This is a genomic window from Oceanobacillus sp. CF4.6 (assembly GCF_051262635.1).
In the GTDB taxonomy this organism is placed as follows: domain Bacteria; phylum Bacillota; class Bacilli; order Bacillales; family Amphibacillaceae; genus Oceanobacillus.
Map to the genome: position 1 here is coordinate 115,343 of NZ_JBIMEX010000004.1, position 57,671 is coordinate 173,013.

The 57,671-nt window shown below is 36.8% G+C and carries 52 protein-coding genes, 2 pseudogenes and 2 riboswitches (2 of these 56 running past the window's edge); of the genes and pseudogenes, 21 read left to right on the forward strand and 33 right to left on the reverse strand.

The genetic code is table 11. The annotated features are described in order from the left end of the window. A protein-coding gene (locus tag ACHABU_RS08710; protein ID WP_435764429.1) for a YqjF family protein crosses the window boundary here: on the forward strand, positions 1 to 646 show its 3' portion. 35 nt of this gene lie to the left of the window's left edge; only the last 646 of its 681 coding nucleotides appear in the window; the start codon falls outside the window, past its left edge; its stop codon occupies positions 644 to 646. 4 nt (positions 647 to 650) lie between these two features. Here the strand turns inward: ACHABU_RS08710 and ACHABU_RS08715 are convergent, their stop codons facing one another. Genes ACHABU_RS08715 through ACHABU_RS08730 form a run of 4 tightly spaced genes read right to left on the reverse strand, consistent with a single transcriptional unit; the run spans position 651 to position 4,680 of the window. Beyond that, positions 651 to 830 (reverse strand): hypothetical protein, encoded by a 180-nt coding sequence (locus tag ACHABU_RS08715; RefSeq protein ID WP_435764431.1) that lies wholly within the window; start codon positions 828 to 830, stop codon positions 651 to 653. Then, complete coding sequence (locus ACHABU_RS08720) at positions 831 to 2,018, reverse strand: Ger(x)C family spore germination protein (protein ID WP_435764433.1); 1,188 nt, start codon at positions 2,016 to 2,018, stop codon at positions 831 to 833. Further along, positions 2,008 to 3,117, reverse strand: coding sequence for a GerAB/ArcD/ProY family transporter (locus ACHABU_RS08725; protein ID WP_435764435.1), 1,110 nt, complete (start codon positions 3,115 to 3,117; stop codon positions 2,008 to 2,010). The genes ACHABU_RS08720 and ACHABU_RS08725 overlap by 11 nt, the downstream gene beginning before the upstream one ends. Positions 3,118 to 3,120: 3 nt before the next feature. Next, positions 3,121 to 4,680, reverse strand: a complete 1,560-nt coding sequence (locus ACHABU_RS08730; protein ID WP_435764437.1) for a spore germination protein — start codon at positions 4,678 to 4,680, stop codon at positions 3,121 to 3,123. Between the two features lie 212 nt (positions 4,681 to 4,892). Here ACHABU_RS08730 and ACHABU_RS08735 point away from each other — a divergent pair, with 212 nt between their 5' ends. The 3 genes from ACHABU_RS08735 (at position 4,893) to ACHABU_RS08745 (ending at position 7,122) form a co-directional block, all read left to right on the forward strand. Further along, positions 4,893 to 5,897, forward strand: coding sequence for a DUF3231 family protein (locus ACHABU_RS08735; protein ID WP_435764439.1), 1,005 nt, complete (start codon positions 4,893 to 4,895; stop codon positions 5,895 to 5,897). An 8-nt stretch (positions 5,898 to 5,905) separates the two neighbouring features. Further along, complete coding sequence (locus tag ACHABU_RS08740) at positions 5,906 to 6,394, forward strand: hypothetical protein (RefSeq protein WP_435764441.1); 489 nt, start codon at positions 5,906 to 5,908, stop codon at positions 6,392 to 6,394. 101 nt (positions 6,395 to 6,495) lie between these two features. Continuing rightward, positions 6,496 to 7,122 carry a flavodoxin family protein gene (locus tag ACHABU_RS08745; protein ID WP_435764443.1) on the forward strand — a complete coding sequence of 209 codons (627 nt, stop codon included), beginning with the start codon at positions 6,496 to 6,498 and terminating at the stop codon, positions 7,120 to 7,122. A 338-nt stretch (positions 7,123 to 7,460) separates the two neighbouring features. On the opposite strand, the gene ACHABU_RS08750 is transcribed toward ACHABU_RS08745, so the two are convergent. Next, positions 7,461 to 10,253 carry a UPF0182 family membrane protein gene (locus ACHABU_RS08750; RefSeq protein WP_435764445.1) on the reverse strand — a complete coding sequence of 931 codons (2,793 nt, stop codon included), beginning with the start codon at positions 10,251 to 10,253 and terminating at the stop codon, positions 7,461 to 7,463. 504 nt (positions 10,254 to 10,757) lie between these two features. Between ACHABU_RS08750 and ACHABU_RS08755 the strand changes: the two genes are divergently transcribed. Next, entirely contained in the window at positions 10,758 to 10,895 is a 138-nt protein-coding gene (locus tag ACHABU_RS08755; RefSeq protein WP_435764447.1) for a hypothetical protein, read from the forward strand. 103 nt (positions 10,896 to 10,998) lie between these two features. Continuing rightward, entirely contained in the window at positions 10,999 to 11,739 is a 741-nt protein-coding gene (locus ACHABU_RS08760) for a YqjF family protein (protein WP_435764449.1), read from the forward strand. 26 nt (positions 11,740 to 11,765) lie between these two features. Here ACHABU_RS08760 and ACHABU_RS08765 read toward each other — a convergent pair whose 3' ends face one another. Further along, a complete protein-coding gene (locus ACHABU_RS08765) occupies positions 11,766 to 12,278 on the reverse strand; it encodes a methylated-DNA--[protein]-cysteine S-methyltransferase (RefSeq protein WP_435764451.1) in 513 nt (170 codons plus the stop codon). A 212-nt stretch (positions 12,279 to 12,490) separates the two neighbouring features. On the opposite strand from ACHABU_RS08765, the gene ACHABU_RS08770 reads away from it, so the two are divergent. The 4 genes from ACHABU_RS08770 (at position 12,491) to queE (ending at position 15,963) form a co-directional block, all read left to right on the forward strand. Further along, entirely contained in the window at positions 12,491 to 13,894 is a 1,404-nt protein-coding gene (locus ACHABU_RS08770) for a sodium/glutamate symporter (protein WP_435764453.1), read from the forward strand. A 90-nt stretch (positions 13,895 to 13,984) separates the two neighbouring features. After that, a riboswitch (PreQ1 riboswitch) is annotated at positions 13,985 to 14,029 on the forward strand. An 83-nt stretch (positions 14,030 to 14,112) separates the two neighbouring features. Further along, positions 14,113 to 14,775, forward strand: coding sequence for a 7-cyano-7-deazaguanine synthase QueC (gene queC, locus ACHABU_RS08775; protein WP_435764455.1), 663 nt, complete (start codon positions 14,113 to 14,115; stop codon positions 14,773 to 14,775). Further along, positions 14,775 to 15,242, forward strand: coding sequence for a 6-carboxytetrahydropterin synthase QueD (queD, locus tag ACHABU_RS08780; RefSeq protein ID WP_435764457.1), 468 nt, complete (start codon positions 14,775 to 14,777; stop codon positions 15,240 to 15,242). The genes queC and queD overlap by 1 nt, the downstream gene beginning before the upstream one ends. Continuing rightward, entirely contained in the window at positions 15,235 to 15,963 is a 729-nt protein-coding gene (gene queE, locus ACHABU_RS08785) for a 7-carboxy-7-deazaguanine synthase QueE (RefSeq protein WP_435764459.1), read from the forward strand. The genes queD and queE overlap by 8 nt, the downstream gene beginning before the upstream one ends. 608 nt (positions 15,964 to 16,571) lie before the next feature. On the opposite strand, the gene ACHABU_RS08790 is transcribed toward queE, so the two are convergent. The 14 genes from ACHABU_RS08790 to ACHABU_RS08855 all read right to left on the reverse strand — a co-directional run bounded on the left by ACHABU_RS08790 (position 16,572) and on the right by ACHABU_RS08855 (position 33,734). Continuing rightward, the gene (locus tag ACHABU_RS08790; RefSeq protein ID WP_435764461.1) at positions 16,572 to 17,024 is read right to left on the reverse strand and encodes an OsmC family protein; all 453 of its coding nucleotides are present in this window, start codon (positions 17,022 to 17,024) and stop codon (positions 16,572 to 16,574) included. Positions 17,025 to 17,085: 61 nt separating this feature from the next. Further along, a riboswitch (SAM riboswitch) is annotated at positions 17,086 to 17,202 on the reverse strand. Between the two features lie 289 nt (positions 17,203 to 17,491). Beyond that, positions 17,492 to 18,622: an NADH-dependent flavin oxidoreductase gene (locus ACHABU_RS08795; protein WP_435764463.1), complete on the reverse strand. Its 1,131-nt coding sequence runs from the start codon at positions 18,620 to 18,622 to the stop codon at positions 17,492 to 17,494. A gap of 260 nt (positions 18,623 to 18,882) precedes the next feature. Then, positions 18,883 to 20,010, reverse strand: coding sequence for an RNA-guided endonuclease InsQ/TnpB family protein (locus ACHABU_RS08800; protein ID WP_435764465.1), 1,128 nt, complete (start codon positions 20,008 to 20,010; stop codon positions 18,883 to 18,885). A 325-nt stretch (positions 20,011 to 20,335) separates the two neighbouring features. Next, on the reverse strand, positions 20,336 to 22,459 hold the full coding sequence (locus ACHABU_RS08805; protein ID WP_435764467.1) for a glycoside hydrolase family 3 protein: 2,124 nt from the start codon (positions 22,457 to 22,459) through the stop codon (positions 20,336 to 20,338). Between the two features lie 380 nt (positions 22,460 to 22,839). Continuing rightward, positions 22,840 to 23,604, reverse strand: a complete 765-nt coding sequence (locus ACHABU_RS08810) for a DeoR/GlpR family DNA-binding transcription regulator (RefSeq protein WP_435764468.1) — start codon at positions 23,602 to 23,604, stop codon at positions 22,840 to 22,842. A 62-nt stretch (positions 23,605 to 23,666) separates the two neighbouring features. Beyond that, positions 23,667 to 24,320, reverse strand: a complete 654-nt coding sequence (locus ACHABU_RS08815) for a YesL family protein (protein WP_435764469.1) — start codon at positions 24,318 to 24,320, stop codon at positions 23,667 to 23,669. 14 nt (positions 24,321 to 24,334) lie between these two features. Then, positions 24,335 to 25,162 carry a histidinol-phosphatase HisJ gene (hisJ, locus tag ACHABU_RS08820; protein WP_435764470.1) on the reverse strand — a complete coding sequence of 276 codons (828 nt, stop codon included), beginning with the start codon at positions 25,160 to 25,162 and terminating at the stop codon, positions 24,335 to 24,337. Between the two features lie 2 nt (positions 25,163 to 25,164). After that, positions 25,165 to 26,562, reverse strand: coding sequence for an MATE family efflux transporter (locus ACHABU_RS08825; protein WP_435764471.1), 1,398 nt, complete (start codon positions 26,560 to 26,562; stop codon positions 25,165 to 25,167). Continuing rightward, positions 26,543 to 27,424, reverse strand: a complete 882-nt coding sequence (locus ACHABU_RS08830) for a metallophosphoesterase family protein (RefSeq protein ID WP_435764472.1) — start codon at positions 27,422 to 27,424, stop codon at positions 26,543 to 26,545. The genes ACHABU_RS08825 and ACHABU_RS08830 overlap by 20 nt, the downstream gene beginning before the upstream one ends. 18 nt (positions 27,425 to 27,442) lie before the next feature. Beyond that, complete coding sequence (locus ACHABU_RS08835; protein ID WP_435764473.1) at positions 27,443 to 28,342, reverse strand: carbohydrate ABC transporter permease; 900 nt, start codon at positions 28,340 to 28,342, stop codon at positions 27,443 to 27,445. A gap of 63 nt (positions 28,343 to 28,405) precedes the next feature. Beyond that, complete coding sequence (locus tag ACHABU_RS08840; protein ID WP_435764474.1) at positions 28,406 to 30,106, reverse strand: extracellular solute-binding protein; 1,701 nt, start codon at positions 30,104 to 30,106, stop codon at positions 28,406 to 28,408. Positions 30,107 to 30,121: 15 nt separating this feature from the next. Beyond that, positions 30,122 to 31,102, reverse strand: a complete 981-nt coding sequence (locus ACHABU_RS08845; protein WP_435764475.1) for an ABC transporter permease — start codon at positions 31,100 to 31,102, stop codon at positions 30,122 to 30,124. A gap of 20 nt (positions 31,103 to 31,122) precedes the next feature. Beyond that, positions 31,123 to 32,598: a CehA/McbA family metallohydrolase gene (locus ACHABU_RS08850; RefSeq protein ID WP_435764476.1), complete on the reverse strand. Its 1,476-nt coding sequence runs from the start codon at positions 32,596 to 32,598 to the stop codon at positions 31,123 to 31,125. Next, the gene (locus tag ACHABU_RS08855) at positions 32,595 to 33,734 is read right to left on the reverse strand and encodes an ABC transporter ATP-binding protein (protein WP_435764477.1); all 1,140 of its coding nucleotides are present in this window, start codon (positions 33,732 to 33,734) and stop codon (positions 32,595 to 32,597) included. Before ACHABU_RS08855 ends, ACHABU_RS08850 begins: the two co-directional genes overlap by 4 nt. A 465-nt stretch (positions 33,735 to 34,199) precedes the next feature. Here ACHABU_RS08855 and ACHABU_RS08860 point away from each other — a divergent pair, with 465 nt between their 5' ends. Further along, a complete protein-coding gene (locus tag ACHABU_RS08860; RefSeq protein ID WP_435764478.1) occupies positions 34,200 to 34,769 on the forward strand; it encodes a DUF4256 domain-containing protein in 570 nt (189 codons plus the stop codon). A gap of 303 nt (positions 34,770 to 35,072) precedes the next feature. Continuing rightward, positions 35,073 to 35,327: a GMC oxidoreductase gene (locus ACHABU_RS08865; RefSeq protein WP_435764479.1), complete on the forward strand. Its 255-nt coding sequence runs from the start codon at positions 35,073 to 35,075 to the stop codon at positions 35,325 to 35,327. 68 nt (positions 35,328 to 35,395) lie between these two features. Here the strand turns inward: ACHABU_RS08865 and ACHABU_RS08870 are convergent, their stop codons facing one another. After that, positions 35,396 to 36,154, reverse strand: a complete 759-nt coding sequence (locus ACHABU_RS08870; protein WP_435764480.1) for an IclR family transcriptional regulator — start codon at positions 36,152 to 36,154, stop codon at positions 35,396 to 35,398. Between the two features lie 405 nt (positions 36,155 to 36,559). Here ACHABU_RS08870 and ACHABU_RS08875 point away from each other — a divergent pair, with 405 nt between their 5' ends. Both ACHABU_RS08875 and ACHABU_RS08880 read left to right on the forward strand, forming a co-directional pair. Next, positions 36,560 to 37,723, forward strand: coding sequence for a Gfo/Idh/MocA family protein (locus ACHABU_RS08875; RefSeq protein ID WP_435764565.1), 1,164 nt, complete (start codon positions 36,560 to 36,562; stop codon positions 37,721 to 37,723). A 31-nt stretch (positions 37,724 to 37,754) separates the two neighbouring features. Further along, positions 37,755 to 38,150, forward strand: coding sequence for a VOC family protein (locus ACHABU_RS08880; RefSeq protein ID WP_435764481.1), 396 nt, complete (start codon positions 37,755 to 37,757; stop codon positions 38,148 to 38,150). A 1,045-nt stretch (positions 38,151 to 39,195) separates the two neighbouring features. Here the strand turns inward: ACHABU_RS08880 and ACHABU_RS08885 are convergent. Together ACHABU_RS08885 and ACHABU_RS08890 are read right to left on the reverse strand one after the other, a co-directional pair. Continuing rightward, positions 39,196 to 40,629 (reverse strand): hypothetical protein, encoded by a 1,434-nt coding sequence (locus ACHABU_RS08885; protein WP_435764482.1) that lies wholly within the window; start codon positions 40,627 to 40,629, stop codon positions 39,196 to 39,198. A 30-nt stretch (positions 40,630 to 40,659) separates the two neighbouring features. After that, positions 40,660 to 41,709: a nucleoid-associated protein gene (locus tag ACHABU_RS08890; protein ID WP_435764483.1), complete on the reverse strand. Its 1,050-nt coding sequence runs from the start codon at positions 41,707 to 41,709 to the stop codon at positions 40,660 to 40,662. Positions 41,710 to 41,954: 245 nt separating this feature from the next. On the opposite strand from ACHABU_RS08890, the gene ACHABU_RS08895 reads away from it, so the two are divergent. Continuing rightward, the gene (locus ACHABU_RS08895) at positions 41,955 to 42,104 is read left to right on the forward strand and encodes a hypothetical protein (RefSeq protein ID WP_435764484.1); all 150 of its coding nucleotides are present in this window, start codon (positions 41,955 to 41,957) and stop codon (positions 42,102 to 42,104) included. 95 nt (positions 42,105 to 42,199) lie between these two features. Further along, positions 42,200 to 42,349, forward strand: coding sequence for a hypothetical protein (locus tag ACHABU_RS08900; RefSeq protein ID WP_435764484.1), 150 nt, complete (start codon positions 42,200 to 42,202; stop codon positions 42,347 to 42,349). 378 nt (positions 42,350 to 42,727) lie between these two features. On the opposite strand, the gene ACHABU_RS08905 is transcribed toward ACHABU_RS08900, so the two are convergent. The 6 genes from ACHABU_RS08905 to ACHABU_RS08930 all read right to left on the reverse strand — a co-directional run bounded on the left by ACHABU_RS08905 (position 42,728) and on the right by ACHABU_RS08930 (position 50,269). Next, a complete protein-coding gene (locus tag ACHABU_RS08905; RefSeq protein ID WP_435764485.1) occupies positions 42,728 to 45,889 on the reverse strand; it encodes a type I restriction endonuclease subunit R in 3,162 nt (1,053 codons plus the stop codon). Between the two features lie 29 nt (positions 45,890 to 45,918). Next, positions 45,919 to 47,148 (reverse strand): restriction endonuclease subunit S, encoded by a 1,230-nt coding sequence (locus ACHABU_RS08910; RefSeq protein WP_435764486.1) that lies wholly within the window; start codon positions 47,146 to 47,148, stop codon positions 45,919 to 45,921. After that, positions 47,138 to 48,730 (reverse strand): type I restriction-modification system subunit M, encoded by a 1,593-nt coding sequence (locus ACHABU_RS08915; RefSeq protein ID WP_435764487.1) that lies wholly within the window; start codon positions 48,728 to 48,730, stop codon positions 47,138 to 47,140. The genes ACHABU_RS08910 and ACHABU_RS08915 overlap by 11 nt, the downstream gene beginning before the upstream one ends. Then, the gene (locus ACHABU_RS08920; protein WP_435764488.1) at positions 48,723 to 49,367 is read right to left on the reverse strand and encodes a recombinase family protein; all 645 of its coding nucleotides are present in this window, start codon (positions 49,365 to 49,367) and stop codon (positions 48,723 to 48,725) included. The genes ACHABU_RS08915 and ACHABU_RS08920 overlap by 8 nt, the downstream gene beginning before the upstream one ends. Positions 49,368 to 49,567: 200 nt before the next feature. After that, positions 49,568 to 49,807, reverse strand: coding sequence for a hypothetical protein (locus ACHABU_RS08925; protein ID WP_435764489.1), 240 nt, complete (start codon positions 49,805 to 49,807; stop codon positions 49,568 to 49,570). Between the two features lie 339 nt (positions 49,808 to 50,146). Next, positions 50,147 to 50,269: a hypothetical protein gene (locus tag ACHABU_RS08930; RefSeq protein ID WP_435764490.1), complete on the reverse strand. Its 123-nt coding sequence runs from the start codon at positions 50,267 to 50,269 to the stop codon at positions 50,147 to 50,149. Between the two features lie 1,145 nt (positions 50,270 to 51,414). Between ACHABU_RS08930 and ACHABU_RS08935 the strand changes: the two genes are divergently transcribed. The 4 genes and pseudogenes from ACHABU_RS08935 (at position 51,415) to ACHABU_RS08950 (ending at position 55,068) form a co-directional block, all read left to right on the forward strand. Then, entirely contained in the window at positions 51,415 to 51,687 is a 273-nt protein-coding gene (locus ACHABU_RS08935; RefSeq protein WP_435764491.1) for an AbrB/MazE/SpoVT family DNA-binding domain-containing protein, read from the forward strand. 65 nt (positions 51,688 to 51,752) lie between these two features. Then, a pseudogene (locus ACHABU_RS08940) lies at positions 51,753 to 52,013 on the forward strand (type II toxin-antitoxin system PemK/MazF family toxin); the annotation flags it as partial. Between the two features lie 1,838 nt (positions 52,014 to 53,851). Continuing rightward, positions 53,852 to 54,172: pseudogene (locus tag ACHABU_RS08945) on the forward strand (IS1595 family transposase); the annotation flags it as partial. A 74-nt stretch (positions 54,173 to 54,246) separates the two neighbouring features. After that, complete coding sequence (locus ACHABU_RS08950) at positions 54,247 to 55,068, forward strand: GIY-YIG nuclease family protein (RefSeq protein WP_435764566.1); 822 nt, start codon at positions 54,247 to 54,249, stop codon at positions 55,066 to 55,068. 371 nt (positions 55,069 to 55,439) lie between these two features. Here ACHABU_RS08950 and ACHABU_RS08955 read toward each other — a convergent pair whose 3' ends face one another. The 4 genes from ACHABU_RS08955 to ACHABU_RS08970 form a co-directional block, all read right to left on the reverse strand. Continuing rightward, positions 55,440 to 55,715, reverse strand: a complete 276-nt coding sequence (locus ACHABU_RS08955; RefSeq protein ID WP_435764492.1) for a hypothetical protein — start codon at positions 55,713 to 55,715, stop codon at positions 55,440 to 55,442. Between the two features lie 238 nt (positions 55,716 to 55,953). Next, on the reverse strand, positions 55,954 to 56,127 hold the full coding sequence (locus tag ACHABU_RS08960) for a Vpu (protein ID WP_435764493.1): 174 nt from the start codon (positions 56,125 to 56,127) through the stop codon (positions 55,954 to 55,956). Between the two features lie 234 nt (positions 56,128 to 56,361). After that, positions 56,362 to 56,712: a hypothetical protein gene (locus ACHABU_RS08965; RefSeq protein ID WP_435764494.1), complete on the reverse strand. Its 351-nt coding sequence runs from the start codon at positions 56,710 to 56,712 to the stop codon at positions 56,362 to 56,364. 123 nt (positions 56,713 to 56,835) lie between these two features. Beyond that, the gene (locus ACHABU_RS08970; RefSeq protein ID WP_435764567.1) at positions 56,836 to 56,919 is read right to left on the reverse strand and encodes a hypothetical protein; all 84 of its coding nucleotides are present in this window, start codon (positions 56,917 to 56,919) and stop codon (positions 56,836 to 56,838) included. Positions 56,920 to 57,148: 229 nt separating this feature from the next. On the opposite strand from ACHABU_RS08970, the gene ACHABU_RS08975 reads away from it, so the two are divergent. Next, positions 57,149 to 57,671: the 5' portion of a pirin family protein gene (locus ACHABU_RS08975; RefSeq protein ID WP_435764495.1), read on the forward strand. It continues 335 nt past the right edge of the window; the window shows 523 of its 858 coding nt (coding positions 1-523); its start codon is at positions 57,149 to 57,151; its stop codon lies beyond the right edge, outside the window.

Genomic DNA, 57,671 nt, shown 5'->3' on the forward strand with positions numbered 1-57,671 from the left:
TTGGCCCGTTCCACCGCACCGTTTAAGGTCCTTGATTCCTGATTTTTTAAAGATTGATACATATCTTGGACAAGCATGGATAGGTATGATTGTATTTGACCTGGAAAGTATATATCTACGAGGAATCCCTGCGTTTTCTTTAACCTCTGGATTTCCCGAGATAAATATTAGAACTTATGTAACATACAATGGAATACCGGGAATTTACTTTCTTTCTATTGACGTGAACAATTGGGCCTCCAATAGGATAGCAAAGAGATGGTATTATTTACCTTATCAACCCTCAATTATCTCCATTGAACAAAAAGAGCAATTCTTTCACTTTAATAGCATTCGAAAAAAGAATGTGCATATGAAGAGCGAGGGCTCATTTACACCATTTCCAGGTGTCTATTATGCCGAAAAAGAATCATTGGATTATTGGCTCACTGAAAGATACCGCTTATACAGCATGGGCAAGAATTCAACTATTTATATGGCAGATATCCATCATAAACAGTGGCCTTTACAGCCAGCAACATCCGACATACAAAAGAACAAACTTATTTCAGAACTCCAACTTGGTGTTAATGAATACCAACCAGCTATGACACACTTTTCCAATGGAATAGATACCCTTTTTTGGAATATTAAAAGGTTATTGTAACCAACTACCTATTTGAAGAGGGTTGCTTTTTTGTTTCATTCGTATCCTCTTTTTTCCATGGAGGATCTCCATCTTTATGCAACTTCTGATTTATCTTATACGTTACATACGGTACAAAAAATGCCAAGAACGTACATACAAATCCAAGAGTGGTTGGTATTCTTTCCATTATCATAGTCCACATCTATTGATCCTCTCCTTCTTTCTTCATTCGAATAGAATTACCTGGTTCCTGAATTGTAGTTTTTACATTAATTTTTATATTACTTTTTGCGAAATAATTTTCTCCATAATCCCAGTCTCCTTCAATTTCTTTCCATAATTTATAATGATGCATTCTAAGGTATTTATCGAAAGTAAGCACATCTACTTGTAAGTCATCCTTTATTTTTTTCGAAGCATCCTCTGCTAATTTCTTTACCTTATCCTCTAACGCTTTTTCAAATTTATCTCTATTTTCCTTTTTGTAAAAATCCAATGAACCAAAGTACTCTGCGATGGAAGCATTTATTTCAATATCTACTTGAAATTCCAGATTTTCCTTACTTTTATTCTTAAGCTTAAGTTTACTACCGCCTTTCTTAATAAGAAATGTCGCCTGATCCCCCTCTACATCAGCAGTAATACTGCCTTGCTGATTCTCGCCAATGATAAGGTTCAGTCCTTTTGCCTCATCCCCTTTAAGGGTATCGACCAATTGACTTGTATGCCCCTGAAAAACTGCTAACCCTTCATAATTGATACTATTATCAGCATACATGGCAATTTGTGGGATGATATAGCTTCTATTCATTAAAAGGTCTTCCTGTATATCACCAACTCGAATGGGTTCTGTTGTTTCTGCAACCTGTCTATTTTCCATAAGTTCACTGACATACTGTGCTGGAACTTTTGCATGCTCCGTTTCTAGATCTAAGAAATCCTTCGCTTTCCCATCTGAAATTGCCATTAGGATTCCTCTGCGCATATTCTCTTGACGAATAAACACATCCATAATATCAGCAAATAGTCCTTTTTCTTTAGCAAGATCCTTGGATATAATTGCTATTTCTATATGCTCTATATTGGTCTTGCGATTGGCCTGCTTAGAGATAGCTGAATTAATCTCATATAAGCTTTCCCCAGTTTGAGATAAATTTCGAAAGGCCTTCTCCCCTCCTCCCCCTCCTCCTGATGGTGTACCTATACCAGCGGGAACAATGAGTTGGTTTGTCATTTCAAAACGCGTATTTCCCCCTTGTTCGCCTGCCAAATCAACGGCAACGCCAGAAATGAATGCTCTATCTTCCACTTCTACATCATCCCAGCATCCAGCAAGAATCACCAGGAGAAAAGTAGATGTAAGAACTACTGAAAATTTTCTATTTCTCACCTTTTTTCGCTCCTTTAACTTTGTACATGATCCATAATAGAATAACGACCATTCCAGATAATCCCCAACCGTAATAACCTATATATTCTCCAAAGATTCCTATTTCTACAAAATCTTGAGGAATTCCCACTATCAAGTAAATGATAGGGGACAACACAAATATAATTTTTAATTTACCTATGTTAGGAAAAATTGAGTTTAATGCTAGTACGGAAACATCAAATGCCATTGCCGCTGTAGTAAAGATTACTATAATCCAAATAACAAAGAACACAGATTCTAACCGTTCCAAAAAACCTCCAGGAACTTCTATCGACTTGGATAATTCGATAAAGGGAAAGCGAATATTAGCTGTTGTTTCATTTCCGAATACTGCAATACAAGTTAAATAAATAAAAATATACATAATTACTACCCATGACATTCCAAAGGCTGCCATAGCTGGTGCCTTTTTAGGCTCCCTTACCAACGATATGTAAAAAAACAAGATACCGACTCCCGTATAAGATAAGGTACTTTCCATTGTCCCTTGTAAATATCCCTGCATATCTGTTTTAAATACTGGTAATACATTTTCCACTTCCATATAACCGATTGAAAAAAAAATTAAAATTATTGAAGTTAAAAAAATGATTGGCAAAAACATAGCATTAAGACGGAATATCCCCGCACGAGAACCAGAGATAGCATAGACAACAACAAGTAAAAAGGTTAGCGCTACAATCTCATTCGGTGTGCGTTCAAACAAATACTGATGTGCAATATTTGTAATCGCGCGTACTTCAAAAGCAGTTAAGATAATCCCCTGGATAACGAACAAAAATGTTAAAATGACAGCCACTGGTTTTGAGACCAATGATGAAGCATAGGAAAGAAAGGATTGCCCTGGAAAATTTGCAGCAATTTTTGCTATGGACCATGCAAGCATAATTGCTATCAAGCCAGACAACATAATGGAAACCCATCCATCCGATGATGTCGTTTTTTCCGCAAGCGTCCTTGGGAATACGAGTATTCCTATTGCGATTGTCATAGAAGGAACAGCAATCATGATATCTCGGGTTCTAATTTTTTCATCACCATATTTAAACGTACTCATGAATTATTCCTTCCTTTGTTCTGGTTTGATATCCTTTGATTGATCATCCAATGGTTTCAGATAAGTTGGTCGCTTTGCTAATTTTGTAATTGGAGCACGGATAACCAAATCCACCCAGTCTTTGACAAAGAAGGGAGCAAAAGGGGTAGAGTAAGGTACACCAATACTTTTTAAATTAACAAGATGAATATTTAACATAAGGTAAACAAGGATAATTCCATATAACCCTAAAAAGGAAGCGGCTATCATAAAAGCAAAACGTAACCCTCGAAAGGTAATCGTTACACTATAGGATGGAACACTAAAGGATGCAATCGCTGTAAGAGCTGTAACAATTACCATGATGGGACTAACGATTCCTGCACTCACTGCTGCTTCCCCAATGACTAACCCACCGACAATACCAATCGTTTGTCCAATGACCTTTGGTAACCGTACCCCTGCCTCATGTAAGATTTCAAACGTTATTGCCATGATTATTGCTTCAATTGCTGCAGGAAATGGTACCCCTTCTCTCGTAGCTGCAATCGAATAGACTAATGTACTTGGAAGCATACCTGGATGATAGGAAACGAGCGCAATATAAAGGGCGGGTAAAAAAACAGCTAAAAAAGCGGAAAGATAACGTAATACTCTCAGAAAGGATGACGCTATCCATCGTTGGGTATAATCTTCCATGGAGTGCATAGCATCACCGATCGATAAAGGTGCAATTAATGCAAAAGGGGATCCATCAATAATTATCGCCACTTTCCCTTGCATTAAACCAGCGGATACATTATCTGGTCGTTCCGTATCCAATAATTGTGGGAAAGGAGACAGAAAACTATCTTCTATCCATTGTTCTACATATGCTGAATCCGAAGCATAATCAATATCAATCGTTTCTAGTCTACGATTGATTTCATTTACTATATCCGGATTCGTAATTCCCTCCACATAAGCCACAATTAATTTTTGCTTGGAACGTTTTCCAACTTCATGTTTTGTAAAGCGCAAATTCGGGTCTTTAATATCACGGCGAATGAGCGCGATGTTTGTTTGAATATTTTCAACAAACCCATCTCTTGGACCCCGAATTAATGTTTCCGATTCGGGTTCTGTTATCGAACGGCTTTCCCCTCCCGAAGTACCCATTAATAAAACGGTGTTCATCCCATCTAAATAAAATGCGGTACTACCGTTTAAAATAGCAAAGGAAACCTCATCCATTGTTGTTGACTTTTTAATATCCGTAATTGAAATGACTTCTTGATAAACTTTATCGAGTACATTGGATTCAAACTGCTTCAGATTATGCTGAATCGTATTTAAAATATTATTGTTAATTAGATTTACATCGGTTAACCCACTTATGTATATAATGGCCGCTCTAGTTTCTATTCCACCTATCATTAGTTCCCGAATAACTAAATCATCTGGATCCCCAAGCATTTGCTTCAGGTTTTTAAGATTTTCATTTAGGTTTTTGGTTACTTTCGGTTTTAAAGCCGTTTGCTGTGAAGATTGATTACTGTTACCTTGCTTTTTCTTCTTCATTCGATTAAAAAGAGATCTCGCCATTTAATCCCCTCAATTACATAAAATAGATTCTCCCCCTTTTCTTTCCCATATTAGGTAAATTTTATGCAGAGGAGGTTTGTAGTATTAAGATGTGTTCCCAGTTTAGTCCAGGTTTAAATTAAATAAAAAATGAATAATTACATCGTTTATTAGCAACCTAAATAGAGTACAATTCTGTAAATATTAATGTAAAAAGAAAGGGTTATACAACTATGAATAATCAGAATTCCATTGGATTAACTGCTCCAGAAGTCTCTGCAATTTGGATTTCTTATCAAAGTAATACCATGGGTTTATGTGGATTAACGTACTTTTTACAACATGTAGAGGACGAACAAATTAAAGGGGTACTAGAAAAGACATTAGCCATAACAAAGCAGAATGTAGAAAGAGAGACAGAATTTTTTAAGCAAGAAGGGCATGTCATTCCACAAGGTTTTACCGAACATGATGTCATTGCGAGTGCGCCTAGGTTATTCTCTGATAAGCTTTTTCTTGAATACATTTTGGCTATGACTAATATATCGCTTAATTTGTATTCAGCATCGCTCACAGCTGCGGTACGAACAGATGTCATTGACTATTTTTCCACTAATTTAATTGGCACACAAGAACTACACAAACTAGCAAAAGAGTTAGCTAAAGAAAAAGGGATATATTTACGTGCCCCACAAATTCCAAAACAGAAACAGATTGACTTCGTGAAGAAACAAATCTTTTTAGCTGGATGGTTTGCAGATCGTAGACCACTACTCGGCGTTGAAGTCGCTAATCTAGTGCTTAATGCAAAACAGAATGCGTTAGGACAAGCTGTTATTACCGGATTTAGTCAAGTAGCACAATCAAAAGAAGTGAGACGATTTTTCGAACGGGGGAGAGATATATCTGGTAAGCATGTAGAAATTTTCGAATCGATATTAAATGATGACTATTTATCTGATGGTGCTTATTTACTGACATCGGAAGTAAGTGATTCTACCACCCCTCCCTTTTCCGACAAGCTAATGTTGTTCTTGGTTTCTATGCTAATCGGATATGGAATTGGACAGTATGGTGTTTCCGTGTCTGTAAGTCCTAGGAGGGATTTAGGAGCTCACTATACGCGTCTAATAGCTGAAATAGCCCAATACTCAGAAGATTGTGCAAACATTATGATTGACAACGGTTGGATGGAGCAACCGCCAATGGCAGCTGATCGAAAAGAACTAGCGAATTAGGTACGCAAATGGGGACAAATTTAAATCTAAAAAGCAAAAAATTAGAAGCAATACTATGGAGCATTGCTCTGCCCGGATTCGCTCAGTTATTACAACGAAATTATGTAAAATGCATTTTGTTTATTGGATTGGAAATATTAATTAATGTGATGGGAAATTTCAATGCGATTATTGTTTTAAGTTTTAATTTAAAAATTGAAGAAGCAATCGCACAAACGAATTATTTATGGTTAATGTTTTATCCATGTTTATATTTTTTTGCGATTTGGGATGCTTATAAAGATGCGGGTGGTGGAGATAAGCCTTTTGCTTATTTGCCACTCGTCTTTTCAGCCTATTTTGTCACCGTAGGGTTAATTTTTTCACCTGGCTTCAAAATTTTTGGGTATTTAATCGGACCAATGTGGCTACCGATACTATTTTTACCAATTGGTTTAGCAATTGGCGTACTTTTACGAAGTATCTTATTTAAAATATACACAAACGAACCTGGATAGCTCTCGATTTTTAAATGAATCGGGATCTATCCTATTTTCACTGCATACTTTAATGAATTTCCGGGAAGAGACACTACATACCATGAAAAGGAGTGTTATTCTTGGAAAATCTAAAAGCTTTAATTTTAAATTGTTCCCTAAAAAAATCGGATGAACAATCAAATACAGATGCACTGCTAAAAGATTTCACCAATGTTTTCGATAATAAACAGATTAAGTCGGAGACCATTCGCATCGTGGATTATAATATTGCTTATGGAATTGCCGATGATATGGGTGACGGCGATGAGTGGCCGAAAATACTGGAAAAAGTAAAACAGGCAGATATATTAGTACTTGCTTCTCCTGTATGGCTCGGTGAAAAAAGTAGTGTATCCAAAAAAGTATTGGAGCGTTTAAATGGTTCCAGCAGTGAGACAAATGAAAAAGGTCAACCGATTTTTTATAATAAAGTTGCAGGGGCTGTTGTTACCGGAAATGAAGATGGTGCGAAAAATGCAGCTGGCGATCTTATCTTTGGACTAGCACAACTAGGATTCGCTATCCCCCCAAATCCGATTGCATATTGGGTCGGAGATGCTGGACCTGGGCCTTCCTATATAGAAGCTGAAGGATATAAAAATGAATTCACACAATCAAATGTTCAAATGGCAAGTCACAACCTCATACACTTAGCTAAAATGTTTCAGAAGCAACCCATACCTGCTGAAGGAAACGTCTCCGAATAACAGCCCATTCTGAACTGCGTCTCCTCATGTTAGTTTGGCACCTGACATTTGGGGGCGGTTTCTTTTTAGGGAGAGGTTTACTATTGGCATGTAATTCTATACCCAATCGGAGGCAAGAACTTTTTTAGCGAGTAAGATATTCTTCCAAATTCGGATAAATGCCACATTCTTACCTGATTAGAAAACGTGGCTGTCATCAAGCCTTTCGGCGACAGCCTTAGTTGGGCTTATGCAGATAGGAAATTTTATACTTTTCTCTCTGCAAAAACGTATTTTGTTTTACCATTAAAAAAGAGATGAGCACCGCGATTGCAGTGCTCATCTCTTGCAGTTAAATCTTATTGATTTACTTGTTCCAATCGCTTTTCAATCTCTGACATAATTTTGGCTGCTTCTTCCCAGCTTCCATTGGAAAGGGCATCCTGATAACCACCAAATAGCTCAGAGAATTCCTGCAATAATAGATCAGAATCTCCGGATGGTACTTGTGCAGGTGTTTCCTCTTCTTCAGATTCTGCCGGCACTTCAGGGTCTCCTTCGATATCTTCTATTGATGGTCCTCCTTCAGGCTGTAAATCACGCTCATCGATTTCGCCACCAGCTAATTCAAGTATACGTTCTAGTGCTTCATCAAACGTTGCTTCCATGACGATATAATCCTGATAAGCAACGACAACTTGTTTTACTTCCGGCAATGATGTTTCATTAGAGGATTCAATATAGATTGGTTCTACATATAGCATTGTATCGTTAATTGGGATGGACAATAGGTTTCCGCGAATGACTTGAGAACCCCCTTGCGACCAGAGATTTAACTCTTGAGAAATAACACTATCCTGATTGATCCGATTTTCAATTTGCTGCGGACCATAGACATTTTCCTGTTTTGGAAAACGGTAGACAAATTTTTCTCCGTAATGTTCCCCGTCATTCCGTACACCAATCCAACCAATCATATTCTGTCGATTTTTAGGTGTGTATGGCATCATTAAAATGAATTCTTCTTCGTCATATTCTGGAAGCTTCATCGTTACATAATAAGGTTCCATTTCAATATCTTCATTATAATAATGCTCTGTTGGGAATTCCCAGCGGTCTTCCCGATTATAGAAAATTTCCAGATTGGTCATATGGTACGTACCATATTTATTTGCTTGAATCTTAAATAACCCTTCTGGATAACGGAAATGGCTTTCCACATCTTCCGGAATTTCCGTTGTAAACAAATCAGGGAATATATTTTGATACGTCTGAAGTAGCGGATCATCCGGTTCGGTAACAAAGAAATTAACTTCCCCGGTGTACGCATCAACCATCACTTTCGCTGCGTTTTTAATATAGTTTCTATTGTCTTCGTAATTTTCCGCATACGGATAGCCTTGTTCTACTAGATAAGCGTCAATAATCCAAGCTAATGTACCATCATCACGTACAATGATATATGGATCCTCATCATATTCGAAAAATGGTGCAATTCGGTTGATGCGATCTACAATATTCCGGGTATCGAGCAATTGACTATCATTGGAAACCTGATCTGATACGAGCATACGGAATGACCCTTCATTAATAGAAAAAAGTAAACGATTCCAGCCACTAAGCGAAATCCCCTTATCAGCTTCGTAGAGATTCGTCATATTTTCATCACCTGACGGATAGTCAAATTCATCGACTTCCGAATTTACAATGACATTTGGATAACTCATTTCACCAAAATAAACTTGTGGACGCGCAACGTCAATTTCTCCTTTTGGCGGAAGATTCTTTACAATATATTCTGGCTGTCCTTGGGAAGTAATCCCATTAACTTGACTCATCGCAATCCCGTATCCATGCGTATAACGCAATGTTCGGTTTACCCATGTTTGGGCTTGTTCAGGCAGGTCAGCTGTGTTTAATTCCCTTGCACCAAGAAACACTTGCTGATACTCTCCGTCAATTTCATATCGATCAACATCGATATCATTAAATTGATAATAGGTACGGAACGTCTGCAATTGGTTGTAAATATCAAGCAATGGTCGTGCATCATTAATTCGCACATTATTAATTGTTAACTCATTATTCTCAATCATATCTTCATCCAGTGAAGCCTGATTTCCCGGATGTTCCGATACATCAATATTTTCGAGCTCATAGGCTTGCCTTGTGTAATCCAGATTATACTGTAAATATGGCTGCTCACGTTGAAATTCATTTGGCTCGACAAGATAGTTTTGCACGAGTACGGACGCTCCTTGCCCAAGAATGATGACGGCAATATAAGCAACAATCGGAATCAACATCGCATTGAATTTGCCTTTTCTTAGTGCAAAAATGACCCAAACGGCACCGATAATCGCTACTGCTGCTAAAATATAGGAAACAGGAATATTAATGATGCGGTCTGTGTAACTTAGGCCGTGTACCACACTCTCCTGAAAAATATTTACTTTGTTGGAAAGCAGCATTTGAAATGGTGATAGTAAATGAGTGCCAGCTAACAACAAACCGATAATAGCTATCGTCAGTCCTAAGTGAATTTGTGCCGAGCGGTTCATCCGGTATATATTAAAAACGGAATACGCAGCAACCACAACTACTAACATGAAGAAACCAAGTCCTAGTAAAATATTAATAATCATTTCTAAAAACGGTAAAACAAACATGTAGAAAGAAATATCTCTGTTGAAAATAGGATCGCTTTCCCCAAAAGTTTCATAGTTTAAGATTTTTAAAAGTGGTTCCCAGCCTACTCCCTGTACAATCACACTGCCGAGAAGTCCTGCGAAAACAGCAATTGCGATTATAATCGCATTCATGGCCATTTTCTTTTGATAGAAAAATGCCGGAAGCTGATTCGGGTCAAAATGGCTTAAATACGATCTTCGCACCCAAAATACGGTCAGCCAGGTTACGAAACCAAAGATGACAAAACCAGCGGCACCAAGCATCAGTTTACTGCCCAAAACTGTCTTGAAAACGTTACCAAAAGCAACGGAATCCATCCAAATATATTCTGTGATCCACTGGAAAGCGACGGCACCTAAAATGAAAAGAAGCAATAGAATCCCAATAATAACCCCAGACCAACTGCCGAGCTTTTGTAACTTTTTCATTTGATTATGATTTATGTTCCCTTTAAAGTCCATACATCCTCCTTATATCGGTTCCATTCTAATAGATTTCTAGCTTCTTCTAAGTCTACAGAAAAAGAAACAAGGACCGATATCTATATATTTTATTATCTATTTCATTAGTTTAACAACAATACTTCTATAAGTCATTTTTGGACCATAGGGACAGGAACACTGGTCCCAATTAATCTACTTAAAAGTGGGCTGAGGTTCCTGTTCCCAGTGGCTCCTGTCAAAAAGTGAGAGGTTTTTATGATGGTCATTTCTAAACAGGCTTAAGCACGAAAGCATTTACTTTTGGTTCTACATACAAGCACAATTCCGTTTCCGTGCTAATATTTAATATTCTTCTAAACTCTGCTGGAATTGCAACCTATGTTTGTTTTCGATTAAAACTGGTTATTAACCATATCTAGAGGGACACGAGAACAGCGGTTTCTAGTTCCACAAAGCCATGGTCATTCTGGGATGAGTTTCCTGTCCCCATGTCCCATTAATTAATCGTTCGGAGGTGAAAGTATGACAACTGATAACAATAAACAGAACCATAATGACGATTCACTTGAACAAAAGGTTAAGGAAAAAGATCCCGCACAGGATATCGAACCACAAAAGGAAAGTGATACTAAGCCGAAGCAGAATAAAGATGGTAAATAGGGGAGATTATAGAAAAGCACTTTCTTTAAACGAACAAGCCCAGGTAGATACCCGGGCTTTCCCTATAATGGGGATCGATTACTGACCTGTAAGGAGAGGGAATATGTATAAAGATATCCTACAAAAAACAGAACATCGTGACGATCCATTACCTGATGGTCCTTGGTTAGCGACCCAGAGATGGAATCATTTATTATTTATGCATTTGCCTGTTCCTAAGGACATAATCAATAAGTATATTCCTATGGAGCTAGTATTGGATACCTACGACGGATCTGCTTGGATCACCATCATTCCATTCAAAGTAAATAATATGCGCCCTCGAAAAATGCCTCCAATTCCTTTTCTCCATTCCTATTTAGAGTTGAATGTTCGCACCTATGTAAAACAAAAAGGGGTAAAGGGAATTTACTTCTTCAGTCTGGATGCCAATAAACTGCTTGCAGTCCTCGGCGCAAGAGTAGCCACGTTACCTTATTTTTACGCAAACATGAAGATGAAAAAGAAGAAGGATATTTTTTACTTTGATTCTACCCGCAAAGGGAAATCGAATGCTTCTTTTAAAGGATCATACCGGCCAACTTCTGAGGCCTATTATCCTGAAAAATCCAGCCTGAATTATTGGCTGCTGGAAAGATATATTTTATGGACCTATCGAAACAATTTCTTATTCAGAGGAGATATTCATCATAAGCGGTGGAAGATCTGCGATGTGGAGGCTAATATTGAGACTGAAGATATGATGCCCTTTTTACCAGATGATACTGTAATTGGCAACCCAATCTTTCATTATGCTTATTCCCGGCGCGTCTTGTTCTGGCCGATAAAAAAAGTGGACGAATGAGCTTCCAAGAAATCCTGTTGGAAGCCCTATTTTTCCAGTTGCAGCAAACTCTCTTTCATTGAAATACCACCACGATAACCTCCCATTTTTCCACTTTTACTGATTACACGGTGACATGGTACAACAATTAATACAGGATTTGCTCCAATTGCCGTTCCAACAGCTCTTACGGAAGTTGGTCTGTTAATTTGTTCTGCGATGTTGGAATACGATGTTGTCTCACCAAATGGGATCTTCTGAAGTTCATCCCATACAGCAGTTTGAAATTCTGTTCCAATTAAATCTACCTGCAAATCGAATACTTTGCGCTCGCCCCTTAGGTACTCTACTAACTGTTCCTTATAGACTATCACTTTATTTAAGTCCTCAATCAATACAGCTCTTGGTCTGTGTCTAGCAAACCAATCCTTCATTGCATCATACCCTTCTGCTTGTGAACCTACAAAGCAAAGACCTTTCTCCGTTGTGGCAATATACATAGTCCAGCCATCCATTGATAGCTGATCATAGTATATCGTTTCCTTCTCATTAACATTCAAGATTACACCCCCCTTTTTGGTTCTATTTATATAACATTATGTTAAACGAGTGGGCCAATTAATGAAAGCTAGACGCAGATACCTTCTTCCGAAAAATCATGGTTATTCCGGTGCGAGTTTCCTGTCCCCAAGATTTATCAACTGCTTTAGTTTGAAAGGGAAAAATATAGGGAAGAAAAAATTAATTATATTTCTAGAAAGGGAGTAGTAAGATGACCCCAAATGAGATTGGATTTGCCCTTTTATACCTTGGATTATTTCTTTTACTGGGGAAATGGATTAGGGTTCGTGTGAAATGGCTGCAGAATTTATTTTTACCTTCCTCCGTCATCGGTGGATTTATCGCTTTGCTTGTTGGTCCACAAGTACTTGGCAGAGTATTAGAACCATACATAGGAGACCAGTCATTTTGGTCGACTGGACTAATGTTTCCGGCTGCAACAGAAGTATGGAGTGAACTGCCTGGATTGATGATCAATGTTGTATTTGCAACCTTGTTCTTAGGGACCATACTTCCAAATCTATCAAAAATATGGCGAATTGGTGGACCACAGCTTGCTTTTGGCTGGACACTTGGCTGGGGCCAATATGTGGTCGGTATCCTGTTGGCACTGCTCGTGTTAACACCATTCTTTGGTATGCCCCCCATGGTCGGGGCGCTGATTGAAGTATCTTTTGAAGGCGGTCATGGTACAGCAGCAGGACTACAGGGGACATTTGAAGAAATGGGATATCCAGAAGCCTATGACTTGGCTGTCGGATTAGCAACGGTTGGTATTCTATCAGGGGTTATTATAGGAATTATCATCATTAACTGGGGAATACGCAAAAAGAAAACAGAAATCATTAGAGATGTTGAAGAATTTTCCACCTTAAAAAAGGCTGGAATTGTGGAATTTGAGAATAGAGAGCCCGCAGCAAAAATGACGGTTCGTCCGGAATCAATCGAGCCACTTTCCTTTCACTTTGCCGTGATTGCCCTGGCAATTATAGCAGGTTATATTTTACTGCAATCGTTCGTATGGATTGAGGAAAGCCTCTTCGGTTCAGATTTAATGACCTATGTTCCATTATTCCCTTTTGCAATGATTGGAGGAATAATCGTACAACTATTCTTAAACAAAGTAGACAACGCATATCTAGTCGATCGGCAAATGATTAGTCGTATTCAGGGATTTTCGTTGGATATTCTAATATTAGCAGCGATAGGAACGGTATCACTAGATGTTATTGGAGACAACTTTATTCCATTTCTTCTCATTGCGATTACTGGTATTGCATGGAATGTGATTGGATTCTTTGTCCTCGCTCCAAGAATGATACCTACGTATTGGCTTGAAAGAGGTATCGGTGATTTTGGTCAATCGATGGGGATTACCGCTACTGGCTTACTCTTGATGCGTGTTGCCGATCCGAAGGCGGAATCTCCAGCTTTTGAAGGTTTCGGCTATAAACAGCTCGTGTTTGAGCCCTTCCTTGGTGGAGGATTAGTAACGGCATTATCTGTTCCACTAATCTTTCAATTCGGTCCTATTCCATTCTTTGTTTTTGCAGCAATCATGTGTGTAATTGGTTTGCTCGTTGGTTTACTTTATTTTGGTAAGAAGAAAAATTAAAGTTAAAGGGCCATAGTAGATAAATATGGCCCTTTTTATGAAAGAAATGCTATAATAAAAAGGAAAAGTTTATAAAAAGTCTGCACTATTGCAGGAGAGGTTCTAGCTACACCCTCTATAAAAAACTAAGGATGTAACTGTACTTTCCTTATAAGTATGGTTTTTTTTATTTGGGTGAGTAGGATTCTCTTTTTCTATCATGAAAGGGGAATTTTTTTATGGAAAAAAATAATAAAGCTGTCGTCGTATTCAGTGGTGGTCAGGACAGTACCACCTGTTTATTTTGGGCTTTAAAAAAGTATGATCACGTTGAATTGGTGACTTTTGATTACAATCAACGTCATAAAGAGGAAATCGAAGTAGCAAAGGAAATTGCTGCTGACCTGAATGTACAACATCATGTTTTGGATATGTCGCTCTTAAGTCAATTGGCTCCCAATGCGTTAACACGTGATGAAATTGAAGTAAAAGATGGGGAGAATGGAGACCTTCCTTCCACTTTTGTCCCAGGCCGTAACCTGCTCTTTCTTTCTTTTGCCACCATTTTGGCAAAACAGATTGGGGCAAAGCATATTATTACAGGCGTTTGTGAAACAGACTTTAGCGGTTACCCGGACTGCCGTGATGTATTCGTTAAATCACTAAACGTAACACTGAATTTATCGATGGATGATTCGTTTGTTATCCATACACCATTAATGTGGTTGGATAAAGCAGAAACCTGGGAACTTGCCGACCAGCTTGGTGCCTTTAACTATGTTCGCGAGAATACACTTACCTGTTATCACGGAATTCGTGGCGGGGGATGTGGCGAGTGTCCTTCATGTAAGCTGCGAAAAAATGGGCTGGATAACTATCTGCAAAAGAAGGGGAATTCCTGATGTACGGATTTACTATTGTGGAGAACTTGCAGAAAATAGACAAAGACATTAAAAAGCATGAGCTCAAATACCATAAGAAACGTGTTCTGGTATGTAAGGAATTCACTTTCGATGCTGCCCACCACCTCCATTGCTATGAAGGCAAATGTAAAAACTTACATGGGCACACATACAACGTTATTTTTGGACTTAGCGGGTTTGCCAACGAAATTGGCATTGTCATCGACTTTGGAGAAATTAAAAGCATTTGGAAAGAACAAATTGAAATTCACCTTGACCATCGTTATTTAAATGATACCCTTCCAAACATGAATACTACTGCCGAAAATATGGTTGTTTGGATTTATGAAGAGATGGAGAAAGCACTTCTCGATAAATCAAATGAATGCCGAGTAGAATTCGTTAAACTCTATGAAACACCGACAAGCTATGCCGAGGCAAGACGGGAGTGGATGATAAATGAATAAGTTTCCGATACTTGAGATTTTCGGACCAACCATTCAAGGGGAAGGAATGGTCGTCGGTCGAAAAACAATGTTTGTCAGAACAGCCGGCTGTGATTATCGTTGCTCTTGGTGTGACTCTGCCTTTACCTGGGACGGCAGTGCTAAAGAAGAGATTGAAAGGTTGACTACCGACGAAATTATGACACGGCTCAAACAAACAGGCGGAGACCATTTTGATCACGTAACCATTTCAGGTGGAAATCCCGCACTCTTAGCCAATCTAAATGAACTAGTAGAAACATTACACGAGTTAAACATGGAAGTGGCACTGGAAACACAGGGTAGCCGCTGGCAGGATTGGTTCCTTGCAATCGATGATCTCACAATTTCCCCTAAACCGCCGAGCTCCAAGATGAACACAAATTTTGAAACGCTTGATTTAATTATTAAAAACTTAAAAATCAATAATCGGCTTAAAAATACAAGTTTAAAAGTCGTCATTTTTGATGATGAAGATTTAACCTATGCAGAAAAGGTGCATGAACGATATCCAGAGGTTCCCTTTTTCCTTCAGGTTGGAAATGATGACCTGGTAGAAAGTGAAGCATCTAACCTTGCTAGTAAACTTTTAATCAAATATGAATGGCTGATTGAGAAGGTTGTTGCATCAACTAAACTGAATCATGTTCGAGTTCTTCCACAAGTTCATGCCCTTATCTGGGGGAACAAACGTGGTGTTTAGTTAAATGCTTTATGTTTTTCGGCTACAAAAATATTGATTAGAGGAAGATCTCATAAACTCTTTCTCTTGAATTTTTTCCTTGTATGGTCATTCATCAGATTTATGAAGAACACTTTTCTGAACTTGTTTAATAATCCATTCAGTTAGCTTAAGTATATCAAATAGCAGGAAATTCCCATGAAAATAGTTTGATTTACAAAGAGTGATAAATCAATTTATATCAATAAAAAACCGCAGTAAAATTGTAAATATCACTGCGGTTTTGCTTGTGAATGGATTATTTCGACAAATTGTCCTATCGGGGGTAATAATTAAACAAGGCGGTCATTTGAGACTGTAGGAATAAATACAATGCTTGTTTTTGTATTAGAAGATAATGAATCGAGATTATTCTATGAATCACTGGGTGGAAGTAATAGATAAAGTAGAAGTAAAAATTGTAGGAAAGAAACTCATTGAACTTGTTTATGGATGGGATAATATTAAAGGTGTTTTTGAAAAGTAACTTATCTTTATTAAACAACCTGGCACAAGGGTAAAATAAGAATAAGGAACTATCAATCGATAGTTCCTTATTTTACTAAAGAAGCAGTCCCCACCTAACCATTCTATTTAACTGGGGTTTCTATTACTACTTTTGAAGAGGATAGATTTACCTGATTTGCAATGGTATCTCCCACAGGGCAATGGGCTTCAATAAATTCCTTATATGCCTGTATTTTCTCTTCAGGAGCATTTGTTTCAATATGGAACGTATAACGAATATCGGAAAAGCCTGGTCGTACATCCGATTTACCAAAGAATCCATCCAGATCAATATCCCCTTCTAATTCGACCCAAAAGTTTTGAAGATCAACCTCAAACTTTTCAGCATAAGTTCTAGCAACAATTGATTGGCATGCACCTAATGAAGAAAGTAGCAACTCTACTGGATTCATCCCTTGATCTGTACCACCTAAATTTTTAGGTTCATCTACTATAACTTTGTGACCTCTAGCTTCGGCTTCCACTAACACATTTTCCTTTAAAACCGTTTTCGCACTCACTGTTGTAATTGCCATTTTAAAATCTCTCCTTTTTCATTGGTAATTTATATTAATTATAAATTCATTTTGCTAGTTCCTCTCATCCGGAATCTCAGAATCCCTCTGAATTTGGCATCGGGTTCAATCTGAAAAGAAGCATTGAATTGGTTGCCGAGAGTTCACGGGGGCAGTCCCTCCCTCTCTCTTATAAGAAGTGATTTTAATGCTTATTATTTACATCGGAATTATTATATATAATATCACATTATTTTAAATAGTCAATGCACTAAATATTTCTAATTTATGAACAGACAGAAAAAAATTGTTAAAACGAAGAGTATTGTTTGTGAATTAACTCACTTAAATATTTGGTGCAAGTTCACTAATGCCATCCTCAAATCGCTACTTTATTAAACAATTAGCATAATAGCACTAATAAAAATTAAGGCGTAGAGAATTTAATTCTCTGCGCCTTAATTTTTATTGTATTTATATTTGAAAGGTTATTCCACCCCAGGAACCCAGCCTGGAACAGATGTAATAACTTTCCAAAATGGATCTGGGAAATCCAACGCTTCCTTGCCATTCAAATCAAGAGTCGTATTAATATCTGCTTCATTCCCACTTTCGATCTTCTGTACCCATTCTGGATCGATTAGAAGCTCTCTACCAAGTCCAATAAATTCGATTCCTGTCTTCATTGCTTCCGCTACGTCATCTGCTGTATAGAGCGATCCGACTCCTACTAGTGGCACCCGTTTATTGATTGTCTCCAAAAGTAATTCGATACGCGTTCTTGATGTATCGGCTTCTCTTCTCGCCTTAGACCAGAAGTGCTGCAATGATACATGTAGATAATCAAGTCCTCTATCTGACAGTACATGAACGAGCTGTAGCGTATCTCCCATCGTAATACCAGGGGTTTCCGGTTCCTCTGGGGAAAAGCGGTAACCGACAATGAAAGGAGCATTCGCATATTCTTTCACAGCATGTTGTACATTATCAATAACTGCTAACGGAAATGTCATTCTTTTTTCTATATTACCACCATATTGATCTTCTCGTCTGTTGGCATGTGGAGAAAAGAATTGCTGGATCAAGTATCCATTTGCACCGTGAATTTCAACACCATCGAATCCAGCTTCAATCGCTCTACGCGTCGCCTGGCCGAACGCTTCAATAATTTCTTCGATCCCTGTCTCCGTTAATTCTCTTGGTACTACTCCAAGCGTTCCCGCGCGTTCTGCCGGAATATTACTTGGTGCTGTGACATCCCCATCTGGAACTTGGTCAGAAGGACTCATTCTTCCAGCATGAAAAATTTGTAAAATTGCTTTCGCTCCCTGGCTCTTAATGCTCTTAGCAAGTTGTGCTAAACTAGGTATTAATTCGTCACGGTCACAACCAATCTCACCCGGAAAACCCTTCCCACCTGGTGTGATATTTGCAACTGCTGTAATAACAGCACCCACACCTTTCGCTCGTCGGGCATAATATGCTACTTCTGCATCGGTCACAGTGCCATCTGGATTGGATGAGTAATTTGTCATCGGTGCCATCATCATTCTATTTTTTATTTCGATTCCATTTGGTAATTGATAAGACTCAAGTAACGCTGTATATTTAGTTTGCATGATTTTCCTCCATTATATGATAATTAGATTCCACCTATTTTAAATGAATATTCAATCAGAATAGCATCTTTTTTGAATGTATGGAAATAAAATGAACTACGTGAATGACCCCACCGTATCATTCTTTCCGAATGCTTGAAGATGGGGCTTCCTGTTTCACAGACCACTGCATCGAAGGGGTTTCCTAAGATGGCTGACATCGTCTCCACAGGCTTTGATTATACTGTTCGGACACAACCTTGCCCTACAGTTTTTATTGATTAGTCCATCACTAACATTTGATCTAATTGCTCTAACCCTTTACGCAAAATATTTAGGCTGGCATTGTAATCACGATCCAGGATAGTTCCACAGCTTTTACAAACATGCGTGCGGATGGATAAGGATTTTTTCACACGCGTACCACATTCAGAACAATCTTGGGTCGTAAATTCTGGATTGACTTTGATAAGTAATCCACCATTCCTTTCACATTTGTAAGATAACATATTGCGAAATATTCCCCATCCTGCATCAGAAATGGACTTAGCTAAACGTTTGTTTTTTACCATATTTCGAATGTTTAAGTTTTCTACTGCAATAACGGAATAGTATTTCGTTAGATTGTAACTCCATTTATGTAAGGTATCTCTTCGTTGGTTAGCTACTTTTTCATGAAGCTTACGGATTTTGATGACTTGTTTCTTATAATTGGCTGAGCCTCGCTTTTGTTGGGAAAGCTTCTTTTGTGCTCGTTTCAACTTCTTTTCTGTTTGACGAAAAAATCTTGGGTTATCAAAGCTTTTACCATCGGATAAAACGGCATATTTATCCAACCCAACGTCAATCCCAACTACAAGGTCTCTGTTGATTGGTGCTGGATATACTTGCCTTTCGACACTAAAAATAGCATACCAGCGTGTTCCTTGTCGTTTTATAATGAGTTGTTTGATCGTTCCGTCTATCGGACGATGTAAATGAATTGGTATTTGACCTAGTTTTGAAAGTTGTAGATTTCCATTCGTGGCAAAAGATGCTGCGTAGCGATGATGTGAGTTTGGTTTGAAGCCAAATTGTGGGAAAGTCATGCTGTTGTAATCTTTGTATTTCTTAAGCTTTGGATAATTTGCTTGTTTTCGAAAGAATTTTACAAAGGCCTTATCTAATCGAATGAATACTTCTTGTAATGGTTGAGAAGGTATTTCTTTCAGAAAAGGCTTACTACTTTTATCTAACTTTAATTGCTTTTGCATAGCAAAGCGTGTGTATGATTCTCTAGATTGCTTATATTTTCGTTGTTTATCCAGAAGTGCAGAATTATAGGCCTGACGACAATAAGAAATCCAACGATCCAGTTGTTCTTTTTGTTCGTCTGAAGGATAAATTTCGTATTTTTGATTCAGCAACATAATTTGCACCTCCTATACCTAATTATAGAACGTATGTTTCTAAAGTGCAAGTGTTTTTGCTATCGCAAACCGAAATTCATCTCCCCCTTAGCCTTAGGCGCAGCCCGGTACAGGCTTGAAAAGGGAGACTTCTTTCGGAATGCTGTTAAAAAAGCAATAATTCTCTGAAATTATTTTGCCCAAATAAATGAACTTTTTTCAACTCGAAAAAAACTGGCTACTTCCATGCAAAAAAAGAGGTCATTTCTCAGGTCTAACAATCTGAGTAATGACCTCTTATAATGTTAAAGAATGTATCTGTAACACATAAATAATTTTACTTCAATTAATACCTTAATCCATGACCTAGTGTATAAACGTTTCCGTCACTATCTTTATATGCATAGCTAAGTCCTTCAGGCATATACTTGTCCTTGTCATAGCCTGGTACATCATTTCTTGACACACTTTCACCATTCTGATAAACAGCAATTACTTGTTCACTTGCTGGTAGTGTCATTGGAAGAACACCTACTGGTTGGCTATTGCCTGCGATAACTTCAAACTGTGCATTATAGAAAGTATCGTATCCAGCAATTAATGCATCTGCAAGTGGTTCCACGTTTCCAAGAAGCCATGGTAATGTCACATTCACACTGACAACCACTTTACCACCGCGACTACGAACATTGTCTGCCACTTCTTTTAGACGATTGATACCTGTTATGGTAGTTTCCTGATACAATGAACCATCCAAAGCGGATACTACTTTATCCTGACAAATATCAAGTTCTAATAGTCCTGGTGTCGCATTGAAGTAAGAACCAGATTTTGGATGTAAGAACATAATCGCTACATCAGCTTCTTCATAGTTATCGGTCAACGTAAACTGACCAAGCTCAAGACATTCTTTTCTTGCCTTTTCCGTGTATGCTGTTGCCCGTTCTTCTTCCTTGTGTAATACTTCCACGTAAACTTTCTTACCGTCAAGCTTTTCCGCTGTTAGTGGTAATGTTTCGTTTTGATTTTTAAGAATGGTTACAGATTTTTTATGGCCCTCATATGCAGCATCCCAATTAGCTTTGTTACTAATTACAGTGGTAGCCGATTCTGGTGAATTATACGTACGATCATCGAAAAGACCTAACGTAAACATTTCTGTAAGCAGTCGCTCATTCGCTTCATTAATACGGTTTTCACTAATCCATCCTTTGCTGATGGCTAGTTTAAGATTCTCAATATCATTTGTATCCGCAACAATATCTGTCCCAGCATTAACCGCTTTAGCAAAACGTTCGGCCTCACTCAAGCTTTCAACGCCCCAGCTCATATTATTGATAATACCGCTGTCACTATTGATATAGCCTTTGAATCCAAGTTTTTCCCTAAGAATATGATTGATGAAATATTGATTAAATGTGAAGCCTACCTCTTCGAATGGAATGTCTTTCCCCTCGAACTCCTGTACCACACTTTTCTTGATACTTGGAATAGAGTAATATGGCATAATGGACGATGTTCCATGTTCTACTGCTGCTCTAAATGGTGGTAAGTGATATTTCTCTAAACTCCCTGGAGTTGGGTATAGATTCCACTTTCCTTCTTCATAATGGGGGTCAAATCCATTTTCCCTTGCTCCGCCACCAGGAAAATGCTTCGTTGTCATTGCAATACTATCTTTCCCTAACGCTTTACCTTGGAATCCATCAATCAGGCGACCAATTGCATCCGAAATAAATTCCGGATCTTCTCCAAACGTACCGTACGTCCGCTGCCATCTTGGATCTGTAACAGTGTCCGCCATATACATATAACCTTTTCTAATTCCAGTTGCATCCCACTCATCGCGGGCAATTTTAGCAAATTCGCTAATAAGTGATGCATCTCCACCATCTTTAATTTCTCCCTGTGCTGCGGCTGCAAGTCCTAAGGTTCCAGGCCATGTGGAGAAAATTCCACCTGCATCGTTCATACCAAAAACAGGTTCTGCATGTTCATTTCTTGAGTTCGATGCGATCAAGACAGGAATACCTAAGCGGGTCCCTTCAGCAACTTCATTCATTTTATTTATCCACTCTGCCATTTCAGCTGGGCTAAAGTTGTCTCTTAAAATGAAATGTCTTAACTTTCTATTCTCAATCGTATGTGTTGTCCCATATACTTTTGATGTGGCAAAGATCGTTTCCCCTTTTTCCACAATAGATTCATCTAACACACCATCATGACTTGTTTTTTTCTTGTCCTCTTGAGAAAGTCCCATTTTACGTGAGTTAATCAGCATCATACCGATCTTCTCATCGATATTCATTAAGGAAACAAGGTTCTCTGCACGCTCTTTTGGACTCAGGCGCCAATCTTCATATGGATCGAGTTTCCCGTCTCCATTCAAATCTTTAAATTTCAGACCATCTTCTTCAATGAGTTTCTTTGTTTTGACTTCTAATTCTGGTTGCTTGTTACTATATTCCACTTTATTGCCTCCTCTATATACTATCTATTGTTTGCGCTTTCTTTTATTTAACACTACAATTATAACAGTAAAATGACTAAAATGTGTAATAATTTGTTGGGTAGATAAACAAACGTAGTTTCAAGACAAATATATGATTAATGTATCTAGCTAAATAAATATGAGAAACTTTAGAATCAATGATTAATTATTTTAGTATAATATTTGAAGTCATCAATTATTATCCCAATTCTTGATTATGGAAATAAAAAAAGCTAACTTAGAAAGTTCTTAGTTAGCTTCACTTCTATTAAAATCGCTCTCTTATAATTGCTTTTTCCACTTGTATCCCTGATTTATCTCCTCGGCACGCCATCTGTTATGCCTCGTCAAATTTCCCCTCATTCGACTGCAATCCACTCGTACCCATTCTCATACCAATGACTCGGCTTAGCCTCATTACAAATCACTTTAGATATATTCGTTAATGGTCCTATTTCAAATAATGATTTCTTATCCAATTTAGATGCATCGGTAAGCAGGATCGATTCTTGACTGCAGTGAATCATTGCTTCGGAGACGAGCGATTCATCCATATCGAAATCATAGATTGAGGAGTTTGTTACCCCGCCACATGAAATAAAGGCACGGTTAAAACTAAATCGTTTCAAAAATTCAACCGTATAGGCACCTTTCACAGAAGTTTGATATGGATTTGTGATCCCAGGTAACATGATAATCTGTCCTGTTATCCGCTGTTCTTCAATTGCTAAATTAAATCGGCTTGCAGCACTTAACGAGTTCGTGACAATAGTTAATCCTTGCACATTGTCAAGCATATCCGCAATATGCACAGTCGTTGTCCCAACATCGATAGCTATTGTTTCCCCATGTTGAATGATTGCTGCAGCTCTTTTGGCAATTTGCTTCTTCTCGTCAATATGTACGGACATTTTCTTTTCAAATATCATTTCCTTTTGAGTCTGGATAAACGGTACTGCCCCACCGTGAATACGTGTTAGTTGTTCATTTACTTCAAGTTCTGCTAAATCCCTTCGAATGGTTTCAGGGGTAACATCAAGTGCTTGTGCTAACTCAGCCACCCAAATCTTCTCTTGGCTTTCTAATTGATTTAGAATCTGCAAATGCCGCTCTTCTTTATTCACTTGTCTCCCCCTTACCTATTTACCTGTCTTATTCAATCTTACAAGATACTCCCACCATTTTACTAATAATAGATACGCGTATCTTTTTGACCTTTAAACCAACCTTTAACTTTTTGTTCCTTTTTCTGAAAGGTTGGAAGTATGATTTTCATAATTACGAAGCAAGGAAAACTAATTCCTAGAAAGGGAATGAACCCAGGTACTTGGTATACGATAAAATAATACAACCCAAGAGAGACAGCAAGTAAAATCATTGTTCCAAGATGGGTAAACGGATAAATCAATGCATTTTTTACATACTGCATAAACGATAGCTCGGAATGTGTAAAAATAGGAAATACGATGAATAGCGAAAGAAGTGAAAAGACAAAGAATAAAAGCATAAAGTGCCCCAATACGAACATTCCAAAGCTAGTAATCGACATAAAATAGCGAAAATCGATCCAAAGAATTGCTGCAATCAGTACAATAACATACCCTAGTGCATTACTTTTCCAAAAGTCATTTCGATAGTAATACATAAAATCCTTTGTCATTTTGACGGGTTTTTTGTTCATCAGCCATTTACGAAGTACTGCAAACAGTGCATGGGTTGCTGGAAATATACCCAATATACCGAGACCTAACAGCGTGAAACCGACCCAAAGGAAGTTTAATATGAGCAGGCGATACACCCATTCTCCTACATGATTCATCTTATTTCCTATATCCTGCATGCTCATTCCTCTTTCTATAATGTTTTATAAGCTTGATAGCCTCTTCCTACATCCGTAACATGGTGTGCATCCGATCCATAGACAAAGGGAATCTCCATTTCCTTCACCTTTTTCATAATCTGTAGCGATGGATATGGCTCCCCACAATAAGGCTTAAACATTCCGGCCGTATTAAAATCTAATTCATATTGATTTTTCTTTACCTTCTCTAACAATTTATCGATTAACAAAATCGACTCCGCTGATAAATGCGTTTCCTCATCTTTATAGAAGGTTTGGAATTTCTGACAGAGTGTAATATGTCCTACCCGCTTCGGTTTATAGATACCTAAGTCAGCGTCGACGAGTTGTAGTAAAGTCTGAAAGTATTTTTCCTGTGCTTTTTGAAATGTTCCATAGTGATGAATCATTCCATTCTGATAATCCTCCGGGCTATAATCAATGACACGATAGCCACCCGCTCCTTGTAAAAAGTGTAAAGATAAAATGCTGTCATCTATGAGTTTTCCATATTCATTTAAGAAATCAGTCGTATCATCTTCAAACCCTGTTAAATAATCAACCTCGAAGCCTACATGTATGTTAATTTCCTGTTCATATTTCTTTTTTAACTGATGCATTTTTTTAAGATAATAGTCTACGTCTGTTAGGCTCATTCCCGCGGTCATAATCGCTTCCTCATCACCGGATGCTTGATCCTTAAAGCCTTTTGGAAGTGGTGTATGTTCCGTTATACTATAATCTGTAAAGCCCAATTCAATTGCTTTTAAGATAAAAGGTTCAACGTCCTCCCCTGAACCATGAGGACAAAACTCTGTATGTGTATGACCGTCCCTTTTCATTGCTATTCTCCTTTTACTAATTCATTGCTATCAAAAATACGAATCTCTCTCCATGATTCACTGGACCACCGAATATACAAGATAATCGCTCTTATCCACTCATCTAAAATAAATACAATCCATACTCCGACAAGTCCGTATCCAAAATAGACACCAATTAGAAAGCTCATCGGAACAGTAAATAAATAAGTAACGAGGATGCTCACCATCGTAGGAAATTTCACATCTCCGGCAGTATTTAGTGCACCAATTATAATTTCGTTTACCATGCGTGCTGGCTCAAGCAGGACTCCCATCCATACTAACATGAATACCATTTCCTGGATGTGCGGATTATCGGTGAAAATCGGAATGATAAATGAGCTTGATAAGGCAAGCATCGTTGCAGTAAGAATAGCTATGCCAACTGATTTAAAGATCAATTGATTTGTCGTTTCTTTAGCTTCTTTCTTCAAATCCATTCCGAGATAACGCCCAATGATTATCTGATTCGCCAGTGATATGGATGCAGCGAGAGTGAAGATGATTGCCGTTATATTTTGTGTATATATTTTCGATGTGACCATTGCTGTTCCAAATATCGCGATAATCCCCGTAATAATCAATTGTGAAGTCGTATAGGAAACATTCTCCATTGCGGAAGGAAAACCTAGTTTAAATATAGACTGAATCGTTTTTTTCTCCAGCTTCATTGTATTAAATGATGAGAGATAATTTGGCAAAAGCCGAATAAAATAGATGATAAATAAAATTGCTCCTATGAGACGCGCAATAATTGTTGATGTAGCAACACCCTGAATCCCAGTACCAAGAAATTCTAATGGCGATAAAATAACAATATAGTTACCGATAATGTTAATGATATTCGTAATGATGGAGATTGCCATCACCATTTTCACAAATGTAAAACAACGGAGGATCGTACTCATACTTGTAATTAATGATTGGAAAACAAGACTAATTCCAACGACCATTAAATATACATATGCACCGTCTAGCAACTGTGCTGGTGTTTGTATCCAGGATAGAATCGTCCTGCCAAAGACAATAAAGATGATAGCTAATCCAAGAGATATTACTATATTTAAATAAACGGAATGTCGAATAATAGATTTGATATACGATTTTCTTGGTGACCCGATTAATTGCATAAGCTGGATTGAGCTTCCTAACGAAACAATCCCAAGTATCATCAAGCCAACCATAAGAATTTGATTGGAAAGTCCAACTGCTGCAACGGCTTCATCACTGTACTGACTGAGCATGAGTACATCGACATTGCCTAGCAACAAGCTGAAAAATTGTTCCATTAATATCGGGATAAACAACAAGCTAAATTTGGGTATGGAAGTTGCTTCTTTATTTTTGTCCGTGATTAACTCAGAAGTCGGATTCAACAATCGTTTTCGTCTCCATCCCCTCGACTGTCAATTGAATGAGCCTTGCACCTCGCTCCAAATCACCATAGCATTGGTAGCCACTAACTTGACCATATACCAATTTTATACCAAAATGCTCGCCAACAAAGTTATTATCATGGTCATGTCCAACAAACACACCAGCAATTTGCCCATTCAAAACCGCAGATGCGAATAATCCAGTATTTATATATGGTGCAGAAATCATATCATTTGTTTCATTGCATTCACCTGACAAAATATTTTGAGATGCCTGCCAGTATTCGGGAAGTGGAATATGCATAAAGATTAAATCCGACTGCCCAGCCTCTACGTTTTTGTATTGCTTAGAAACTTCTCGGAACCAATTTACCTGTTCCGGGTGAACCCAGTCATAATTGCCAATCAGTAGTGGTGCATCAGCCCCCGAATCAATAACATACAATACATTTTTAACAGTTTCACCAGATTGATCATAGATTTCGATGGTATAACTTTCTCGATCATCTACAATACATATATTTTTCTTCTCGACAAAATGATCCAATCCGCTTTCCATTTCCCTTAAGGAAGATCTTGTGAATTCATCTTCTGAATCATGATTTCCGTATGTAATAGCAACGGGAATGTCATGATTATTGATTCGTTGTAATAATTCCTTGAAAACCTTATCCGCGTTCGGTACACCTTCACTCCAAATTAAATCTCCCGTAATTACAATGAGGTCGGCATCGAGCTTCTCGAATGCTTTGTCAATTAGTGCAAATGTTTTATAATCATCCTCATGATGTGGAATGGAACCAATATGTAAATCAGTTAATTGAACAATATTAAATGTGCCGTCTTCTCGATATGTTAGTTTCATTACTTTCACCTCTGTTGATTATTCTTTAATAGAACCTAATGTAATTCCTTTTACAAAGTATTTTTGAATAAATGGATAAACAAGTACCATTGGAATCATCACAACAATGATCGTTGCCATTTGCAGAGATTCTCCTGTTACCGTCACTTTATCCAGTTGCGCATAGGCCTGAGTTCCTGAAGAGCGTAGTAGAATATCAGATAATGCTGCTTGTCTCGTTAGCATCTCTTGAAGTAGCGTTGCTAATGGCTTTAATAAAGGATCCCTGATAAAGAACGAACCTGAATACCAATCATTCCAGTGATCTACAGCAGTAAATAAACTAATGGTTGCAAGCACTGGTTTACTCATCGGCAAGACAATACTTCTGAAAATCTTAAATTCACTACAGCCGTCAATCCGTGCCGCTTCAATGACACTAAATGGTAATTGGCTAAAGGATGTTCTGAATAACAAAATATGGATCACACTATACAAGCTTGGAATGATGAAAACCCAAATGGTGTTCGTTAGATTGAGCTCGTTCAATACTAAATAATAAGGTACTGTTCCACCACTGAATAACATCGTAAAGAAAACAAAGAACGTAATATATTTTCTACCTGGTAACGTTTTTATCGTTAAAGCATATGCCGCCATAGCCATTAGGCCTACACCAATCACTGTCCCTACCACTGTACGGAAGACAGAAATCCATAATCCGTTCATTAAATTTTCTTGTTTAAATACTTCAATATAGTTCTCAATCGACCATTCACGTGGCCAAAAGGTAATACCGCCTTTTTGTGCATCAATACCACTGTTAAATGAGATTGCTAGAACATGCATAAATGGTAGAATAATCGTTAAGCTTAATAAAACAATCAATGTCATATTTACTATTTTCATAAATTTAGTGCCTGCCATGCTGTCACTCATACGCTATTCTCCTTATTAAGTGCCTCACCTACCCAGATGAATAGGTGAGGCACTGTTTTTACCTTAGAATTTGATTGTCATACCATCTGCTTCTTTTTGTTCAACGAAGTCTAGAAACTCGTTTAATCCATTGTTTTCTAAATTCGTAAGGGATTCATCAAGAATAATTTTTGCTTCTTCTAGTGTCTTCGCATAATACGCACGTAGCATATCTTCATTGTATCGATTGAATGCAGTTGTTAAATTACCATCGTCTCCTTCAAATTCATATAGGAAGGACTGAACCGTCATACCGTCAATTACTCTTGCATTTTCTAATCTCTCATCATAGTTATACAACTCTAGCGCTTTGGTTGCTGCAGATGTATCTTCCTTCACTACACTAGATCCATATTCTAATTCACCGAAATCAGCCTCATTAGCCATATCTGTATATCCTAAATGTTCGCCCCAATAAGCACCTACACCACGGAAACCGCGTTTTTTCGCTTCCTCTGGATTGGATTCTAATAAATCTAGAACCTCTTGTTTCACAATTGGGTTCCCTTGCTCGTCTAACTCATAATCTCTTCCTTCTAGACCATAGAAATAGAGTCGTTTTCCTTCTTCACTTGCTAACCAATCAGCAAATTGCATGATATGCTCTGGATGTTCCGTTGTCGTTGGAATTGCCCATCCTGCATATCCAGATTTATAAGGGATAACCATGTCATTCGTTCCATCCACACGCTCAATGGGTCCAAGTGGAATATAGGCTAGATCATTATTCTCTGGCATATAGTTATGCATATCAGAGACAATAGCAAATGAACCATTTACGATGCCTTCTTTTGCTCTTGTTTCTTCCATCGTATAATACTCGGGCGTCATTAATCCTTCATTCATTAATTGCTGAACGTATTCTACACGTTTGATTCCGTAATCCGTTTGTGCCTCATGTAAGATTTCTCCATCATCATTCTTCATGAACTTTTCTCCACTGGTGCCTGTCCAAACAAGATCATTGTATAACCAATCGCGGTCAGAACCACCCCATGCTGTTGGTCCCATTACGGTAATTTCTGTGCCATTATCATCTATGAAGTTCTCATTTTTAATTTGTACTGCCAGATTATACAGCTCTTCTGAATTGTTGACCTCAAGTGGGTCAATTCCAAGTGCGTCTACGATGTCCTTCTTAATATATAGCCCCCCGACAGTAGGACGTCCGGCATCTCCACCTTCACGGTTAATTGCCATATGCACAAGATACGAAGCACCGTCCCATTCGTCTCTAAACATAATGTTATCTCTTGTGTCAGCAGGTAAATAATCTTCATCTAAATATTTCGAATAGATTTCCGTATCTTCCATTAATGGTGTTAAGTCCGTAAACATTCCTTCATTTGCAGCTTTTAACAATAGTTGCATTTCTGGTCTTCCACTGTTATTCAAGTAAAACGCGGTAAAATCTGCGAGATCCCCTGCTGCAAGACCCGATGCTAAAGCTTCTGTAGAATCATCTGCAGTTACCGTTTGTAATTCAAAATTAATCCCTGTACGTTCTTTAATATATTCCTTAATTTCTGGGTTCATATCGACAGATGCATCGTTTGCCGATTGAAAAACAAGCCCTGTAATCGTTCGATCAGCAATCCAAGTATCTGGTGCACCCTCAGGCTTTTCCGTCTTAATTGCAGATGCATCATCTGAACAGGCTACCAATGTGAAAGCTGCTAACATCAATACCATACTTACTACTAATTTTCTAAGCGATTGTTTCATATTTAATTCCTCCATTTACCATAATGATGTTCCGAATTTTTTACTTGTAATCTTGTTTACTATAATGGTTAAAATCAGCCCCGCAATTCCTTGCATCAAGCCAATTGCGGTTGCATATCCAAATTGTCCGCCCTGCAATCCAGTCCGAACGATATATGTATCAATTGTTTCTGACACATCCGCATTCCCCGGGTTTTGCATTAAATAGACTTGGTCAAATCCCGATGATAAAATATCACCTAACGATAAAATAAATAAGATAATGATAGTTGCTGCGATTCCTGGGAGCGTAACATGCCATACTTGTCGTATTTTCCCTGCACCATCAATCGATGCCGCTTCATATAATGTGGGCGCAATTGCTACGATTGCAGCATAGTAAATGATCGAATCCCAACCGATTCCCTTCCATACATAACTGATAAATGCTAAGGGAAAGAACAATCCTTCTTCCATCATGAAAAATGTACTCCCATCACCGCCAAATGCCTCGATCATTTGATTGATCAATCCCGTATTTGGTGCCAACAGTTGGTTCATTAATCCTACAACGACTACCCAAGAAATAAAGTATGGGAGATAAGAGATACTTTGGAATGTTCCCCGTAATTTATTGCTTTGTACTTCATTAAACATCAGTGCTAATAGAATCGGAAAAGGCAAAGCAATAAATAGCTTTAAAATACTAATAATGATTGTGTTATTGATATACAAGCTACTTCTAGGATCGGAGAAGAATTTCTCGAAATATTGCAGTCCTACCCAATCCCCACCAAAGATCCCTGTATTAAACCCGTATTCTTTAAACGCTAATACCAATCCACCCATAGGCCAATATGAAAATATTAAAAAGAAGAGCAGACATGGGAAAAGCATGATATAGAATACTTTATGTTTTGTTATCCGTGTCCAAAAGCTATCTTTTACAGGATTATAATGTAATTCCAGTTCTTGCCTTGTCTTCAATATGCCATTATGAACGACTAGATTTTCCAATATGCTTTCATTCCTTTTCCTTAATAACAATCGATATAAATTGGATTTGTAAACGCAATTCTTTCATGTCTTTTGTTATTAATTTCTAATCGTAATAACGTGTACCTTTCGTTTTGCAGTTGGAGTACTTTCTGCCAATAGCGATTCGTTGTCACTCGCTCTTGATAAAGCAGGCTTCGATCCGAGTAGATACGAATCTCATCACCCATTAGAAGGTCCGTAATACGTAATGAAATCTTTAGTTCATCTGTCTTTACTTCGATTCGATCACCTAAAAGATAAAAGTCATTTAATTTAAAATCGATTTGAGGTCGAATCGAGCAATAGGTTCTACCGAGCGATAAAGCAGCTAATACGTCTTTTTCTGCCGCCGTCTCTTCTGGGAGCAATACATATGTGTATGCAATTTCCTCATTCGGATAAAGTTGATGCCAATCTCTTCCACTAGAAGCAGCAATCTCATAACCTTGCGCAAGTAGTTCCGTCCACTTATAATAGGCATCAACATTTGAGATAGACTGATGTGGATTCGTTCCATTCCATACTTCAATGGCATCAACAAATGCTAGGTTATCCAGCACATATTCCCATCTACATCCGGTACAAAAAGGATTTCCTGTATCAAAAGGATGTGCAATGGTAAGGTAGACATCTTTTTCTTTCAGTTTTCTTAAGAAATTCGGAATGCTAGTCTTAGAGATTTCTGTCCAATCATACGTGATAGCTTCCAAATCGCCATGCACGAGAAAATGTCCATCATACGTTGTGTATTCGATGCCATGTAATAGGTTGACCCGCTTCTCTACGCTTTGCATTTCCTCAGCTTCTCTTAATGCACTCGTTGTATTATGGTCTGTAATTGCTAACCAATCGATATGCTCTTTCTCCGCTTGCTCCAATAGCTGTTCCGTCGTTTGAGTGGCATCACTATGTACCGTATGTGCATGCAACTCAACTTTCTTTACTTGATAATTCTGTTCCCTATCAGATTGACGTTGCTTCTTCATTTGAACCAATTCTATTTCTTCTAACGGGGATAAAGGAATTTCCTTATCATCTTTAGCGTTTGATACACCAAACACTTCCACCTGTCCGTGCACCTCTTTTGAAAACACACCATGACAGTTTACGATAAACTCCCAGTAACCCTCCTGAATTTCTCCAGCCCAAAATCCTTCTGTTGCTGCGTCGGATCCAATTTCTATCACTTGTTCCTGACAGAAAAAATGATGACTACCACGGTATTTATTGGGATCATTCACAGACATCGTTAATAAATTTCTCAACTCCGTATCATCCTGCACGATAGACTCATCAAGCCCTTCCCGTCGAACAGCCCCTCGAATAGAATCTTTATTATTTTCCAAGATTGGATGATAGCCAAAATGGATTTCAACCGCCTTTATATTTCTAGGTACATAAACTCTGTACACGAGATGGGATTGATGTGCCGTTTGATTGACGGTAAAACCTTGATAAAATAATGCTATCTTCATGCTGTTATTGTTTCCATGTTCTGTTCTTCGATTGCTACATCTTCAATCACTTTTCTTAAACCTGTTTCTTTATCAAAGAAATGAATCTTATCTACATCAATACTAAATTGAATGAGTTGTCCACTTTCAAAGTCATCCATTGTATTTAACTTCGAGATGAGGGTTTGATTATTCAAGGTAAAGTACAGTAGCGTCTCAGCACCCATAAGCTCTGCCATATCAATCTGCGATGTTAAGTGGAAGGTGTTATGGTTGCTCTCTGCTTCATCTAACAATTGAACATCCTCTGGGCGAATGCCGACAACCAACTCTTTACTTTGTTCAGCTAACAAGGCATTTCTTAAAGCAGGTGGTAGATCCACGTTTAATTCACCTAATGAAATTCCTCGCTCATTAATTTTCATATCAATAAAGTTCATCGCAGGAGATCCAATAAATTTGCCTACGAAAATGTTCGTTGGTTTTAAATAAATTTCCTTTGGTGTTCCTATTTGTTGAATAATTCCATCCTTCATAACGACGATTCTTGTCGCCATTGACATTGCCTCTGTCTGGTCATGCGTTACATAAATCGTTGTTGTTTTTAACCTGCGATGTAATTTAGTGATTTCTGCCCGTGTTTGGAATCTAAGCTTAGCATCTAAATTCGATAACGGTTCATCCATTAAAAACACTTTTGCTTCTCTGACAATGGCTCGTCCAAGAGCTACTCGTTGGCGTTGACCACCAGATAATTCCTTTGGCTTTCGTTCTAGCAGGTTGTCAATATCAAGAATGCTTGCTGCTTTTCTAACTCGCTCATCAATTTCTGCTTTAGAGGTCTTCCTCATTTTCAATCCAAACGCAATATTGTCATACACATTCATATGAGGATAAAGTGCATAATTTTGAAATACCATGGCAATATCTCGATCTTTTGGATGTAGGTTATTTTGAAGTTTGCCATCAATCACAACTTTTCCTGAGGATATATCCTCTAACCCAGCAATCATTCTTAATGTTGTTGATTTCCCACATCCTGATGGACCGACAAGCACGATAAATTCCTCATCTTCAATTTGCAAATCAAAATCAGTTACCGCATGAACAGATTCCATATAGTCCTTATATAAGTGCTTTAGCTCGATTCTTGCCAACCATATCTCCTCCACATTTTTGCTTTTGAATAGTAAACAAACATTATTCATTCAAATCAGTGAATATAATCGGTTTTATTTGACTAAAAGTCCACTTCAGACACCGATTGTGTTTGCTTTATATTTGTTTACAATTTTATTATACGAAACAATCATTAAACAGATATTAATTAAACGTGAAAGTTTTGTAAAGATGCTGGCAATTTTTAAAAGATAAAATTTTGACTATGTAAACATAGGATGAGTATTAGAGATTAAAAAGGAGACTTATTGCACACATCCACCAGATAGATGAGGGGATATTTTCTGGAATTCTTTATTTGGCTGCATGATCCACTCATGTGAAGTCTTCCGGAAACAGCCAGATTGTGGAGGTATGAATTTACTTAATTATCTATTTTACTGTAAACTGAATTCACACTATTGTTTAGACGAATTCTATTAAAATTTGAGGGGGAAACGGACGTGACAAACAGTATTAAAAAGGAATTATCACCAGAACAACGCGCGGAATTACTAGGAACATTGAAAGCCCGTTTTGAGAAAAACATGCATCGTCACGAAGCTCTTGTTTGGGCTAAAGTCGAAGCAAAGCTAGATGCTAATCCTGAAAAACTTTGGTCACTCCATGAAATGGAAAGAACTGGCGGTGAGCCGGATGTTGTGGATTATGATGAAAATGAGGACGAATACATTTTTTATGATTGTTCAACGGAAAGTCCTAAAGGTCGGAGAAGTGTTTGTTATGACCTTGCAGGGCTTGCGTCAAGGAAAAAACATAAACCAGAAAATAATGCGATTGATATGGCAACCAACATGGGGATTGAGCTTTTAACGGAAGAACAATACCTGGCGTTGCAGGAGCTTGAAAACTTTGATATGAAAACATCGAGTTGGGTGCAAACACCGTCTAATATTAGAGACCTTGGTGGAGCTCTTTTTTGCGATTATCGCTACGGTCAAGTCTTCCTGTATCACAATGGTGCGTCCTCTTACTATGGTGTCAGAGGGTTCCGTGGCTCGTTAAGGGTTTAAACTTTGCACAGATAGCTACGTTTGAATTCGACAATGGACTAGGATTTAATTTCATTCTTCAACGATTGGCCACTTTTTTAACAAGCGTAATGCTCCAATGTAATGTAATACACATAGGAGCATTATATAACAATATATATTTAATTAATCAACTCTTGAGCTTCATGTAGATGAAATGTCCGAACAAATCGAGGTAGAAAGCTGCGGATTTCTTCCTCGTTATATCCTACATGCAAGCGTTTTAAATGAAGAACGATAGCATTCGACCAGGTTGCACAGGGGATTAGAAAGTCAGCAGCTGCTATGAGAGTAACCCTTGATGAGTCCACTTTGGTAGTTCGTCCACCAGGTGCAGACATGCATGAGTCCTGTACATGCAGAATGGGAGAAGATCCAGCAACATCAGCAACCAATCGCCACGGTCAAATACATGGTGTCCAAGGTTTATATGTTGCTGATAACAGTGCCCTTCCTACCCTAACAGCAGCAGGTCCGGTCATTTCTAACGTTGCTTTGGCCATTCGACTTGCAGATCATATTGTTCGCCAGTCATCATAACATCAGTTAGACCCTCTCAAGTAAAACGAGAGGGTCTTTTAGCTAAAAACTAGATTTACATGTCATAGTTAGTGTTGGTTAATGTTTTGACAAGTTTCGAGAATAGCTGTTGCTAGCTTTTCTTCATTACCATAAAACCGAGTAGAAGGTAGTGGTATGGAAACAGCACTTAAATTTCCTAATCTATCATAAACAACTGCGCCTACCGCACAGATTCCAGTAATATGCTCTTCCCGGGCAAAAGCCACCCCTTCTTTACGAATCACTTCTAATTCCTTTAACAATTCATCACGATTCGTAATCGTTTTATCATTGAACCGTGTTAATTGCTCAGGAAGCAGCTTCTCAACTTCATTTAATGGTAAAGAGGCGAGTATGGCCTTTCCATTTGCCGTGCAATGTAATGGAAAAGATGCACCAGGTTGAGAAGTCGCCTGTAATGGATGTGCAGCAATAATTTGATCCACAAACAGTACCTTTCCATTATCTAAAACAGAGAGATCAACTGTTTCATTTATTTGATTAGATAGTTGTATTAAATATGGTCTAATTTTTCCTCTTAAATCACTGTGGACAGCGGTAGCAAGCATCGTAATCTCAGGTCCAAGACGGATACCTCCTTTAGCTGAAGCTTGTGCGACAAAATTTTCCTGTTCTAAAGTATTAACAATTCTTTGAACGGTCGATCGTGCTAAGTCCACTTCTTTTGCAATCTGCGACAGGCTTAATCCTTTTGGATGGTTTCTAAGCGTTCTTAAAATTTTGGCAGCACGAGAAATTACTTGAATATTAGTCGTTTTATTTGAATTTAGTTTAACGTTGCTCAAAAGTATGTACCCCTTCTCTTTATTAATACCCATTCATGTATATCTGAAATTGTGAAATTAAACATAAATATCTATTTTAAAGTTTGTACTATTTTATTTCAATCATAACTTATTATTATTTAGCGATAAAACAATTTGATTGACAGTGATTATATATATTATTATACTTTATTTAACCATAAAATGATACACATGTATCGCATTGCGGTTATTAAGGGTTAATGGTGATCCCGATTTTCAAGTAACTATTACCCTCTATAAATCATAACGATTTTATTATGGAGTTTTCGCTATATAGAAATAAATATTAAAAGCTATTTTTAAAAGATTACTCAAATGTTCTATAAATGTTATATCGCATTTTTAAATACGTAGTGCATAGCTATAATGGGAGGAGTGATCTATATTAATTTAATTAAAGTCGGTGTCATCGGAATAGGAAATATGGGAAGTCGGCATGTTCAAATGCTAGATAAAGGAGAAATTGAAGGGGCTAAGTTAACAGCAATTTGTAGTCGTAATGAAAGTCGAATCGACTGGGTGAAAGATCATACAACAGGAGATGTACAAATTTTCCGGGACGAAGAGACCTTTTTAACGGACTCAGGAATAGATGCTGTCGTTATTGCAACACCTCATTACAGTCATCCAGAAATAGCAGTCAAAGCCTTTTCTAAAGGGATACATGTTCTTATTGAAAAACCAGCAGGAGTTTATGCAAAAAATGTGTTAGAAATGAATGAAGCAGCTGAATCTTGTGGAAAAGTGTTCGGTATCATGTATAACCAAAGGGCAAATCCTCTATACCAAAAATTACGGAGTCTTATTCATTCAGGAAAAATTGGTGATATTAAACGGACAAACTGGATTGTCACTGATAATTATCGTTCACAAAGTTATTATGATTCGAGTAAATGGAGAGCGACATGGAAAGGTGAGGGTGGCGGTGTTTTATTAAATCAAGCACTTCACCAGTTAGATATTTGGCAGTGGGTGACAGGGTATATGCCAAAACGAATTAATGCAGTGAGCAGTTTTGGGAAGTATCATGATATGGAAGTTGAAGATGATGTAACAGCATATGTGGAATATGAAAATGGGGCGACAGGTATATTTATTACTTCAACAGGAGAAGTACCAGGTACGAATCGTTTTGAAGTGGTTGGAGATCTTGGGAAAATCGTTGTTGAAAATGAAGAACTTACTTTTTATGAATTAACACAATCAGAACGTGAATTTAATAGATTGTATAAAGGTGGGTTCGGTAAACCTGAATACAGAAAGATAGATATTCCTGTAAAAAGTGAAAATGCGAATCATGCTGATATATTTCAAAATTGGATTAATTCAATTATTACAGGTTCACCTTTACTTGCACCAGGTGAAGAGGGAGTACGGGCGTTAGAAATTTCTAATGCTATTTACTTATCATCATGGTTAAATCAAACAGTAGAATTGCCAGTCAATCCAGATTATTTTTATGAAAAATTACAAGAAAAAATCAGCACTTCTACATTTGAGAAAAAGCATGTAACGAACAATACATTAGACGTCAAAGGGACACATTAATATACTAAATGGAGTTAGGTGGGACTTGAATATGATTAAAGGGATTAATCACAAAGCATTTCATGTAGTAGATATGGAACGCTCATTAGATTTTTATTGCAATAAGCTTGGTTTTAAGAAAGCGTTTGAATTGAATCAACCAAGTGGTGAACCTTGGATTGTTTATGTGAAAGTGGTAGACGGATGTTTCATTGAATTATTTTACGGAGGTACTGAAGGTGTTAAAGACAGAGCGGAACATATCTGCTTCGAGGTAGATGATATCCAAGAAACTGCGGAGCAAATAAAGAAAAAAGGTGTCCCTCTAGAAGTAGAAATTTCTCAAGGGACGGCTTTGAACTACCAATTCTGGGTATTAGATCCCGATGGGAATTGGATTGAGTTTATGGAGATGCATCCAGATTCATTGCATATGAGAAGTGAATAAAGATATTAAGGGACTTAATACTCTAAGTATAGATCTTACATTTGGGAGGACAGAAATTTATCAGAGAATGACGCCGATGAACATCTACGCATATATGATTAAAAACATTGAAGAAAAGACCTCTTAAAAGTTCAGTGAACTTACGAAAGGCCTTCTCTAAAAGTTTATTATATAGCGTATCAAAAAAATGGAAGTTAGCAAAAAGTTAGCATTTTGCTAATAACCGATTCAAAAACCCTTTAATATCAAGGGTTTTAGGCGGTTATTACATCATGCCGCCCATATATTAACTATGTAAACATGAACAAATAAACTCTAAAAACCCTATTAAATCAATGTTTTTTTGTTCTCGCTAAATATGAAAAAGGCCAATATTAAACATAAACATGAACAAAACATGAACAATTATCTTTATCCTATTCTTTATGTGGCCCCCTTAAAATCTTGTCTATTTTTGCCTACACATTGATACAATAACTACCGAATATAAGAATAAATACTGGCTTTGTTTAAACAGATTATGGGCTTCGTCAAAGAGTATCAATTGAATAAACTTCTGCAGACGTCTTGATCATTTGCTGCAATTTCACCTAACATAATACTTTATACCTTCTTTCAAAGGCGGGCTTATTTTCCATTATATGGAAATTGGTGAACCGCTTTAAATCAACGTTTTGCCCTTTTAGGTTTCATGGGATTTTAACCGATTCTTCGCAAAGGGTATTCAAGGGGTATTCAAAAAGATATTTTAAAAAACACGCTGGCAGGCTATATACAGGAAACCTATTTGATTTCTTGTTTTTTAGGTTTCTGCTCAATTTATTATAAGAATTAGAGTGTCTACTTACTTGTGTTGCTAACCTTTGTTGCTGCTTTTAAAACAACTTCTCAAAGAAAACATTTACTGCCACAAGGTATAACACCCTGGTTTTAATCTTATTCCCCAGTAACATGCTTATGCTTCACCGGTGATGACAGCCTAATAATGGTTGAGTAATGGTTGTCCGTATCCTCAAGAGTTGCTCTATGTATGGATCCTTACTAACTACAAAAAATTAACTATAAAATTCCAGAAGCTATTTATTACTTTATACTTAATTACAATAAAAATTATAAGAGATATAAAAATTAATACATTTAGAGAAATTAATACTTTTTTTAGCATATTTAAAGTATCAGTTAATACTTTGAATGGTCTATCTAAATATGTCTTCTTTAAATTCTTAATTTCCTGTTCTTCCATTAAAGAAACTTCATTTAAAAAATATAAGAATTGCTCCTTTGTTATTGCAAATCTTTGTTTCGCTGAATTATTCATTAATACATAATATACGATGGAAAAAGCCATAAACAATAATAATAAAGAACTAAAATAGGTTATTGTTAGATTACTCATTGATCTATATAAAGTGGTTACAAATACTATTATTAAAGATAGCAAAGATGCAATTATAGTAGTATAGAGTTTATCAGTCTGCTCATATATTACCTTTGAAGCGTTCATTGCTTCTTTTAAAAGTTTATCTTTTGTCTCGAAAAAATCTTCTAAACTATCTTCTATATAATGATTATAATAGTGAGTTATTGTCTTCCAAATATTAGACAACTTCACATCCATAGAAGAAATATTTTCTTCATCGGCAATATATATAGAAAACACCTTTTTGATAATTATATATTTTTCAGTGAATCTCTTAGCAGAGATTAAAAAGTTAAATATGTCTACAAATGAATTATAATTGCTAGTAGTAAAATCCATGTTTCTTAAGATTGAAATACTTTTTTCTCCTCTAATCACAAAATTACTCTGTTCTTTTTTATCAGCAAGACAATCAAGCATTGTAAGATAAAAGAATTGCTTAATTAGATTAATGAAGTTATTTGTATTACTTTCTTCGTATTCACTTATTATGAAGGAGTATGGATTGAAATAAAAATTGTGTTTATCTCTCTTATTATTTGACAAATAGAATCTAATGTTCTCCTGAGTGATTTCGTCAATGGATATTTTTCCTACGCTATCTAAATTTACTTTTTTATTTAGAGGTACAAATAGTATGGTTCCAGTTTCAATGAAATCTATTTCAGGTATTCCAATAATTAATTTTTGATTTTTATTTGTACTATTTACGTTCTGAATAGATTTTAGAGCGCATTCTTCATCAAAAAAGTAATAATCTAAATTACCTAAATCAGTCCTTTTGTCTAACTGAATTGAAATCGATTCTATTTCTTCTATTTTTATAAATTTTCTTTCTAAATCCTCTATAATCTCTTTACAATCATCGGTAAACGGATTGCAATATATCTCAAAATTGCCTACCAAATTATTCAATTTCTTTAAAACTTGTATAGATATTTTATCTTCGGTTCTGATATCAATTAAACTCAGGCTTTCATTAATTTCCCATTTACTATCTAGATTAAAGAGTATTACCTGAAATTCTTTATATTCATTTAATACTTTTTCTACTCCCATTTCAAGTAATACCCCCTTTCAATCTGAATTTTATTTCAAAGTTCTGGCGAAGTTCAAGCTTTTATCAATTGTAATAACATCATTACCACCATTATCCTTGCTAAAGCCTATCATGGATGTTATTCCTTTATTGAAACGAAAATATAATTGATCTTTATCACCTTTATAGACTATGACATTATCTTTTCTTTCAACTGTAAAGGATGTCTGATGATCACGGTATTTGGTTAGATAGTCAGTCACAAAATCATTTGCATTATTATTTATATAAAGTTCTCTATCGGGTTGGTCTTCAGGGACATGATCTTTTAAAACATTATTTATGGCTTTATCTAATTCAATATGAGCCCCATTTGAAAAAACCTTATCAATTGAATTATAAATCAAGTTTTTGTCAACATCCGGAAGCAAACTAGTTATTTTATCCTTAGCTTCTTTAATTACTGTTCTAGTAATTATTTTATCATTTAAAATTTCTTCAGCTTGAAGAAATGTTTCAATGAAAAATCTAGCTGGCTCTCCTTCTTTCTGTTGCTTATCCATCACAAATAAATCTGTATCTATGTTATCTTTTTTATTATATCTTATGATCGCACACTTATGTACTCGGTCATTTGAATCTGGCAAAATATTTTCTAGCACTTTTACAGTTAAATCTTCATAATCAACTTGAACACCATGCTTAGGATCTAACTTAATTAGAAAAATACATTCTTCTTCACCAGTATAAACTTCGAAGACGAAGAAAGTTCCATTACTAGTGGAAGATGAGTTCTTCATTATTTTAAATAAATTTTCAGTCAATTCCTCTGAAAGCTTTAACAAACTATCGTCAGTACGATTCTCGGCAAATCTCTCTATTTTAGTTTTTACTGTTGCATCTTCATCTATAAATTTACAACTCTTAGTATTCTTCCCATTCCTAGTTTCCAGAAAATGAGTTCTAAAGAAATCATCGATTATTTCACTGCTCTTTTCTATTGGAAACAATTCCCCGGATGTTTTTGCATCCGATTCTTCTAAATTAATTGCGTTAATTGCCATTCTTCTAATAGTCATACCCGCTATCGCGGTAGTCATAAAAACCTCACCCCTAGTTGTCTTTTATCTTTATTTCGACAAATAGGGACTATTCTCCTGCTAATTTATAAAATATAGATTAATTTATCCCTAACCAATTAACTAAGGGCATATATTACCGGAAATTTCTTATAATATTTTAAATCTAGGGAGTTACATCTCTTCTCTCTGTATTTTTTCAAAAATAAAGGAATTTCCTCTCTATTTAACGAACTTTGTCTATATCAATAAAGGGGGTGTAACAATTGACTGAAGAACAAGCAGATAAGATTATAGGTTTACTTACATTAATTCATCAAGAAGTAGAATCAATAAGCTCTTCAACCTCAGGCACTGAAACATATGTAATGAACTTGGAATCTAAACTTGAGGATGTGCAGAAGGCTATAAAATAAGAAACGGTACCCGCAAGGGTGCCCCCCTGTTCGTTTTCACCGTGTTCTAACAAATGATTTAAATCACTGATAGCAGAATAAAGGGGGTGTAACAATTGACTGAAGAACAAGCAGATAAGATTATAGGTTTACTTACATTAATTCATCAAGAAGTAGAATCAATAAGCTCTTCAACCTCAGGCACTGAAACATATGTAATGAACTTGGAATCTAAACTTGAGGATGTGCAGAAGGCTATAAAATAAGAAACGGTACCCGCAAGGGTGCCCCCCTGTTCGTTTTCACCGTGTTCTAACAAATGATTTAAATCACTGATAGCAGATTAAAATAATCTAAGTAACTTTATTTTATAAAGTCACCATTTCCTAATGACTAGATACTATCATATTTGATTTTGACATTTGCATCTGAGCATCTATAACTAAGGGTTATAAATACCTAAAAATATTATATGATTGAAAAAAAGGGGGGATTCCTCCCCCCCTAAATTGCTTATATGATTAACCCTTCATTTATAAAAAACTATAAAAGGTTTTTAGGATTCAAAAATACCATTAATACTCTTCTTCCATACACTTTCCGGAATAAGCTGAAATTCAAACTTTCCTAATTTCAAGATCATGTTATCTCAACTCATCCCTCAAAGGAATAATTGCATCATCCAATATCTTTCTCCACTGTCGTTTCATCTCTGGTCCATATTTTAATGGCTTGGCATCAGGATTGACAGCTTTATACTGCTCAAAATCCCTGCTATTAATTATGTCACTAATATTTGGTATTGTATTCATCCCAACGAGATATTGAACCTTTGATAAATGCAGTGCTTCTTTGTCAACAAACCATGTATTCGCAAAGTCTACAATCGCTTTATTTTGTGCATCTGTAAAGTAAGCACGTTTGACAATGAAAATATCCTCATCTGCAGCAACTTCCTCATTATCAATCGCATTTAAAATCGCACGGTATACTTCTTTAACGATTTCTTTCTTCTCTAATTTTTGTAAGGCGTTCTCAATATCATCACGAATATTCTTATTATTGGCTGAGTAGGTTTCTAGTAACTTGTCAATATAACTTGAGTCCACATCATAAATTTTAACGGCATTTTCCCCGTAAAATTCAATATCAGAGAAATCTACTTCTTCTTCTTCACCACCATCATCTACCTCGATTAATGAACCCTTCACCGTGTTATAGATACCGACAGATTCTTCGATAATCTTCACTTGACCTTGCAACGCTTTGGAAGATTCCACATCATCGTTGTATTCGTTATATGTGACGAGTGCTTCATACGCATTATTTAACTCTTGGAATGCTTTTACAAATTCGACTCGCGTTTCAATTGGTGTATGTTCGTTGATTTCTTCAATATTTGGTGCAACGCTTTGTAACTTTTTATACGCCTTTTTGAAACGTTTCTTTGATTCCTCATACGTTGGATAAATGAGTGTCGATGCTTCATCTTCATTAGAATACACTTTCGTTGCCTCTTGGACATTGTATTCCATCGTATGTGGCTTTCGGAAAGTCACGATTAATCCCTTTTCTTTACCAGGATAGGTTCGGTTCGTTCGCGAAAAAGCTTGAATCAAATTGGCATATTCCAAATTACGATCTACAAACAAAGTCTGGACAGTCGGTGCATCAAAACCAGTCAATAAACGCTCAACAACAATAACAAGATCCACTTGTTTTCCAAACTCTTTAAACTCTGCTCTCTTACGTGCCAAGCGATTATTAATATCACCATTGTAGCGATCGATACTTTCGAGTGACCATGCAGTATCGTAATAATCGTTGTATTCTTTTATGATTTCCTTCATTTCATCTTGGTTTGCTGCTGCCTTTTCATCGTTTTCTTGTAAAGAATATGTAATCGCTATTCGCGGGAAATCTGGATCTTCCATTGTTCTTCCTGTTCGAATTGGTTGATTAGCAAACACATTCTGTAACCATTCTGGAACCTTCGTCATCTCTTTTATCGCATGATAATACCGTTTTGCCATATTAATCGAACTCGTTGTTAAAATGGCAGACTTCTGCGGACGACCATTTTCAAAATTAAATTTCATGTAGGCATTATCTGGCCTAAAAATCTTCCGAAGCACCTGCTGAATATGCTCTTTCTTTTCATAAATAGCAGGATCAAGATAGGTCTCTTGCTCAATTCCATCCATTTGGTCAATCAAACGATTTATTTCCTCATCTGTATAATCTGCGTACTTGGTAAGTACTCGCAGTTGATCAAAAATAGTATTTTCCACGGATGTTTGCTCAATTGTATTTTCATGTTCGACTTGAAAGCCTAGCACCGCACCATCTTCTAGCGCATTTTTAATCGTGTAGGTATGCAAGACATCGCCATATTGGTCACGTGTTGTCCGTGCTAAGTTCCCTTTCGCCTGCTTTTTATTGACTTCAAATATCGGTGTTCCAGTAAATCCAAACCAGGTGGAATTAGGGAAAAATCCTTTCATATCCTCCATTCCTTCGGCGCTTAAAGCACGATGACATTCATCAACAATAAAGACGATATGTTGGCCAAGTAACTTTTTAAAACGTTGTGTACCTTTCTTCTCTTCTACCTTTTCTGCATATCTAATGGCAGATTCTAGCTTTTGACGCGTCGTAATGATGACTGTATTGGTATTCGCATCCGATAGCAACGTATCACTTAATTCTCTCGCACTCCCTGTTCCGATAATTAAACTATTTGACCGTGCATTGCCAGTTGAAATTCCCGTATTATATTCCGATGCAAATTTTGTAAATTCGGAAGTTGTCTGGCTATCTAAGTCTTTCCGGTCAATGAGCATAATCGTCCGGTCTACACCCGGTTTTTTAGCGAGTAACTTTGTAGAAACAAAACTTGTTAATGTTTTACCTGAACCTGTCGCGTGCCAAATATAGCCGGACTCATGTTTACTTGCAGATTTATATAACGCTTGGATAGCATGGATTTGATACGGTTTTAAGACCATTAACACTTTATTATCTTGGTCTTCACTCACAATCGTATAATCAGCAATTAACCGGTGCGCATCGGGAATATTTAACGCTTGTTTCACAAATTCATAGAGATTCTCTATTTTTTGATTGTCTGTCGTTCGCCAGCTAAAGAGAAATTTCTTATGCATATCTTTCGGCATAGCATTGGCAAAATAGCGTGTCGTTTGTTCATTAGAAACAACGAAAAGTTGCAGCGTAGAAAAGATATTCCCACGAAACATCCCTTCTTCTGCATATTTCTTAACTTGATTAAACGCTTGAAACACACCATCTTTGGCACTCGCTTGCTTTAATTCAATTTGAACAATTGGTAAGCCATTAATTAAAAGTGTTACATCAAAACGACGATTCCGGTCTTCCTCCGTTGCTTTTTGTTTAGCAATTTGATGGACAACTTCATACCGTGAAATTCCACCGCCAATATCATGATTGGAGTACAAAACGACTGACATCGGCCCCAATTCAACATTTTCTCGTTCAATCGTAATACGAGCAATGCCATTCTCCCCTTTAAGCCATTTCGCAGCTTCAAAGGGAATTTTTGTTTTTAATAAAAGTTCTGTTTTAATCGTATCGAATTCTTTATCTGTAATCGGATGTTCACCGATTTCTGATAAGTTATTTTGCGTAATAATCTGTCGTAAATTATTCCATAAATCAGTCTCTGACTTTAGATCTGGACGATAATTCCATTGATTATATCCTTCTCCTAGCACTTCAATGAGTCTGCGTTCGACTTCGGCTTCGTTGTTGAGAGATAAAATCGCCATGATTCTCCTCCTTTCTACGTTTCTACTAATTATACGAACATTTTTTGTAAAAAAGCATTTTTGGTTTGTTTTAGGGTTTCTAGTTCTTGTTCATGTAATGCAATTGTGTTGTCTAGTTGTTTGAAGAAGTTTCCTATTTTGCTTTGTTCTTCGTTATTTGTTGGAATAAGAATTTTCATTTTCAAAAGTTCCTTTTTTGTAATACCTTTTATCGATGTTCCTTGTACATTATTTAATTCTTTTTGCAATCGATTATATAATGAATAAACACCAAACCAGCCGTTTACTTTCAAATTAACTAATGAGAGAAAATCTTGACTTGTCGTATAATTAAAATTCATTAATGCAACTTTACCAAATCCAACCCTTGTAACTATCGCAATTGAATTTTTTGGCACTAATTTAGTAGCTGAATTATTTAATCCATTTTCAGTAATTTTTTTCTTTTCAACTACGTTTGAGACTTGATGTTCTTGTAAATCCGAACTTTGAATCCACGGTATGTCCCCATTCCAGTATTCTTCAATTGAAGTTTTTGGTGTTCCCCCTCCTAACGTCTCTTCTGAAAAATTTTCAACCAAATGCTGTTGCCAATCTCCACTAAATCCCGGAAAACGAATTTCTGGCACAGACTCTCCTTCTTTTGGAAACATTTTTTGCAAGAATCCCTGTTTTGTTTGTTTGAGGGTGTCTAGTTCTTGCTCTTGTATTGCAATTATAACGTCTAATTCTTTAAAGAAATTGCCGATTTTTTCTTGTTCTATTTTTGTTGGAAAAAGTATTTTAGCTTCTTTTAAATCTGAATTGTGTATATGAACAATTGATTTTCCTTGAGCTCTCTTCATTAATTCTTTTTTTCGCTTACCATTCGAAATCGTTAATGCCAAGAACAGTGAATCTAAATCCTCTTTAGGTTTTATAATATTTAAATCTCCAGCTAGAATAATTCCAGAATCTGCTACAACTGATGCTCTAGCAATATCTTCTGAGGATTCACCAGATGATGGAACAATAACTTCACCACCTACACTCAAGACAGAATTTTCCTTTTTAGTTGCAAAAGTATCAATACTATCAATTACAGTTTCATATTTAGTGTACAATCTACCATATAAAATAATTGGATGTCCTTGATCAATTAAATCATTTTTAGTATATCCTTTACCCTTAGAGAATTCTGCTAATTTTTCTAATCTAATTTGTTCCCATTCCCCACTAAATCCATCAAATCTAATCTCTGGCACTCGCTTATTTTCCACGATTAAACACCTCTAATGCCCCTTTAATCCATTCTTCATTTTCTTTATCGAATTGTAATGAAGAAATGGTTTTATACAAGTTTGACTCTAGTTCGGCCTTTTCTTCATGAATGTCTTGAATAGTTGCCCCAAGCGCAGCCATATCAACTGGTTCTTCTTCTTCAAACGTATCAACATAGCGCGGTATGTTTAAATTAAACTCATTCTCTTGAATTTCTTCAAAAGAAGCTAAGTGCGCATACTTCTCAACGTCTTCTCGGTTTTTATATGTTTGAACAATCTTATCTATATTTTCTGTTGTTAGCTTATTTTGGTTTTTCTCTTTTGCAAACTCCTTACTCGCATCAATAAAGAACACATCTCGATTATTTCTATTTTTCTTTAAAATAATGACAGTTGTAGGAATCGATGTTCCAAAGAACAAGTTTGCTGGCATACCAATTACTGCATCAATGCTGCCATCTTCTAATAACTTCTGTCGAATTGTGCCTTCTGCCGCACCACGGAATAATACACCATGTGGTAAAACGATTGCCATTGCTCCAGAGTCTTTCAAATGATAGAATCCATGGAGGAGAAAGGAAAAATCTGCTTTAGATTTCGGTGCTAGTTTGCCATATCGATTGAAACGTGAATCATCTAAGAAAGATGCGTCAGATGACCAATTTGCTGAATATGGTGGATTCATTAAAACAGAATCAAATAAATAAGGCTCATCTGTCGGCCAATCTTTGTTTAATGTATCACCATTACGCAAACGCATATCTTCTTTGCGAACGCCATGCAAAATTAAGTTCATCTTCGCTAAGTTGTATGTAGTTGTGTTTAGTTCCTGACCATGATATTTCACGCTATCTGGGTGATTAAGATAGTTTCGTACATTAAGCATCAATGAGCCAGATCCCATTGTCGGGTCATAGACACTAAACAATTTCCGATCCTCTTGATCAATCGTAACAATTTGCGCCATCATGTCTGATACTTTGCTTGGTGTATAGAATTCTCCAGCTTTTTTTCCAGCTTCTGAAGCAAATTCACCGATTAAAAACTCATAGGCATCACCAATAACGTCACCATCGTGACCAATCACATTAATTTCATGTAGTTTCTTTAAGACCTCAGAGATCGTAATGTTTCGTTGCTGATCGTCTGACCCTAGTTTTTTTGAAGTTAAATCAACATCATCGAACAAGCCACTAAATTGGTCGTAACTCGTTGATAAATTGATAAATGCTTTATTTAAATCATTTAATTGGAACGTATTTCGTTTTGCATCCTCAGCCAACACATTAAATAAATAATCTGGCTCCATATGATGCCCTAACGCATCGACTAATGTTTCAATTAAGTCATCTTTCACATCTTCATCTGCTAATAAATCTCGATATAATGCTGCTTGTTTTTCTTGTGTGTTATATTCTTCTGGTGATTCATCTGCCAACTCTACTACTTTTACTAATAAATTATCCGATAAATACTTGTAGAAAATTAACCCCAGTAAGTAATCTTTATATTCGGATGCATCCATTTTACTGCGTAAGCTATCGGCAGCACTAAATAATTTTGAATTTAATTCAGACATCGTATTTCCTCAACCTTCTATTATTTTCTATTCCTTCAATGTTTCTTTTAATATCATAAATAGTGTTCCTTGAAATACCCACTTCTCGATGTATGTCCATCACACTATTTTTTTCTTCTAGTAATTCTACCACTCTATCATAAATAACCTTATCTTTTCCGGTAGCACCAACATGATATTTCTTCTTACCACCCCGGAACTTACCCTCTTTCTTAGCAATCTCTATACCTTCTTTTTGTGCTAACCTTATCCGTTCTCTTTCTTCATCCACCATCCAAGAGAGCAAAGTTAACACCAAATCAGAAACTAATTGCCCCAAACCTTCCAGTTCTCTATACTTCCTGGTATCAAGAATCGGCATATTCAGGACAACAATATCAATGTCTTCATCCATTAATACTTTCCATTCGTCTCGGATTTCTTGCTTGTTCCTTCCAAATCGGCTGAGATCATGAACAACCAATACATCTCCAAATCGCAGTTTAGACCGCAGTTCATTGTAAGCTGTACGTTCTTTAAAGTTTTTACCTGATTCTTTTTCTTTAATAATACGGTCACAGCCAAATGCCTTAAGTTCCTTTATCTGCCGAGCGAGGTTTTGTTTTTTTGAACTAACCCTGGCATATCCAATAATCAACTTTTCCACCCCATCCATTGAACAAGTCAGTTTGAACAAACCTATATATTGAGAGTACTACATTTTCATTTGTTTAACCAGACTGTACTCTAAAAGTACAATTGTCACTTTCGGTGTTATGTATGGCTCGTACACATGCAAAAGGATGATTTCACCACATTAAGCGTGAAATCACCCTGCAATTCCTCAGTGTTGTATGATCAATTAAATTTGCTATATTTAAATAGCTCTTTTTGTGCTTCAAGATAATTTTTGGAATTAAAAGATCCATTCTCATCAAATAGAAAGTTTCTTCCTTCTTCATCGTAATTATCTGACTCTAGATATTTTTTGACAATATCGCGGAGAGGCATGATTACACTTTTTTTCCTTTGTTCTTCCCTAATATCCAGCAAGAATAATATTAGGGAGTACGGAATTTCTACATTATTATTATTCATATTCATCACTCATTTCCTGTTATCTTCGTTGTTTGATTTAGCTTGTCTATTCTCTTGAGGAGGAAATATCCCTTGAATTAATTATAATAACGTCTTTTGCTGTTCTCCACATTAGTAAATAGTGGGTGAATTTCCGTTTTTTGTCACAATTATACTTGAGAATCCTTAACTAATCTTTTTAAACAATTGATCCACTCTTCAATTTACCTCTGTGTGTAACATCTGAATAGCCTTGAGTTTTCGTATTTGACGATCCAAATATAAATACAATAACTTTTTTAACTCAGGATAGTCCATAATCACATGAGCTTTTATTGATATCTGCTCATATGGACCACTTTATATTCTCCATTTTTTAATAACGGAAATATTAATTCCTTTTTTACCCTCCTTCCTATACATTTTCATTGCAAAATTATAAATCTCTGTTGCATATTTTATTGTCATTCTAACTTTTTCCATGATATCCTCCCTGTAGATTTTGATTTTAGAGACAACCTCGACGTTCATATTTCCCATCACAGAATTTTATATGACCGGAATTGTTTATGGACGAAAAACAGATGGTTCTCTTAGTCACAGAAAAAATGGGACTGCTACTAAAACATCGTTTGCTCATTCTCATCCTCATATGGAAACGTTTTAATTTGTTCCTACTTTGTTCCTTTTAGGGGTCAAAATGTCCCTTTTTCGCTCAAAATGTTCCTATTTTTGAGGATTTTTGCATGCATGCAAGTATCTTTTTAGGTGAAAGCGCTTTAATTACTGTCACACAAATTTCACATATTGCATGCATGCAAGTAGAATTTACAAACTTGTTCCTGCTTTGCTCGAAATGTCCCTCCAAGGTCCCTGGATTTTCACAGCAAAAAGGAACAGAAAAATGCTTTCGTATCAAGGGGTCACGCAATGTATGTCCCTCTGTTCCTACTTTTTTTAATGAAAGACTATATAAATAAATATATATAAAATGCATTACCCATATAAAAGTTTACTCGAAAAAACGAGGAACCAAGGAACTTACTCTGAATTCAGAGTATTTTTGGGTGTGAAATTTGATTGAGCTGCAGAATAATCTCGCAAGCCATTCTTCTGTGACTCTCCCGCAATGCCGTTTTAACTTCCAAAGAGCATCCCTAGAATCGTTTTTGAACTACTCACCGCTTAATTTCCAACAAGTAGGAGATTCCCGCGAACAGCGATGTATCCATCAGTTTTTGAGCAGGCTCTACCCGTAGCCCCTACAGTGAAAGCAAAATATCTTATACGTTGGACTCGACTAGCACCCTACTTTCGCTTGGTTTTTGCAACTTCGGTATGCATGGAAACAACTGAACGTTTGAAGATTTTACCTAGCAGACGATATTCCTGCTAGAACCTCATACTTCAGTTTTCAAAGAGCAATCTGCATAGATATATTATACTGTGCAACATATGTTCGACTACCACCAACTGACATTCATCTCCCACTTATTTTTTGGGGTCTCGGCTTATACAAAATTGAAGTGGGGGGGTTCTGTCGAAGAATTATATAAAAAATAAGCCTGTATCCTTTTTCATTTTTATGTATATTATAGTATATACAAACGAATGAAGGGCGTGTCAAAATGGAATCAAAGGAATATAAGGGAGTGACTCACATGTTAACAACTGCCCAAAAATGGGGAAATAGCATCGGTGTACGTATACCCCAAAAAATAGCAAAAAAGTATAACATCGTAAATGGTACAGAGTTAGAGATCAGCGAAGACAATAAATGCATTATATTAAAGCCGATTTCTAAAAAACCGACCTTAAAAGAATTAATGGCAGGAATCACAAAAGAAAACCAGCACGAAGAAATTGATTGGGGTAGGTCAGAAGGGAACGAAATTTGGTAATGACATTGGAGCAAGAAGATTTAATTTATATTAATTACAGCCCGCAATCTTGACACGAACAAAGAGGCATGCGTCCGGCAATTGTATTATCACCCAGCCTATTCAACAAAGGGAAGTTCATCACCGTTTGCCCAATCACGAAAGAGAAAAAAGGCTATCCATTTGAGGTTGAATTACCAGACAATCTCCCGGTCTATGCCGTAATCCTTACGGACCAAATAAGAACATCGGGCTGGCATTCCAGATCAGCAAATTTCAAAGGAAAAGCATCACAAGAAATCGTTAGAAAATGTTTGAGTCGGGTGCATGCTTATTTTGTCTATTGATGAACCAAACGATTGAAACGTATGCATGACAACTCCACAGATATTAACAAACACCCGAACCGATAGTCTAAAAGCTATCAGTTTTTTTGACAAAAGACACAGAACGGTTTCTTGCAGCAGACCCTTAAAGCTTGCTCCGTGGTATATGATATGCAATAAAGCTATACATCTTATCTCATATGATATATGTAAGCGGTGATATATAGTATACGCATATTATGAGTGATAACAAACGTACCGTATGTTACATGCTGTACTTATACGATATGATACACGGCGCGAAATTTTGTTATGCATCTGACGTGTCGCATCAGATGCGGATATTATGTGCAAGAATCTACGCACGAGATACATCACGGTGTGTGAGTGGGAGGGGCGGAAAATTATAAACTTGAGAATACAGAACCAGTAGCTTGTATTAAGGTTATGGCTTCTGTTTTTGCCAACAGAAAAGAATATCGACTTGAACAACCAGAGCGTTAAACCCTTGTCCTGATAACTTTTCAAGAGCATCACGCGTCTTCTGCGCGGGTCCCGCGCCCGTCGGTGGTACTTCTTGACCCGCTCGTATAACCGCTCCGGGCTTCCCACCCAGAAGTCACGCAAAAAGCTGTTAAATCAAGGGCAGCCAGTGCTTTTCAAGCGGGTCCCGCGTCGGTCGGTGGTGTTTCTTGATTCGCTCGCTGCGCTCGTATAACCGCTCCCTCCTTCCCACTCGAAAATCCCTGAGACACCATCTTACAAACAGCGCGGAGCCTTCCATCGCGCGGTGCTTTTTCCTGACTTTTTCTACTCGCACATTCGTGCGTACAAGAGCCTTTATTTTGACATATAAGCGCCTTGCTCCGTCCACGCTGTTTGACGACGTGTGACTCTCCTGAGAAGACCTTTTCTCGATGATCCGCTCCCCGTTCGGTCCGCTTCTCTAACACTTTTTTGACACCTCCCCCTACCCCTTTTTTTGAACAACTCCCCTTTCTCTCTCATTGAGATACGGCTGCTCTCCCGAGCGAAATCCCGCACCGCATCTCCGCACGAAACCCGCCCCTGATTCCATCATTTCGGGGCGGAAATCGTGCCGGAATGTGCCTCTGCCACCGTCATACGCCTTTTCCGTCCGGGACGAGGCGATGCCATTGCGAGTTGGCTTAACGGTGCGGGTTTGCCGGACGCGATTGCCACCGTGGCATCGGCATGGAACTCAATCTGTAGTTTCGCACCGGATTTCGACCCGACTAACTCGTCATACGCTCAACTCGGAATATCGGACCCGACTAATTCGGCGAATGTTGATATGGCGGGCTTAAATCGGGGTGGAATACGTCGGTTAGTCGGGACGTATTTCGAACCGAAGTGGTATCACGCCTGTCACACCATGGTTTTTAGACGGTATAATTGTATGGACTGACATCCCGGGACGTATCAACGGAAGAGCATAAGAACCCCGTATGACATTCCGCTTCGCTCCATGTCAGTCAGCATAGCTGACCGGGTTTCTTACTGCGATTTATGAACGCTCACGCGTCCATAAATCTTGCCCTTCCACTTCGTTGCAGGGTGCTCATTCGAAAACGCCTCGTCGTTTTCTATTTATCGAAGTACAAGTACCACTCCGCTTCCGCACCGACATATATGTCGGTACTCCCGCTGCGTAAATAAATGGCGAAAACCTGTGTGTATATGTTCAGGCTTACGCCCGAATGATTATCAAACTGTCCTTTGATAATCTGTACACACACCGCCATTTATCTGTACACACACCTGTCTGAAATACCGGACAGAAATGCTTGCACATTTCCGTCTAAAAGAGCCTTTTTCGGTGTGCTATTAAACTTTATCTCTACGAATGCAAGAAATGTCGTTATCAATCCACTGTTACGGTTGGAACTGTTTTGGAGAAATCACGTACAAATCTTACAAAATGGTTTCTAGCTATTTATTTAATTGCCCATGATAAAAGAGGTATTTCTGCTTACAGAATATCGGAAGAAATTGAAGTGACTTATAAAACTGACTGGCTTATGCTTCTTAAAATCCGAAAGGCTATGAGAAAACGTGATGCAGAATATACGCTAGCTGGAATAGTAGAGCTTGATGATACCTTTTTTGGTGCACCTTCTGAAGTTGAAAAGCGCGGTCGTGGCACCGAAAATTACCCTAATACCAAAAAAATAATATTCTGCTGGCTTAATTTCCAAGAGTATTGGAAATGACTGGGTCAGAGGTGAAGATTATGACTAAGATTACCCAAGAGAAATTTAACCGATTATCCCCAAAGGAAATTCGAGAATGGAACGGAATAGGAGTTGTAGCACGGATTATTCGATATTTACAAGATGGGCAATTTAACCATCGTAAAGATGCTTTAAAAACCGTGAATTATTGGTTAAAAAATTTTAAATTAACAAACCAAAATTTGAATGATATTTGTTGGGTTATTCCGTTCTTAATTGAACAATTTCCTACTGAAAAGAAGGTCATTCGATATGAAATAGCCGTTACCTTATACACTTTTTTGCGTAATAAAGTAATGTACGATGCTGAAACAATAGAATTAATAACCACCCTTTTAAAACAGGAAAAAGTTAAAAAAGTAAAATTAAAGTTGGAGTGGGTAACAGACTGGCATGAAACGTTAAAACTATCGAAGTATTTTACTAAAGATTATTATTTCTTCCGATTAAAAGACAAATCAAACCGATCCATAATAATAGATAGCAGTTTTTATCAAGATTCGCTACCTTTTAAGCCAAGGAGAAGAGAGAAGGTAAAACCTGATCATGTTATGTGTGTGTATTTCCTTCAAGAGAAAGATAAGGGTTTTATTAAGATTGGAAAAACTAAGAACTTAAAAACCAAAATATTCTTTCCTTTTAAAATGCCTTTTGAATGGGAAGTTATTCATACGATCAAAAGTTCAAATGTAGATTCGTTGGAAACATTTTTCCATAAGAAATATCAGCATAAGTTAATAAACGGGGAATGGTTTCATTTGAGTGCAGAGAATATTAAAGAAATTAAAAATTTTAAAACAACAAAATCTTCTCTGAAGTAAAGAGTGTCTTTGAATAACTTGGATAAGTAAAACACGGAATTGGTAGTCTTTTAACGACCAGTTCTATTATGTACAACAGAACATACGAGGTGTTTCATTCTGTGCGTCCTTCAATATTCTGTTGCACACATCAATAAATTTGTACACACGCCTATCTGAAATACGGACCTGAGTGCGCCAGCTTACACCCATCAGGAATTCTTTCCAATGTACACAAAACACCGAAATACTGTAGCCCTATAAAAAAGTTTGATCATTTCTGTGATCTTTATTTAATTAAAGCGTATTATTCTGGAATAACTAAGATATGTCTCACTCCTAAAATCACTTAATGGTTCTTACGCTAAAGCACCAGATTGTTGAATCAAGGATTAAGTGCTTATATCTTTTTGTCTATTCATAAACACTCTAATCAATTCGTTAATAATTACTAATACTAAAAATACAATTCCAACAGAATAAAAGTAATTTAATTTATCAATTGATTTAAAGTCCCAAAAGCTAAATCCAAATGAATATGGCATAGGAGGGTCAAGCGGTGGTATGCCTTGTTTTAAAAAGGGAATAGGAAACCCTAATTCCATAATATAATTTTCTTCTCTTAAATTTGATAATTCCTCATGCGATTGAACTGATTTACTATCCAATAATGGCGTTATACCAACTAATACAAATGAAAGCAGTCCTAACAGAACAATGCTTAGTATTCTTTTTTTTATTTAAAACACCCCCTAAGAACTAATATCTTATTGAACTATACGCCACTTTAACACAATAGGAGCTGCCGCATCGACAACTCCCTGTTAAACTATCGCACCAGTTTCTTTAATAAGCTAAAAACTCCTATTGGTTGTTATTATGGAATTAAACCTAAGTTACATCTATTTACTTTTTAACTTTTTCCAGTTCTTCTTCTAATCGTTCAATTCTTTCCTTTAACTCTCTTTTAGACTCATTTTTAGATTGCGTGTATTTTACTATGAGGAATATCCCAACAATAACAGCAATAAAAATTATCAAATTCAATATTATTATAATTATGGGCATAAAATCTGCCATTGTGATTTCTCCTCCTTTCATTTTTAGCTCTAAATTCATTGATTTTTATTATTAAATATAACTGCCAGATAGATCAACAGCCTTTCATTTAACATTAACATAATATTCCTAACATTATTAGAAAAAGAAAAGACAATCAAATTCTGATTGTCTTTTTCGACTCTTGCACCAAGTTAACGCACTAAGAAACGAGCTTCTATTAGCTGGTTTTGTTTACGTACAGTATCTCACTAGTTACTTTTCGGGAGACGTACTTTTTAATTTCCAAAGCCTACGTAAACCATAAATTAAACAAATAAATGCAAGCAATAAAATCATTTTCGGAATAAGTGATAAGGATGCTACTAATTCTCCAATAGTCATTCCCATCATCGGTTTCTTATTTTCGGCTATTAGCTTATCAACATAATCTTGTATTAAAGGTGGTGCGACGAATGAATAAATTTCATGTATGATTAGTAGTAGAAAAAAATATACACCAGCATTAAATGAGTGAATTTTACTATTCCAAAGCCCGATTACAAATAATATTATCATTAAAATGGATATCATAATCCCAGCAATTCCGATAATATAACCTATCAATACATCACCCCTCTATATTCAATAATCCTGCCAAATAGCACAGTAAAAGGCGATTGCTCTTATTGTGCTATCGCACCAGTTAGTTGAAGAACAATTGTCTTCATTATCACAAGGAAGGAAATGTTAATTCCTTGTATTTTTCAATTTTCTCTTTTTATGTTCCATACTCCATTCGTGCATTGAATCTAAAATCTGCTTCAATGTCATTCCATACTCTGTTATAGAATATTGTGCCTTCCGACATTAGATACAATAAGATGATAGGTTTCCATTTCCCAACCAAGATGGAAAGAGCATCGTGTACTTTACAATATTCAGGTTTAATTTTCATCTTTACCTCCAATAGTATCCTTTTACATACTATATATCTTAAAAGTGCATACTTATATTATTGATTTTAATGGTTTATTATGATTATATAAAGGGGGCAAATAATATGAATACCGAAAATATTAAACGTCGTGAAATAAAAAAAGTATGGACAGTAACCGAACAAAAAATAAGCAATATTCATACCGCAAGTCCTATCCTTGCGCCTGGCAACTGGGTAGATTATGATCCGTTCTTATTACTAATGGAAGATAGATTTCAAAAAGGTGCATTTAGTGAGCATCCTCATCGTGGTATAGAGACCTTAACATTTATCATTGACGGAAGGCTTAATCATTATGACAATGCTACCGGAGCAGGTGGAATTCTAGAAAAAGGAGACTTTCAATTTATGACTGCCGGTAGAGGAGTGATCCATAATGAATCACCACTTGACGGTGAAACAGTTCATCTTCTTCAGCTTTGGGTTAATTTACCTCGTAAATATAAAATGGTAAAACCCCGTTATCAAAATATGCACGCAAAAGATATGCCTGTTCGTCAAGATAACGGTGCCTTAATTCGAGTATATTCAGGTTCGTCTGGAGATATTGTATCGAACACCCTGAATTACGCACCTGTCACATTTG

Coding starts and splice junctions, on each gene's coding strand:
- ACHABU_RS08715 (WP_435764431.1), bottom strand. CDS start 830: ATGTGGACTATGATAATGGAAAGAATACCAACCACTCTTGGATTTGTA.
- ACHABU_RS08725 (WP_435764435.1), bottom strand. CDS start 3,117: ATGAGTACGTTTAAATATGGTGATGAAAAAATTAGAACCCGAGATATC.
- ACHABU_RS08730 (WP_435764437.1), bottom strand. CDS start 4,680: ATGGCGAGATCTCTTTTTAATCGAATGAAGAAGAAAAAGCAAGGTAAC.
- ACHABU_RS08735 (WP_435764439.1), top strand. CDS start 4,893: ATGAATAATCAGAATTCCATTGGATTAACTGCTCCAGAAGTCTCTGCA.
- ACHABU_RS08740 (WP_435764441.1), top strand. CDS start 5,906: ATGGGGACAAATTTAAATCTAAAAAGCAAAAAATTAGAAGCAATACTA.
- ACHABU_RS08750 (WP_435764445.1), bottom strand. CDS start 10,253: ATGGACTTTAAAGGGAACATAAATCATAATCAAATGAAAAAGTTACAA.
- ACHABU_RS08755 (WP_435764447.1), top strand. CDS start 10,758: ATGACAACTGATAACAATAAACAGAACCATAATGACGATTCACTTGAA.
- ACHABU_RS08760 (WP_435764449.1), top strand. CDS start 10,999: ATGTATAAAGATATCCTACAAAAAACAGAACATCGTGACGATCCATTA.
- ACHABU_RS08770 (WP_435764453.1), top strand. CDS start 12,491: ATGACCCCAAATGAGATTGGATTTGCCCTTTTATACCTTGGATTATTT.
- queC (WP_435764455.1), top strand. CDS start 14,113: ATGGAAAAAAATAATAAAGCTGTCGTCGTATTCAGTGGTGGTCAGGAC.
- queD (WP_435764457.1), top strand. CDS start 14,775: ATGTACGGATTTACTATTGTGGAGAACTTGCAGAAAATAGACAAAGAC.
- queE (WP_435764459.1), top strand. CDS start 15,235: ATGAATAAGTTTCCGATACTTGAGATTTTCGGACCAACCATTCAAGGG.
- ACHABU_RS08790 (WP_435764461.1), bottom strand. CDS start 17,024: ATGGCAATTACAACAGTGAGTGCGAAAACGGTTTTAAAGGAAAATGTG.
- ACHABU_RS08795 (WP_435764463.1), bottom strand. CDS start 18,622: ATGCAAACTAAATATACAGCGTTACTTGAGTCTTATCAATTACCAAAT.
- ACHABU_RS08800 (WP_435764465.1), bottom strand. CDS start 20,010: ATGTTGCTGAATCAAAAATACGAAATTTATCCTTCAGACGAACAAAAA.
- ACHABU_RS08815 (WP_435764469.1), bottom strand. CDS start 24,320: ATGCAGGATATAGGAAATAAGATGAATCATGTAGGAGAATGGGTGTAT.
- hisJ (WP_435764470.1), bottom strand. CDS start 25,162: ATGAAAAGGGACGGTCATACACATACAGAGTTTTGTCCTCATGGTTCA.
- ACHABU_RS08830 (WP_435764472.1), bottom strand. CDS start 27,424: ATGAAACTAACATATCGAGAAGACGGCACATTTAATATTGTTCAATTA.
- ACHABU_RS08835 (WP_435764473.1), bottom strand. CDS start 28,342: ATGAGTGACAGCATGGCAGGCACTAAATTTATGAAAATAGTAAATATG.
- ACHABU_RS08840 (WP_435764474.1), bottom strand. CDS start 30,106: ATGAAACAATCGCTTAGAAAATTAGTAGTAAGTATGGTATTGATGTTA.
- ACHABU_RS08850 (WP_435764476.1), bottom strand. CDS start 32,598: ATGAAGATAGCATTATTTTATCAAGGTTTTACCGTCAATCAAACGGCA.
- ACHABU_RS08865 (WP_435764479.1), top strand. CDS start 35,073: ATGAGAGTAACCCTTGATGAGTCCACTTTGGTAGTTCGTCCACCAGGT.
- ACHABU_RS08880 (WP_435764481.1), top strand. CDS start 37,755: ATGATTAAAGGGATTAATCACAAAGCATTTCATGTAGTAGATATGGAA.
- ACHABU_RS08885 (WP_435764482.1), bottom strand. CDS start 40,629: ATGGGAGTAGAAAAAGTATTAAATGAATATAAAGAATTTCAGGTAATA.
- ACHABU_RS08890 (WP_435764483.1), bottom strand. CDS start 41,709: ATGACTACCGCGATAGCGGGTATGACTATTAGAAGAATGGCAATTAAC.
- ACHABU_RS08905 (WP_435764485.1), bottom strand. CDS start 45,889: ATGGCGATTTTATCTCTCAACAACGAAGCCGAAGTCGAACGCAGACTC.
- ACHABU_RS08915 (WP_435764487.1), bottom strand. CDS start 48,730: ATGTCTGAATTAAATTCAAAATTATTTAGTGCTGCCGATAGCTTACGC.
- ACHABU_RS08925 (WP_435764489.1), bottom strand. CDS start 49,807: ATGAATAATAATAATGTAGAAATTCCGTACTCCCTAATATTATTCTTG.
- ACHABU_RS08930 (WP_435764490.1), bottom strand. CDS start 50,269: ATGGAAAAAGTTAGAATGACAATAAAATATGCAACAGAGATTTATAAT.
- ACHABU_RS08935 (WP_435764491.1), top strand. CDS start 51,415: ATGGAATCAAAGGAATATAAGGGAGTGACTCACATGTTAACAACTGCC.
- ACHABU_RS08950 (WP_435764566.1), top strand. CDS start 54,247: ATGACTAAGATTACCCAAGAGAAATTTAACCGATTATCCCCAAAGGAA.
- ACHABU_RS08960 (WP_435764493.1), bottom strand. CDS start 56,127: ATGGCAGATTTTATGCCCATAATTATAATAATATTGAATTTGATAATT.
- ACHABU_RS08970 (WP_435764567.1), bottom strand. CDS start 56,919: ATGACATTGAAGCAGATTTTAGATTCAATGCACGAATGGAGTATGGAA.